Here is a 46,275-nt window from a genome sequence, read left to right as displayed (position 1 = left end):
CGACCTGAGTGGTAGAAGCAAGAGCGGATCAAAAGCACAGCAGCACAACTTCTATCTGAGGTACCGAAATCCAAATGTGGGAGCGGGCTTGCTCGCGAAGGCGGTGGGTCAGTCAGCTCATTCATAACTGCTCCACCGCATTCGCGAGCAAGCCCGCTCCCACAATTTGACCGAGTTAAGCTTCCACCAGCAGGTCAGCTGTCAGGCCGATGACCCACTTACACCGGCAACGTAATCCCAAACGTATTCCCGCCCCCATCGCTGCGCACAAACACATCCCCGCCATGCATCAGCGCAATCGCCTTGACGATCGCCAACCCCAGCCCATGATTCGCCCCGCTGTTGCTGCGCGACGCATCCACCCGATAAAACCGCTCGAACAGCCGGGGCAAATGCTCACTGGCAATCTCATCCCCCGGGTTGGTCACCCCAATCGCCACCTGATGGTCCTGCACCTCAATGTTCACCTCGATAACCTGCCCCGGTGCGGTGTGCTGCACCGCATTGCTCAGCAGGTTTATCAACGCACGGCGTAGGTGCGCTTTCTCGATTTGCACCAAGGCGTCACCGCGCACCCGCACTTGGACTTGCGCGTCTTCGAGGATGAAGTCCAGGTAATCGAGGGTCGTGGCCACTTCGTCCGCCAGCGAACTTTCGATCAGCTTGGTGGCCTTGCTGCCCTGATCAGCACTGGCCAGGAACAACATGTCATTGATGATCGAACGCAGGCGCTCCAACTCCTCAAGGTTGGATTGCAGCACCTCGAAATAATGCTCGGCCGAACGCCCGCGCGTCAGCGCTACCTGGGTTTGGCCGATCAGGTTGGTCAGCGGCGAACGCAGTTCATGCGCCACGTCGGCATTGAATGACTCCAGGCGCGAATAAGCCTGTTCCACCCGATCCAGGGTGGAGTTGAACGAGTTGACGAACTGGCTCAATTCCGGCGGCAACGGCGACAGTTGCAACCGCCCCGAGAGCTTGGGCGGTGCTAGTTTCTGCGCTTCATCCGAGAGCTTGCCCAACGGCTTGAGGCCAATGCGCGAGACCCAGAACCCCAACAGCGCCGCCAGCACCACACCGACAAACGCCAGGCCGATCAAGGCCACCAGCAGTTGGTGCTGGGTTGCGCGGAAGTTTTCGGTGTCGATGGCGATCATAAAGCGCAGCGGCGGGCGCTGTTCTTTGGCGGCGAACTGGCTCACCAACACCTTGAACGGGTATTCACGCCCTGGCAGGCGCAAGTCGCGCTTGCCGGTCGGCCCCTCGGCGAAGGCGCGGATTTGCGCGTCCGGGTTGCCGTATTCGTAGTTCGGATCGCTGCTGACCACCCAGAAGCGGATGCGTTTGTCTTCTTCACCGAGCAGTTTCAGTTTGGCGGTGATTTTCGCCCAGTGGTCCGGCGTGCCGAAGCGATTGACCGAGGATTCGAGCACGCTGTAGCGCGCGTCCAGCTCGGCGCCGGGTAACAAGCCCAGGCCGCGGTCCACTTGCTGATACAACGCGCCGCCGATCAACACGAAGATCAGCAGCGCCACCAGCGTGAACATGCCGCTCAGGCGCAGGGCGATGGAGTTAGCCGACACTGCGGTTCTCCAGCACATAACCCATGCCGCGAATGGTGTGCAGCAGCTTGGTGTCGAACGGCCCGTCGAGCTTGGCGCGCAGGCGTTTGATCGCGACTTCGACGACGTTGGCGTCGCTGTCGAAATTGATGTCCCAGACCATCTCGGCAATCGCCGTCTTGGAAAGGATTTCACCCTGGCGCCGCGCCAATACGCTGAGCAGCGAGAACTCCTTGGCGGTCAGGTCCAGGCGCAGGCCGTTGCGGCTGGCCTTGCGGCTGATCAAGTCAATCCACAGGTCGGCGACGGTGACCTGCACCGGCTCATGCCCGCCACTGCGGCGGGTCAGCGCTTGCAGGCGCGCCACCAGTTCCAGGAACGAAAACGGTTTGCCCAGGTAATCGTCGGCGCCTTCGCGCAGGCCACGAATGCGGTCCTCAACGCGCTCACGCGCCGTGAGCATGATCACCGGCGTCTGCTTGCGCGCACGCAGCGCGCGCAATACGCCGAAGCCGTCGAGGCCGGGCAGCATCACGTCGAGCACGATCACCGCGTAATCGTTCTCCAGCGCCAGGTGCAAACCTTCGACGCCTTCACGCGCCACATCGACGGTGTAGCCCTGTTCCGTCAGGCCGCGGTGCAAGTAGTCCGCGGTTTTTTCTTCGTCTTCAATAATCAGGACGCGCATGACCCCGCCTTTAGTGTGTGGTCGCCAGCGCCAGCGCTGGTTTGGGCCTGTGGAAAAACTTCTCAAGGTACAAGTATATGACCGGTGTGGTGAACAGCGTCAGCGCCTGGCTCACCAGCAAGCCGCCCACCACTGCGATACCCAGCGGCTGGCGCAGTTCCGCACCGGGGCCGGAGCCCAGCATCAGCGGCACCGCGCCGAGCAAGGCGGCAAGGGTGGTCATGATGATCGGCCGGAACCGCGTGACACAGGCTTCATAAATCGCCTCCTCGGGCGGCAGCCCACGCACGCGCTGGGCATCCAGGGCAAAGTCGATCATCAGGATGCCGTTTTTCTTGACGATACCAATCAGCAGCACCAGCCCGATCAAGGCCATGATCGAAAAGTCCTGGCCCAGCAGCCACAGCATGATCAGCGCGCCCAGGCCTGCCGAGGGCAAGGTCGAGATGATCGTCAGCGGGTGCACAAAGCTCTCATACAGCACACCCAGGATAATGTAGACCGCTACCAGCGCCGCGAGGATCAGCCATGGCTGGCTGGCCAGCGAACTCTGGAACGCCTGGGCCGCGCCCTGGAACGTGCCGATCATGGTCGCCGGCATGCCGATTTCGTTCTTGGCCTGGTTGAGCATGATCACTGCATCGCCCAACGCCACGCCGGGCGCCAGGTTGAAGGACAGGTTGGCGGCCGGGAACATGCCGTCATGGCTGATCGACAACGGCCCTACGGTCGGCGGGTCGACCTTGGCCAGCGCCGACAGCGGCACCATTTCGTTGGTCAGCGGCGAGCGCAGGTAGAAATAGTTGAGGCTCTCGGCCTTGCCGCGTTGCTGGCTGTCGAGTTCCAGCACCACTTGGTACTGGTTGATCTCGGTCTGGAACTCGTTGATCTGGCGCTGGCCGAAGGCGTCGTACAGCGCCTGGTCGACATCGGTGGCGGTCAGGCCGAAGCGCGCGGCGGCCTGGCGGTCGATGCTGATGTGGGTGATGCTGCCGCCCAGTTGCAGGTCGTTGGACAGGTCACGAAACGCCGGGTTGGCGCGCAGTTTTTCGGTGAGGCGTTGGGTCCAGGTATTCAGCGTCGGGCCGTCGTTGCTCTTGAGCACATATTGATACTGGGCGCGGCTCGGGCCGGAGCTGAGGTTGATGTCCTGGCCGGCGCGCAGGTACAGCACGATGCCCGGCACCTTGGCCAGTTTGGGGCGGATGCGATCAATGAACTGGCTGGCGGACACGTCGCGGTCACCGCGGTCTTTCAAGGCGATCCAGAAGCGCCCGTTGGCGATGGTCTGGTTGCTGCCGGTCACGCCAACGGAGTGGGAGAACGACTCCACCGCCGGGTCGGCCTTGACGATTTCAGCCAGGGCTTTGTGCTTGGCGACCATGTCCGGGTACGACACGTCGGCAGCCGCTTCGCTGGTGCCGAGCACGAAGCCGGTGTCTTGCACCGGGAAGAAACCCTTGGGGATAAATATGTAGCCGACCACGGCCAGGGCCAGGGTCACCATGAAGATCGCCGCCATCGTACGTTGATGCGCCAGCGCGCGGCGCAGGTTGCGCGCGTAGCCGGCAAGCAGGCGTTCGCTGAAACCGGGTTTGTCGTGGGCGTGGTGGGTCGGCGCGCGCATGAACAGCGCGGCGAGGGTCGGTGCGAGTGTCAGCGAAACCACCACCGAAATCAAAATGGTCGAGGTCGCCGTCAGCGCGAACTCCTTGAACAGCCGCCCGACCACGCCGCCCATGAACAGCAGCGGAATAAACGCCGCCACCAGCGAGAAGCTGATGGACACCACGGTGAAGCCGATCTCGCCAGAGCCCTTGATTGCCGCGTCACGTTTGCTCAGGCCTGCTTCCAGGTGGCGGTGGATGTTCTCCACCACCACAATCGCATCGTCCACCACAAAGCCCACGGCAATCACAATCGCCACCAGCGTCAGGTTGTTCAGGCTGAAGCCCATCAGGTACATCAAGGCAAAGCTTGCCACCAGCGACACGCCGAGCACGCTGGACACGATCATCGTCGCCGACAGTTGGCGCAGGAACAGTGCCATCACCGCCACCACCAGCAGGATCGCGATCAGCAGCGTGACTTCCACTTCATGCAAGGACGCGCGAATCGTCTTGGTGCGGTCGGTCAATACGCTGACCTGCACCGAGGCTGGCAGCATGCCTTCCAGGCGTGGCAGTTCGGCTTGAATGCGGTCCACGGTTTCGACGATGTTGGCGCCGGGCTGGCGCGAGATCACCAGGTTCACCCCAGGCGTATCGCCGGACCAGGCTTGCACGTAGGCGTTTTCCGAACCGTTGATGACTTTGGCGATGTCGCGCAGCTGAACCGGCGCGCCGTTCTTGTAGGAAACGATCAATTGGCCGTATTCATCCGGGTGAAACAGCTGGTCATTGGTCGACAGGGTCGACACGCTGTTCTCGCCGTAAATCGCGCCCTTGGCCAGGTTCAAGCTGGACTGCTGGATGGCCACGCGCACGTCGGCGAGGGTGAGGCCAATGGCCGCGAGCTTGTCAGGTGAGGCTTGCACGCGAATCGCCGGGCGCTGTTGGCCGGTGATGTTGATCTGGCCGACGCCGTCGATCTGGCTGATCTGGCGGGCCAGCAGGGTTTCCACGTAGTCGCTCAGCTCGGTGCTGGGCATGCTGTCGGAGCTGACGCTGAGGATCAGCACCGGGCTGTCCGCCGGGTTGACCTTCTTCCAGGTCGGCAGGCTGGGCATATCGCTGGGCAGCTTGCCGGACGCGGTGTTGATCGCCGCCTGCACTTCCTGCGCGGCGGTGTCGATGCTTTTGTTCAGGGTGAATTGCAAGGTCAGCAGGCTTGAGCCCAAGGCGCTGCTGGACGTCATCTGGGTCATGCCGGGGATGGCGCTGAATTGCACCTCCAGCGGCGTTGCCACCGACGACGCCATGGTGTCCGGGCTGGCGCCGGGCAATTGCGCGGTGACCTGGATCGTCGGAAATTCCGCTTCCGGCAGTGGCGCAATGGCCAGGCGCGGGAAGGCAATAACCCCCAGCAGCACCAAGGCGAACGTCAGCAGCAGGGTGGCGACCGGGTGGTCCACGCACCAGGCGGACGGCGAGCGGCTGCCGCTCATGGTTGCACCTTGGCGTCGACGGTCTGGATGACTTGTGGCGGTTCCTTGAGCACGTCTACCTGGGCACCGGCCTTGAGCCGCGACTGGCCATCGCTGACCAGCACATCACCGGCTTGCACGCCCTTGATGATGTTCACGTCGCTGTCCTGATAGGCGACTTGCACCGGCACGATCTCGACCTTGTCACCTTTGACCCGGTACACAAAATGCGAGTCGAGGCCGCGTTGCACCACGGTCGGTGGCACCACCAGGGCGTTTTTGTCGAGGGCGGTCTGGATCTTGATGGTCACCAGTTGCCCCGGCCACAGGCGCTGCGAGGCATTCTTGAACTCGGCCTTGGCGCGCAAGGTGCCGGTGGTGGAACTGATCTGGTTGTCGATCAGGCTCAGGTGGCCTTCACCGAGCAAATCGCCGGTCTGGCCGTCGGTGTCGGCGCCCATATAGGCATCGACGCTGGCCTGGGTCGGCGCGGCGATCAGGCCTTGCAGGGTCGGCAGCATCTGTTGCGGCAAGGAGAACTCGACGGCAATCGGATCGATCTGAGTGACCGAGAACAAGCCTTGGGTATCACTCATACGCAGGAAGTTGCCTTCATCCACCGTGCGAATGCCGACGCGGCCTGTGACTGGAGAGCGAATCTGGGTGTAGGAAAGCTGAACCTGGGCCGAGTCGATCGCCGCCTGATTGCCCTGCGCCGTGGCTTTGAGTTGGTTGACCAAGGCTTGTTGCTGATCGTAAGTCTGCTTCGACACGCCGTCGTCGATGCTCAGTTCCTTGTAGCGCTTGAGGTTCACCAGTGCCACTTGCAGTTGCGCCTGGCTTTCGCCCAGTTGTGCCCTGGCCTGGTCGAGGCTGGCGCGGATCGAGCGGTCATCGATGGTGGCCAGCAGGTCGCCGGTCTTGACCAGTTGGCCTTCCTTGACCAGCAATTTGGTGAGAATGCCGTCGATTTGCGGGCGGATCACCACACTGTGCAACGACAGCACCGAGCCGATCCCGCTGACATACCGGGGGATGTCCTGTTGCGCGACGCTGACGACCCGGACCGGAATCGCGGTCGGCGCCGCCAGTTTGGTCTTGGCGGGCCGGGTCAGTGCCCAGGCTGCAATCGCCACTACTACGAGGACACCCACGATCAGGGCGGTTTTTCGTTGAATGTGCATGGGGTGAGGCGCCGGGGCAAAGGGGTGGGAGGATGAAGGTCTTTATAGCCCGCCAATCCGGTCAGCACGGTGACTGCTAACTGACGGCGCTGTCAGTAAAGTCCGACCATTCGTACTGGCGGTGGTTAAAGATCCGAAGCGCGCAGGTATACTGCGCGCCAGTGGGGCCCGCAAGCCGGCCCCGCCTCATTATTTGCACGCCCCGGAGCTTCCATGACTTCCCCGACACAACCCCCTGTTGAAGTGGCCGACCTCGTCGATCCGGCCGGCGCTGACAGCGTTGAAAAAGCCGAGATCCCAGCGTTCAAGTTTCCGTTCAAGCCGGGTGAGTTGGCCGGGGCCAAGAATGCCGCCCAGCCTTGGTACAAAAACGGTGCCAAAAACGGCCACACCAAGTCGCCAGGCATGGCGCCACCGGGCACTCGCCGCTCCATGGGTAAACGCTGAGAATAATGATGCGCAGACTGTGGCGGTGTTTGCCTACAGGGTCTGCTGAACTTTCTGATTGAAGGCCCGTGACCGTTTCTTGAAAGCTTGTGCAGCCTCTGCTCAGCCCCGATTGTTCTCACCGGGGCAGGGTGTAATGAGGCTGGTCTTTCCAGAAAAGGACGTCCCCTGTGGATTTCATCCGGGTTTTTGTTGTGCCTGCCTTATTGTTCCTGGCCGCCGCTGTCTGCCTCCCTGCGACAGCTGATGAGCCACGGCGCGACATTCGTTTCGCCGTCGTCGCCCAATTCCCACCCTTTGAAAGTCGCGACCAGCACGGTCAGTTGGTGGGGTTGAACATTGAACTGGGCAATGCCATTTGCCAGCAGCTCAATACGCGTTGTACCTGGGTCGATCAGGTCCTGGTCGAAAGTTTTCAAGCCCTTGAGGCCCGTCGATTCGATGCGATCATGGGCATAGCCCCCACCTCAAGACGGCGCCAATGGGTGAGTTTTACCGACAATCTGTATCCGTTTATCACGCGGCTCGTGGCGCGCAAGGGCTCCGGCCTGGTGCCGACCGTAGCGTCGCTGCGGGGCAAGCGTGTCGGTGTGCTGCTGGGCAGTAACCGGGAAGCCTTTGCGCGATCAAAGTGGGCGCCTGCAGGCGTGGTCATCAAGAGCTTCTGGCTCAATGACGATCTGGTTCGCAGCCTGGTGGCCGGGCATATCGATGCGACGCTGCAAGGCACGGTGGAAATCCGCAAGGCACTGCTCGACACCCCTGCCGGCCAGGATTTCGACTTCCTGGGCCCCGCCGTTTCGGCCGAGCTGCTGGGCGACGGTGTGGCCATTGCGGTGCGTAAGCCCGATATCGCTTTGCGCAATGATCTCAACCACGCGTTGGAACGACTGAAACAGAGCGGTGAATACTTGCGCATCGTGCAGCCTTACAACCTCGATGAACCGCTCGTCAGTCCATGATGGCCAATTAATTGCTCGGAACATGAGCTGGATCAGTATTTGCCCCATGGGTGCGCTTAGAGTCGACGCCCTGCCGACTCCTCCAATAATTACGAGCGCGCTTCTCCATGAAGATCAATCTGCCGGTCACCGGTCGAAATGTGGACTTTGCTCCCGATGCCAACATCCTCTCGACCACCGACCTGACCAGCGCGATTACCTATGCCAACAAGGACTTCATCGACGTGTGCGGCTATAGCCGCGATGAACTGCTTGGCTCACCGCACAACCTGCTGCGCCACCCCGATATGCCGCCCGCAGCGTTTGCACAGATGTGGCAAACCCTGAAAAGCGGCCGCTCGTGGATGGGCATGGTAAAAAATCGCTGCAAGAACGGTGACCACTATTGGGTCAGCGCCTACGCCACGCCGGTCACGCGGGACGGGGCGGCGGTGGAGTATCAGTCGGTGCGCACCAAACCCGATGCGCGCAAGGTGCAGGCGGCGGAACGTGCTTACGCGCAGTTGCGCGCGGGTAAACGTCAAAGGCCGCCGATGCCCGGCATGTGCATGAAATTGTCACTGTGGGCCACCGCCACCTGTGGGTTGGCGTGGGCCTTGGGGCTGGGTCTGGCGGCTCATTCGCCGATCTGGCAACTGTTGGCGTTAACGCTCGGGTGTGCACTGGCGGCGCTCGGGGTCAAAGCGATCATGCGACCGCTGGGGCAACTCAACCAGCGCGCGCGCCTGATTGCCGACAACCCTTTGAGCCAGGTGATCTACACCGGTCGCAGCGATGAGTGCGGGCAGATCGAGTTCGCCCTGCAAATGCTCGAAGCCCAAGTGGGCGCCGTGGTGGGGCGCATCGGCGATGCGTCCCAACGTTTGGCGGGGCATGCCGCGCAGCTGGTCGAGCACTTGGACAACAGCCACGCCAGCAGCCTCGGCCAGCAGACCCAGACTGATCAGGTGGCGACGGCGATCCACCAGATGGCCGCCAGCGTGGCGCAAGTGGCCAGCCATGCACTGGAGGCGTCCACGGCGGCGGACCAGGCCGGCAGCGAAACCCGTGAAGGCCATCAGCGCGTCGATGAAAGCCGCGATGCGGTGTTGCGCCTGGCCCAGGAGTTGGCGCGCGCCACCGCAGTCATTCAGCAGTTGGAAAGCCACAGCGGCGCAATCAGTGGCGTGCTGGAAGTGATCCGCACGATTGCCGAGCAAACCAACCTGCTGGCCCTCAATGCCGCCATCGAGGCCGCTCGTGCCGGCGAGCAGGGCCGTGGCTTTGCGGTGGTTGCCGATGAGGTGCGCGGCCTGGCCCAGCGCACGCAGCAATCGACCAATGAGATCCAGCGCATGATCAGCACCCTGCAAGGCGGCGCCCGCGATGCGGTGCAAGCCATGGCGCACAGCAGCGAGCATGTCGATGCGAGCGTCGCACAGGCACAGCAGGCCGCGCTCGCGCTGGATGGCATCAGCCGGCGCGTCAGCCAGATTACATCGATGAGTCAGCAGATTGCCGCGGCGGTGGAGGAACAAAGCGCGGTGAGCGAGGACATTAATCGCAATGTCGTCGGCATTCGCAATGCCGGCGAAGCCACCGTCAGCGCGGGGCAGCAAAGCCAGCTCAGCTCGGCCAATGTGGCCGCGCTGGCGGAGGATTTGCGCCTGTTGGCGCAAGAATTCTGGGGCCACCGGCGCTAAGTCGAAAAACGGTCTACTATCACTTTTGGGAGTTTTCCTACTCAATAAACAGGCGTGTCGCAGTTATAGACCAGTCAGTGCTTGTTAGAACGCTGGGGGTGTTTGGGCCATAAGTGATTGAGCCCGAATGCTTCACATCACTTTTGCACAGGACAGGTTTATGACTACGGCAATAAGAATGCTGGCACTCGCTTTGATGGTGTTCGCCGGGAGCGGGTGTGCTGTTTCCCCCCCTCCCGCCAATCCCTGGAGCGAAATACGGTTTGGGGTCGAGGCGGATGTTCCGCCCTTTGAGTACCGCAATGCACAAGGCGAGCTCGCGGGGTTGGACATTGAGTTGGGTAACGCGCTGTGTGCTGAACTCAACGCGCGCTGCGTTTGGGTTGATCAGCCTTATGCAACCAATATTGCGGCGCTCCAGGCCAAGCGTTTCGACGCGATCATGCCGATGACCGCGACGCCGCCACGGCGTGAAATCGTAGACTTCACCGACCCACTGTACGCCCTTGAAAGCCGCCTGGTCGCCCCCGTGGGTTCCAACCTGCTGCCAGAACCCAACGCGCTAAAAGGCAAACGCGTGGGCGTTTTGACCGGCACCAGCCGCGCCGCCTATGCAATGGCGCGATGGGCGCCGCAAGGGGTGCAGGTACGCAGCTTCAACCTCAATGCCGAATTGATCACAAGTTTGCTCGCCGGTGAGTTGGACGCGACCTTGCAAGACACCATTGAAATCCGCGAGGCATTGCTCAACACGCCTCAGGGCAGGGCGTATGCGTTTGCCGGGCCGGCTATCAAGGATGAATTGTTGGGCAGCGGCCCCGCCATTGCTACACGCAAGACCGACCCTGAACTGACTGCCGCGCTGAACAAAGCGTTGCAGCGGCTGAAGGACAATGGCAAGTACGCGGCCATTACCCAGCCTTATCTGGCACCGGTTTCCGGCAAGCCTGAGCCGGCAGCGATGATATTCACCCCGGCAGACGGTGGTTTGCCCTTCTCGGAAACCGTGCAAGTCGGGCAAACCCTCTATGTGTCGGGGCTGCTCGGGCTGGATGAAAACGGCAAGGTGGTGCGCGGCGGCATTCGCAAAGAGACCGCACAGGCACTTGAGACCCTGCGCGACACGCTGCGCAAACACGGTGTGGGCATGGACCGGGTGGCCAAATGCTTGGTGATTCTTGCCGACATCAATGAGTTTTCCGCGATGAACCAAGTTTATGCCAGCTACTTCCCATCGGACCGCCTTCCGACGCGCACGACCTTCGCCGCCGGCAAGCTGTTAGCCGATGCTCGGATCGAAATCGAGTGCCTGGCCATCTTGTAAGCCTGCGGGCCTAAGAGGCCCGCAACGAAATAAACGCGTAGTTGGCCGGCACCTGGGTTGCGATCTGGGCGCCGGCATCCAACAGCTGTTCGGCGATGTCCATGCCAGACACGTGAAACACCCACTCATTGGCTGCGGCTGGCTGATCAGTCGCCCATTCGATTGCCTGGGCAAAGGCGTTCATGTCCGGCAAGTACGCGGTAAACCCATCGCCCTTGAGCGCGGTGGTGCGAATGCCCAGCAAGGCGCACACCGCCTCCTTGGTCTGCACGTCATCGCGGTCGGCCTGGCGCGAGCGGCGGATCAACTCTGCCAGTTCCCGGTCCATCAACTCGCCACCGACGATCAACGCCGGGCCTTGTTCCCAGGATTCCGGCGGGCAGTCTTTGGCCGCTGGGTTCAGCGGGATATGCGGGTTGATTTCCATCGGATAGATACGACACACCAGCGGGCGACGCTCATAAATGCCGCAACGGTTGTCGTCGTCAAGATTCCGGCAGCGCCCGGCGTTGTAAGCGGCAAAGGTGATTGCCACAAACGCCTCGGTACTGCCGCTCGGCACCACCACTGAACGGCGTTCGGCGTGTTCGCGTTGTTGCACGGGCAAGCCCAGGCCATTGCCGAGAAACCCTTCCACCAGAACGATGACGTTACCGCCGTCAGCCGCCCAACTGCGGGCCTCTTCGAGGGTCAGGGGCACATGATGGTCGGTGCAGCATTTGCCGCAACCCACGCAGGAAAAGTGAGTGTTCATGGAGGATCTGTCACCAGGCAAGGTCAGAGGGCACTCTTGAACAGTGACGGGTTTTTGCCTCTCTGCACTGTTCAAGTCCTTGCAAAGCAAGTTATGCGCCAGTGCCTGTCAGTCCTCGGGCACCACGTCGCGCAGCACAAACACCATGCCCGCGCTTTCATACAGTTGCCGGGCGCGCAGGTTGCTTTCGCGCACCTTGAGGTCGACGTAGGGTTCACCGCGCTGCTTGAACACCTCAAAGGTGTGCAGCAACAGGGCGCGGCCCAGCCCCTGGCCTTGGGCGCCAGGGTGCACGCTGAGGTTCTTGATGAATGCACTGGTCCAGCATTGGGCCACTCCGAGTATGCCGTCGCTGTTGCTGGCGACCAGGCACAGCGTGGGGTCGAACTCGGCATCCGTGATGAACCGGTGTTGCCATTGCGCCAGGCTGGCGACGCGGCCGCCGCCTTGGTCCTGGGTCATGCGCAACACCGCATGAATCGCCGGAGCCAGTTCGTCGCGGTAATGATCCAATCGAATATCGGCCGGCCACTGCGGCGCGGGCAGGTTGGCGGTGAGGTCGCGGCGCAGCAGCTGGAAATACTCCGCCACCGGCTACAGACCCTTTTGCGCCACAGATTTCGCAGCCACCACCAGGCACTTGGTCAGTTCGGGCGAGGAGAACTTGGTGAGCACCGCGTCGGCACCGGCCAGGCGCGCCTTTTCGCTGTTCATCGCGCTGTCCAGGGAGGTGTGCAGCAGCACATAAAGCTCCTGGAAGTCCGGGGTTTCGCGCAGGGTGCGGGTGAGTGCGTAACCGTCCATTTCGGACATTTCGATGTCGGAGACCACCACGTTGATCTGCTCGACCGTGCCTTGCAGCTCCAGCAGCACGTCGATGGCTTCCTTGGCGCTGCGTGCGGTGTGGCACGTCAGGCCCAGATTGCGCAGCGTATGCACCGATTGCTGCAGGGCCACCTGGCTGTCATCCACCACCAGAATCCGCGCATTGCCGAGGACTTCGGCCTCTTCCATGGTCAGGTCGGTGGGCGCCGCTTCAATCGGTGCCGGGGCGATACCGTGGATAACCTTCTCGATGTCCAACACCTGCACCAGCCCGCCTTCCACCTGGGTAACCCCGGTGATAAACGAGCGATTGCCGCCGGAGCCATAGGGCGGCGGGCGGATATCGGTGGTCAGGCAGTGCACGATCTTGCTCACCGCCTGCACATGCAGGCCCTGCTTGGAGCGGCTGACGTCGGTGACGATCAGGCAGCCGCCGTTCGGGTCTTGCAGGGGCATTTCGCCCAGCGCACGGCTCAGGTCGATCACCGACAGCGACGTACCGCGCAGCGTGGCGATGCCTTTGACGTGTGGGTGCGACTCCGGCAGCTTGGTCAGCGGCGGGCAGGGGATGATTTCACTGACTTTCAACAGGTTGATGGCCATCAGCTTGCCGCTGCGCAGGGTAAAGAGCAGAAGCGAGAGTGAGTCTGCGCGGGCTTTGGTGGTGGACATAAAAACCTTCTGTGGATCAGGGATGACGATCTATAGAGGGTTATCGACCTCGGCGGCCGAGGCTTTAACCCGATGATCGTTCCCACGCTCTGCGTGGGAACGCCGCCCCGGACGCTCCGCGTCTCGTGGTGCAAGAGTCAGGTCCTGCGCAGTGGTGACGCGGAGCGTCACAGGATGCATTCCCACGCGGAGCGTGGGAACGATCAGTATCAGGCCTTCCAGACTTGCGGGTTCACCAAGTCTTGTGGACGCTGGCCCAGCAAGGCGCTGCGCAGGTTTTCCAGGGCGCGATTGGCCATGGCTTCACGGGTTTCACCGGTAGCCGAGCCGATGTGCGGCAAAGTCACCGCATTGCTCAGCTGGAACAGCGGCGATTCGGCCAGCGGCTCCTGCTCATACACATCCAGCCCGGCGCCACGAATCTTCTGGGTTTGCAGGGCTTCGATCAGCGCCGGCTCGTCCACCACCGGGCCACGGGAGATGTTGATCAGGATCGCACTGGGCTTCATCAACCCCAGCTCGCGGGTGCTGATCAGGTGGCGAGTCTTGTCGCTCAACGGCACCACCAGGCAGACGAAATCCGACTCGGCCAGCAACTGCTCCAGGCTGCGGAACTGCGCGCCCAGCTCTTGCTCAAGTTGCGTCTTGCAGCTGTTGCCGCTGTACAGGATCGGCATATTGAAACCCAGGCGCCCGCGACGGGCGATGGCCGCGCCGATGTTGCCCATGCCGACGATACCGAGGGTTTTGCCGTGCACATCGCAACCGAACAACGGCGCACCAACGCTGGCCTTCCATTGCCCGGCCTTGGTCCACGCGTCCAACTCGGCCACGCGGCGGGCGCTGCTCATCAGCAAGGCAAAGGCCAGGTCGGCGGTGCTTTCGGTGAGCACGTCGGGGGTGTTGGTGAGCATGATCCCGCGCTCGTTGAAGTACGCCACGTCGTAGTTGTCGTAGCCCACCGACACGCTGGAGACCACTTCCAGCTTGCTCGCGCCTTCAAGCTGCGCACGGCCGAGCTTGCGGCCCACGCCGATCAAGCCGTGGGCGTGGGGCAGGGCCTCATTGAATTGCGCGTTGATGTCACCCAGCTTGGGGTTGGGCGCAATCACCTCGAAGTCCTGTTGCAGGCGTTCGATCATTTCCGGGGTGACGCGGCTGAAGGCGAGGACGGTCTTTTTCATTGCAGGCGGGCTCATCGACTACGGGAGAATGCCAAGCAAGCTAACATTCCTGACGGTGGTTGTCAGGGCATAGCAATATCAATGTGGGAGCTGGCTTGCCTGCGATGGCGGTGGAACAGTAAGCACAGTATTGGCTGACACACCGCTATCGCAGGCAAGCCAGCTCCCACCTTTGATCCCTGTAGCCTGATAGCAATCAGTTCGCCAACCGCGCGCCGCTCAGGCTGCCGCTCAATTCATAGGCCACCAGTTCCGCCTGGTGCGCTGCCAGTATTTCCGGCAGCGACCCGCGCAGGTATTCCACCCACGTCTTGATCTTCGCATCCAGGTATTGGCGCGACGGGTAGATGGCATACAGGTTCAGCTCTTGCGAGCGATAGGTCGGCATCACCCGTACCAGCGTGCCGTTGCGCAGGCCTTCGATAGCCGCATACACCGGCAACAGGCCGACGCCCATGCCACTGGTGATCGCGGTTTTCATCGCATCCGCCGAGTTGACCAGGAACGGCGACGTATTGATCGCTACGCTTTCCTGGCCTTCGGGGCCGTTGAAGGTCCATTTATCCAGCTGGATCACCGGGCTCACCAGGCGCAGGCAGGCGTGGTTGAGCAAGTCCTGGGGCCGTTGCGCGCAGCCTTTGGCCTTGACGTAATCCGGCGAGGCGCAGGCGATGCTGTAAGTAATGCCCAGGCGCTGGGACACGAAGCCTGAGTCCGGCAGTTCGCTGGCCAGCACGATGGACACGTCGTAGCCCTCGTCGAGCAGGTCCGGCACGCGGTTGGCCAGGGTCAGGTCGAAGGTCACGTCGGGGTGGGTGCGGCGGTAACGGGCAATCGCATCGATGACGAAATGCTGGCCGATGCCGGTCATGGTGTGCACTTTCAACTGCCCGGCGGGGCGCGCATGCGCGTCGCTGGCTTCGGCCTCGGCTTCTTCGACGTAGGCGAGAATTTGTTCGCAGCGCAGCAAATAGCGTTTACCGGCCTCGGTCAGTGCAATGCGGCGGGTGGTGCGGTTGAGCAAGCGGGTTTGCAGATGGGCTTCCAGGTTGGAGACCGCGCGCGAGACGTTGGCCGTGGTGGTGTCCAGTTGCACGGCGGCGGCGGTGAAGCTGCCAGCTTCGGCCACGCAACTGAAAGCGCGCATGTTTTGCAAAGTGTCCATGGAGTGTTCTCAGGGGAGATAACAAATTGTGACAGAAAGTTACGCCGTCCAGTGATCCCTACCAACGGATTATCGCTTGAACGGTAACAAAGATTCACAGGAATGCCAGCTTATCGTTCCCCAAGCCGCCCCCTAGAATTGCGCCACCTTCCCGCCACACCACCTCAGGAATACGCTTGCCGTGCCGCGTCGCATCAGCAGAGAGCTGAAGGCTCTCAGTGTTTTGGCCTTATCGTTAGCAATCAGCGGCTGCATCGGAACCGGAGGAATCGCCCCCCAAGGCCAGGCCCTCAACGCCAATACCCTGGCCACCGACGAAGCGATTCAACACGCCACCCAGGACGCCCACTGGCCCACTGCGCAATGGTGGCAAGCCTACGGCGACCCGCAACTGAACCGCTGGGTCGCACTGGCCACGCAAAACAGCCCGAGCCTGGCCATGGCCGCCGCGCGGGTGCGTGAAGCGCGGGCCATGGCCGGGGTTGCCGAGTCGGCCGAGGCGTTGCAGATCAACAGTGACACCACGCTCAAGCGCCACAACTGGCCGAAGGATCAGTTCTACGGGCCGGGCGAGCTGAGCGGCGCCAACACCTGGGACAACAATTCGTCCCTGGGCTTGAGTTACGCCCTCGACCTGTGGGGCCGCGAAAGCAACACCACCGAGCGTGCCGTCGACCTGGCGCACATGAGCGCCGCCGAAGCGCGCCAGGCCCAGCTCGAATTGCAAAACAACGTGGTGCGCGCCTATATCCAGCTGTCGTTGCATTACGCCAACCGCGATATCGTCGCCGCCACGCTGGCCCAGCAACAGCAGATTCTCGACCTGGCCAATAAACGCCTGAATGCCGGGATCGGCACGCATTTCGACGTCAGCCAGGCCGAAACGCCGTTGCCGGAGACCCATCGTCAACTGGACGCCTTGGACGAAGAAATCGCCTTGAGCCGTAACCAACTGGCGGCATTGGCCGGCAAAGGCCCAGGTGAGGGCGCGCAACTGCAACGCCCGAGCCTGAGCCTCGCCGCGCCGCTGAAATTACCTTCCAGCCTGCCGGCGCAGTTGCTTGGCCAACGCCCGGACGTGGTCGCCAGCCGCTGGCAAGTCGCCGCGCAAGCGCGTGGCATTGATGTGGCCCACGCCGGTTTCTACCCCAACGTCGACCTGGTCGGCAGCCTCGGCTACATGGCCACCGGCGGCGCCATGCTGGGCTTTTTGAGTGGTGAGAAACTCAACTACAACGTCGGCCCGGCGATCACCTTGCCGATCTTCGACGGCGGCCGTTTGCGCGGGCAGTTGGGCGAAGCCAGCGCCGGTTATGACATCGCCGTGGCCAAATACAACCAAACCCTGGTCAATGCGCTCAAGGGCATCAGCGACCAGTTGATCCGTCGCGAGTCCATGGACAAGCAGTCGGCGTTCGCCGCGCAGTCGGTGGCCTCGGCGCAAAAAACCTACGACATTGCGATGATCGCCTACCAGCGCGGCCTCACCGATTACCTCAACGTGCTGAACGCCCAAACCCTGCTGTTCCGCCAGCAGCAAATCGAGCAACAGGTGCAGGCCGCGCGCCTGAGCGCGCATGCCGAACTGGTCACCGCCCTGGGCGGTGGGCTCGGTGCCGGCAACGATGTGCCGCAGCCTGCCAAAACCCTTCCGAGCAAAACCCCGGCGGCGCTGGCCGTGTTTGATCACTGAGTAGGATTTGATGACGCCCTTGCCTGCACCGCTGCGCTGGTTGCACTCCCTGGAGTGGCGCCGTGGTTTTTTCGACTGGGCACGCAGCGATGGCGTGACCTGGGTGTATATCTTCAAAGTGTTGATCGCCGCGTTCCTCACGCTGTGGCTGGCGATGCGCCTGGAATTGCCGCAACCGCGAACGGCGATGATCACCGTATTTATCGTGATGCAACCGCAGAGCGGCCAGGTGTTCGCCAAGAGTTTTTACCGCTTCCTGGGCACCTTGGCGGGGTCGGCGGTGATGGTCTTTCTGATCGCCTTGTTTGCGCAGAACACCGAATTGTTCCTTGGCGCGCTGGCGATCTGGGTGGGCATTTGCACAGCCGGTGCGACGCGTAATCGCAACTTTCGCGCCTATGGGTTCGTGTTGGCCGGCTACACCGCGGCGATGGTCGGTTTGCCCGCCCTGGCGCACCCGGACGGCGCCTTTATGGCGGCGGTGTGGCGGGTGCTGGAAATCTCCCTGGGGATTCTCTGCTCCACGTTGGTCAGCGCCGCGATCCTGCCGCAAACCAGCAGCGCCGCGATGCGCAACGCCTTGTATCAGCGCTTCGGCGTGTTCGCGCTGTTTGTCACCGACGGTCTGCGTGGGCGCAGCCAGCGTGAAGGGTTCGAGGCCAGCAACGTGCGCTTTATCGCCGAAGCGGTGGGGCTGGAAGGGCTGCGTAGCATCACCGTGTTTGAAGACCCGCATATGCGGCGGCGCAATGGCCGGCTCAGTCGCCTCAACAGCGAATTCATGAGCATCACCACGCGCTTTAACGCCTTGCACCAGTTGCTTGAGCGGCTGCGCACGGATGCGGCCGATCACGTGGTCGCGGCCATCAAGCCGGGCCTGCAAGACCTCGCTGAAGTACTTGATGGTTTTTCCGCTCGCGCCCTCACCAGCCCCGACGCGGCGCGGTTGGTCAACCAACTCAGCGTCTATAAAGACGGCTTGCCCGCCAAAGTGCGCAGCCTGCGTGCGCGCTTCCAGGAGGGCGACCCGAGCGAAGCCGAGCAACTGGATTTCCATACCGCCTACGAGCTGCTTTACCGCTTTGTCGACGACCTGCACAACTACGCGTTGACCCACGCGTCCCTCGCCGACCACAGCCATGCGCGCGAGCAGTGGGACGAAACCTTTATCCCCAAAACCAACTGGCTGGCCTGCGCCGCGTCCGGTATTCGCGCGTCATTTATTTTGGTCGTGCTCGGCAGTTACTGGGTGGCCACCGCCTGGCCGAGCGGCGCGACCATGACCCTGATCGCCGCCGCCACCGTGGGCTTGTCGGCCGCCACGCCCAACCCCAAACGCATGGCGTTTCAGATGGCCTGCGGCACCTTGATCGGTGCGCTGGTGGGCTTCGTTGAAATGTTCTTCGTGTTCCCGTGGATCGACGGCTTCCCGTTGCTGTGCGTGATGCTGGCGCCGGTGATCATCTTCGGCTCTTTCCTCGCTTCACGCCCGCAATACGCCGGCGTCGGCGTCGGCCTGCTGATCTTTTTCAGCACCGGCTCGGTGCCGGATAACCTGACCGTTTACAACCCTTACACCTTTATTAACGACTACATCGCCATGGTCATCGGCATGTTGGTGTGTGCGGCGGCGGGCGCGATTATCCTGCCGCCCAACAGCCGCTGGCTGTGGCGCCGGTTGGAGCAGGACCTGCGTGAGCAGGTGGTGTACGCCATCAGCGGCAAACTCAAGGGCCTGGCCTCGAGTTTTGAAAGCCGCACCCGCGACCTGTTGCACCAGGCCTACGGCCTCGCCGTCGGCCAGCCGCAGGTGCAGCGCGACCTGCTGCGCTGGATGTTCGTGGTGCTGGAAGTCGGCCACGCGATCATCGAGTTGCGCAAGGAGCAGGCGATTTTGCCGGTGCACCCGGCGTATGCCGAATCCCAGCCGTGGCGACAGGCGATCCGCGTGATGGGCCGGTCGCTGGTGCGGCTGTTTCTGCAGCCCAGCGCGAGCAACCTGGAGCGCGGCCTGATTGCCGTCGACCACGCGATCAGCCGCGTACAGGCCACCGACGAACCCTTCGCCCCGCACTTCGACACCTCGGCCCTGCGCCGGGTGAAAAGCTACCTGCACTTTATCCGCACCTCGCTACTCGACCCGCAATCGCCACTCGCGGCCCTCAAAGGAGCCCCGCATGCCTCGTGAAATCGCCTTCCACGGCGTGTACATGCCGACCATGACCTTGATGTTCTTGATCGCGGCAGGGCTGGCCTGGGCCCTGGACCGCTTTCTGGCCGGGTTCGACCTGTACCGTTTTTTCTGGCACCCGGCGTTGTTGCGCCTGAGCCTGTTCGTTTGCTTGTTCGGCGCCCTGGCGCTGACCGTCTACCGTTGAGAATGCCCCGATGAAAAAGTTTTTCAGCCTGCTCGCAACCTTGCTGGTACTGGCTTTGGCAATCTGGATTGGCCGCACAGTGTGGGTGCACTACATGGAGACGCCGTGGACCCGCGATGGCCGTGTGCGTGCCGACATCATCAACGTGGCAGCCGACGTCACCGGCGAGGTGGTGGATGTGCCGGTGCGTGACAACCAGTTGGTGAAGAAGGGCGACTTGCTGATGCAGATCGACCCCGAACACTACCGCATCGCGGTCAAGCAGGCGCAATCGCTGGTGGCCTCACGCAAGGCCACGTGGGAAATGCGCAAGGTCAACGCCCACCGCCGCGCCGACCTCGACGCCCTGGTGATCTCCAAGGAAAACCGCGACGACGCCAGCAACATCGCCGACTCGGCGCTGGCCGATTACCAACATGCGCTGGCGCAGCTTGAAGCGGCTGAGTTGAATTTGAAACGCACCCAAGTCGTGGCGGCCGTGGACGGCTATGTCACCAACCTCAATGTGCACCGTGGCGACTACGCGCGCATCGGCGAGGCGAAGATGGCCGTAGTGGATATGAATTCGTTCTGGGTCTACGGCTTCTTCGAAGAAACCAAGCTGCCCCACGTCAAAGTCGGCGACAAGGCTGACATGCAACTGATGAGCGGCGAGACGCTCAAGGGCCATGTGGAAAGCATCTCGCGCGGTATCTACGACCGTGACAACCCGGAGAGTCGCGAGCTGATTGCGGATGTGAACCCGACCTTCAACTGGGTGCGTTTGGCCCAGCGCGTGCCGGTACGCATTCATATTGATGAAGTGCCGGAAGGCGTGCTGTTGGCGGCGGGGATCACCTGCACCGTTATCGTCAACCCAACACAAAATTAAACTGTGTGAGCTGGCTCATGTGGGAGCGGGCTTGCTCGCGAATGCGGTGGATCAGTCAATACTTCTGTTAACTGACACACCGCATTCGCGAGCAAGCCCGCTCCCACATTTGACCGTGTTAAGCCTTGATGAAGGTTTCGTGCAAATGGCGCCACAGCAACGCGCCGCTGGCCTGTTTTTCAAACACCACCGTGGCGCGGCGATCGGTCTGCGTGCCGCTGTCGTCAACCTGATGCTCGCGATACGTCACCGTGGCGCCGCGTGCATGGCGGTCGATCCCGGTCATCTCACTCAAGGTGATTTTCAAGCCTGGACGCATACCGCCAAGGCGCGTGAACAGTGCCTTCACCCCGGCCGTATTCACCCGCGTGCCGGTGGCGGGCGCGACCATGCTGAACTCGGGTGAGAAGCGTGCAAGCAAGGTTTCCAGGGTGCCTTCAGGCGCAACGCCGGCAAACCACTGTTCAATCTCGACGTGGGTCTGGATCACTTCTTCAAAAAAATCGCTGTAATCAATCATGGCTGGGGCTCGCGGGCAGGGTGAAGCAGTGTGCGGACTCTGGACGCATCCAGGCGCAGCACGGCAAAAAGGGGCAGCAGTGTCAGGGCTGCCGCTATCGTGAAGGTTATGGCGAATGAATCCAAGGCCGACAACAGTGCACTGAGTGCCGCCGCGCCGAGGCAAAAACTCACTTGTCGATTGATATTCCACAACGCGCTGGCGTCGCCCATGCGCTCGGCGGGAATGTCCAGAAACGCCAGGGTCTGTGCGGTGCTGCTGCACAGGCTGCCGCCCAGGCCCATCAAGGCGTAGGCAAGAATCACCAAGGCTGGCTGGTTCAACAGCAGGATGCCGATGCATTGCAGGGCCATGCCCGCCAGCAGCAAGGGTTTTGGCCCGCAGCGGTTAAACAGCTTTTTGCTGAGGTAAATCGCCAGCGCCGACGCCAGTGCCCACGGCAGCATCAGTGCGCCCGTCTTTGTAGCGTCATAGCCGAGGCTGCGCAGGTAGAGAATGGCGATCAGGCTGGTGCCGATAAATACGCCGGGGATGAACAGGTAGACCAGCATCGCCACGCGCAGCATCGGGCTGCGGACCTGTTTGAAAATACTGCCCAGATCCAACGCCGGGCGCGCCGTTGCAGACGTATCAGGTTTTATCCACAGCAGCGCCAGCAGCAGCGTTAATAACGCCAGCGGCAGGTTGGCGTAGAAGATCCAGCGCCACGACACGCTGTCCACAATCACCCCGCCCAATGCCGGCGACAGCGCTGGCACCAGCAGCGCCACCGACATCACACGAGCGGTGAGTTGGCTGCGTTCTGCCGGTGGAAAGTGCCGGTACGCCATCGCTTGCCCCACGGGAATCAGCAAACCACCGCCCAGCCCTTGCAGCGCGCGCCAGCCAATCAGGGTTTCGATAGAGCCCGCCCGGCCCACCATCAGCGAAGCCCCCGCAAATAACAGCAGGCTTGCTGCGATCAGTGTTCGCTCGCCCATGATCGCCGCCAGCCACACGCTCAGGGGAATGATCACGGTGAGCCCGAGCATGTAGGCATTGCTGATCCAGGCCAATTGCGTGACCGAAGCGTGCAGCTCGCGGGCGATATCCGGGTAGGCGACCGTAGCGACAAACATGTTCACCAAGTCCAGGGCGAAGCCGAGTAGGAAGATCCAGGCAACTTTCGAGCGGTAGGTCATGAACGCGATCCTGCGAGAGAGGCGGGCAGGGTAGGCCGCACGCAACGTTTGGGATACGCCGATTTGCCTGTTAGTTTGTCAAAAATATTTTGACAAAGGAGGGCGCGGCCGATGGTCAGCCTGGACCGATTCGACACCTTCAAGGCCGTGGTCGAGGCCGGCTCGCTCACCGCTGCAGCCGACCTGCTGGGCCAGACTCGCGCAGTGGTCAGCTTCAACCTCAAGCGCCTTGAGGCGGAACTCGGCGTGACCCTGCTGACCCGCAACACCCGTCAACTGGCACTGACCGACGCCGGCGAGCGCTTCTACCTGCGCTGCACACGCATGCTCGAAGAAGCCCGGCTGGCGGTGGAAGAGGCGCGGTCCGAACATGCCCAGCTCAAAGGCACGTTGCGCATCACCACCACGGTGGAATACGCGCTGGCGGTGGTTGCCCCCGCAGTTGAGGCGTTTCGGCGCTTGCACCCGGACCTCAACATTCACTTATCCACATCCTCGACCCACGCCGATTTGATCTCGGAACGCTTTGACGTGGCGATTCGATTGGGCCGCCTATTGGATTCCAACCACCGCGCCGTGCAGTTGTCGACGTTCGAGGTGTTTGCCGTAGCAGCACCTGAATTCGCCGGGGTTCAAACGCTGGATGAGTTAGAACAGGTGCCCAAGCTGGGCCACGGTCGTTTGACGGAATTGAGCCTGACCGACCCGGCAGGTGGCGAGCATCAATACCGCCCCGGCCCGACTGCGCTGGTGGCCGACAGTGCGGCGGTGCTTCAGGTATTTGCCCTGCGCGGTCACGGCGTGGCGGTGTTGCCGCAATGGCTGGTGCAGGATGATCTGGACGCGGGGCGGTTGGTGCGTTTGTTGCCGGACCATCGTTTCGCCCCGCAGGGGATTTATGCGATGTACCCGGACACGCGACATTTGCCGCTGAAGGTGCGGGCGTTTATTGACTTCATGAAAGGCTAGAGCGAGCCCGCCAGCCCAAAGCGCTTCTTCAACACCTTCTCCAGCAATGCCTTGGGCAACAACGCCGCCATCAACGGCAGCGCCCGGCAACCGTTGCCCGCACGCAACAGCCGTGGCGGTTTTGACTGTTGCACGGCCTTGAGCACTTGAGCCGCAAATTGCTCGGCCGAGGTCGGGTTGGTTTGTGAGGCCTGGGAGCGTGCACGAATGCCTTCGCGCAACGGCCACCACGGCGACTTCTCGTTGATCAACAGCTCAGCCTGGGCTCCGGCATTTTCCGCAAAACGCGTGTCGATAGCGCCCGGCTGCACTTCCATCACTCGCACACCGAACGGCGCCAACTCCATGCGTAACGCATCGCTCAAGGCATGCACTGCGGCTTTTGAGGCGCAGTAAGCGCCGGCAAACGGCGTTACCAGCACACCCGACACACTGCCGATATTCACCACTAGGCCGTTAGCGCGACGCAATGCGGGGAACAGCGCCTGGGTGACGCCGACGATGGAAAACACATTGGTTTCGAACTGGCGCTGCATCGCCTCGGTGCCGCCGTCGAGCAGCGGGCCCATGGCGCCGTAGCCGGCGTTGTTGATCAGCACATCCAGCTCGCCCCACTGCTCGGCCAAGTGCTGCAAGGTGGCGCTGTGGTTGACGTCCAGTTGCACTGCATTGAAACCGGCGGCGGCGAGGGCGGCGACGTCTTCTTCGCGGCGGGCGCTGGCCCACACCTCGAAGCCGGCGGATTTGAACGCGTCAGCCAGCGCGCGGCCGATGCCGCTGGAGCAGCCGGTGATGAGTACGTTGGGCATGGATCAATCCTTTGTCAGTCCGAGAAACTGCCTTGCAGGTGCTCGGCGCGAAATTCCAGGGTTTGCGGGCGGTAGCCAGGGCGCAAAGGCGGTGTGGGCAGGCAATCATCCCAGGTGGCGCCGGCCTGCAACTCGCCGGGGCCACGATAGCGTGGGGCAGCATAGACGTTGTCGGCCAGGTTCACCGTGTCGCCCGGCGCATAGGCGGCGACGCGCCAGCGCAATTCGGTGAGAGGCACGTCGTTACCGTTGTTCAGGATCAGTTTAAGCGGGCGATCAGCCGGGCATTCTTGCGGCGCGTAGCTGATGCGCAGTTCCAGGCGCGACAGTTGCGAGGCTTCGCGGTTGTCCAGCCATACCACCCAAATCGCCACAAAGCCCAGGCCGACGGCGGCGGCAAGGGACACCGGCAAGGCCTTGGCAGGGTAGCGCAGCAGCAGGATCAGCCAGGTGATGATCAGTAGAACGCCGATGAACATGGAGACCACCTCGAATAGAGAACGAGCATCCTAACTTAAGCGTAGGCGGGTTTGACTATCTGCGGGCCCCGACAGGGTATGGGTAGTGTAGGGAACACATCATCAAACAAAGTTCCCTGAGCTTTTTTTATACAAATCGACACTCAGGAAGTACTGGAGCACGTCGAAAACGAGCACTCGACAGGTCCTTATTTCTTGCCCACTTTTATGAGACAGAGTCGATGATTACCCGCCCCCTCAATTCAGGCACTCTGCAACCGCTTTTGGCTGTAAAGCCGCTGGCTTCATTGCTGCTCGAACCACCTCCTGCGGCGGTGGGAAATGGTACGTCGCAAACGCTTTCGGCTCCCCCAACGCCCACGTTGCCTCGGCTGCGTAGCGCCTCATTGGAAAACCCTCCGGCCCGCGATACATCTGCGCCTTCGGCGCTGACGCTCAGTCAGCGCCAAGAATTGGCAGGGAACACTCATAACAACTATGCCCTGACTGTGGCGTTGGAAGAGGTCCAAGCGGCCATTATTAAAGATTCGAGTCTGGATATCGCCGAGTTGCTCGAAGCGAAGAAGTTTTCCGCTCATAGCGCTTCCACCTTCGGGCGCGCCTATAAAATCGCGCCTGGCGAGGATGTACCCCTGGCGTGGTTCCTGCGGGAAAATCAGTTGCTGGTGCCCCAGGATCTCGGGCAACTGGCCAACCTTATTGCCGTGTGCAAGGAGCCACTGCCTGAGCCTGTTGAGCACGGCAATTACTGGGGGCTGTTATCCCAGCCCGCAACATTGGACAGTGAGCAGCGCACCAGGCTAAGCGAGATGGCGGCAGCCGAAATGGCCACGCTGTCACCTGGCAAAGGCATCTTCGCTGCTTTTTATGAGAGGTATGGGGCTTCGCTTCAAGGGATGAGCGCCCAGCAGATGCTTGAAAGCCTGCTGGGCAGTGCTGAGATCAGAAACCTGGGTCAAGTGCTCGAGGCGGCCTTCAACAGTGATGCGTCATTGTCCAGCAAAGATGCAAATTGGGCGTTGGCGGCAATGGTGCTGGAGCTGGATCCGCAGGCCGGCAGCAAGCGTGGGGTCGTGGCCGGGTATGACCTTTATCAAGCGGCCAATCGGGATGTCCATCCTTCGGTGGTGGTCTCTCGCCTGGAGAAGCATCTGGTGGACCAGGGCAAGGTGCCTGCCGAGCTGGCGTCGGCCGCCGCGCGCTTATTGCTTGCAGGGGCTGACCCTGCCTTCATTGTTGAAGATATGCCCAGCAACCTGGTGGTTAAATCGGCGGCTTTTGCCCGGCTGTCGGCGGTTGTACAGGCGCAGGAATTTTGGGCGCCGGGCATCGCCACGCATACCGACTTTAAAACGTTCATGCGCCTGGCCGAGCACAGCCCTACCACGCAAGCCGAGGCTGTTATCGAGGCTAAGGCCCAGGCCAATGCGTTGATTCAGTGGGGTGTTGCCCAGGAGAAAATTGTTCCAAAGGCCGATGGCGCCTATACGCCGGAGGACGTGGCCGGGGTTAAAGATGTGTTCAATGCGCAACTCAACGCATTGAAAAAAGCCCACGAACAGCTGAGTGCCACCCTGCCGAAGCGGATGGACATGGCGCGTGAGGAACTGGCACAAGCCTATGGTTCCACGGATCCATTTGATCAGCGCAATACCCGCATTACCAATATCGACGCCAGCGAGAGCGAACCGCATTCCATCGAGGACATCTACGCGGCCGGCAAAATGGACCGTATTCCCAGAAAGGATCGCTACCATTTTCAGTTGGGCAACCGTCTTGTCGGGCTCAGGCCGCTTCCTGATATCAACCAGGCGTTCAATAGCCAGTTTGACAGCTACTTCAACAACTTGAAGGAGGGTGTGACCACCCTATCCAGGCACCAGCTGTCGCAGCTTTCTTCGCAAGACAAACAAATCATTGCGTCGGGCAAGGTCGATTTTTTTTCGCTGCGCAAAGCCGGTGTCGCAGAGGCCGAGGGCACGGAGTCTCCAGCTGAGGCGCAAGCGGCCAAAGCACGTTATGGACTCTTGATGCGGGTGCTGACCAAAATCGACAAGAACGGCGATGATCGGGACGATAAGAATCTGCGTCATGTCTGGTTTGAGTGGCACCCCTTGCAAGGATTCCTGAAGCGCCGCGACGACTTGCCCAGGTATCTGCCGAATCCTCCTGACCGAGTCGCCAACGCCGAAACCTACGCAACGACACGAGCGCAAGGCAAGGCACTCTGGGTGGATTTCGATGCGTTTGAGAACGGCACTGCGCCGCAGCCGGAGAAGTATTCGGATGGCCTTCTGAATGAGCCGATTGGCGCACCTTACTTGCCCGAACCCCGGCAGGGGCAGCACGCCGACCCCACGCAAGCCTTGAATGCCCGGTTCGACAAAATCGCCGGCGTGGCAGCGGGCCACGTGTTGCATGACTACGATGCCATGAAGGCTGGCGCCAGGGGGGTGACAAAGGTGGAAGAGGAAGAAGCCGGCATCCAGGCTTCGCTGGATTTTATAAGGCGACTGATTCCGTTCCAGAGTGCCATCGAGCATGTACTTCAGGGCAATACCGGCGCCGCGCTGAAGGACGTTGCGCTGGATATTTTCGGTTTCATCCTTCCCTTCGCCAAAGGGGTACGGACGGCAGGTAAAGCCTTGGGCAAGTTGGGCGAAAAGCTCGGAACACGAGCGTTCAAGGCATCCGATACGGTGTTGCGCTCAGTTGCCAGCGGCCTGAACCCCGGCGATGGTCTGGGAGACCTGGCAGTGGGGTTGGCAAGGGGAGGAAAGTCAGTGTTGAAAAGCAGTTACAGGGAGTTGCTGGAACAGTTTCAGAAGCAGTCTTCCAGCGTTGGCGCCCCTGTCAAAGTTACGAGCACAGCATCCGACATCGCCGGTGCCCGCCGCGAGTTCCGTGACTACAGCGAACACGCACTGCCTGACAGCCTGCTTGAAGGCGTTACGAAAAGGGGCGACGGCACGTTTCAAGTGGGGAGTAAGTCGTACGTCCGTTACACCGATGGCACCGACGTCAACCGAGTATTTGAAATCAGCGACGTCTACAAAGTCGCGGGGGGGCATGTTCGGGTCGTTGATCCGGTCACCCGCAAAACGGTGATGTTCCTGGAGCCAACCGGCACCGGCGAATGGCGACGAAACTTCCTGCTCGGAGGCGTCAAGCCCGACGTAGCGCAGGGCATGAGCGTGATCAGGCCTCACGCGCCCAAACGTGCTGCTGGCCAAGAGAGCTCCAGTTCGTCCGCAGCGCTGGGGACATCCGGTAGCCAGCCAGCCTTTAAACGACCCAAGGTGCCTGAAGTGTTCCCAGGTGAAAAGGCGCTTATGGATCCGCCCGTCAGAGGCGAGAACCGTTTCTACCATTACACCGGGGCGAAGTCGCATGCCGCAATCAACAGCGATTGGCATCTGCAGTCCTCGACGCTTAACGTGGATGGCAAGCCATTACCGGGTGGGCAAGCCAGGCATTACTTTACGGATCTGGCACCTGATGATGCGGCAACCAAAGCGATCTCCACGACCATTTTTGGGCGCCGTCGACATGGCAACCAATTGGACAAAATGACCCATTACTACGAGGTAAATACCTCGGGCCTGACGGTGATGAGAACCGATAACCCACATATTTTTTATGTGGAGACGAAATTCGCCTTGCCCTTGAAGTACCGAGTCGCCGGGGATCCGGTGAGTCGAGTCATTTCCCATGGTGAAACGCCATTCACCGCGTAGCATCTGAGGGGGGCGCTCCCACCTGTAACCGTGTACACCCTTGGAATACGGTTACAGGTGGGAGCGGGCTTGCTCGCGAAGACTGAGTTACTGAGCAGAAGAATCTGCCTGCAAGCCTTCGATAGAAGCCTCAACCAGGGCCAAACCGGTTTCGGCCAATTGCAGGCTGGCCCAGTTCAGGTAGCTCTGGTGTTCAGTGCACAGGTCTTGAGCCGCCAGGGTGAGCACGCGCGCGGTGCCCAGAACATAGCTGGCATGTTCCAGTGCATGTTCGATGGGAATGCCGGGTTGTACGCAGAATAGAGGTTCTTCACTGCGGTCGCTGGGGCCGAAAGTGGTGGGGCGGGTGGTTTGTTTGGACATTGTCTTGCTCCTTGAGAGAAAAGAAGCTGCCTTGAATCGCCGTCAAACGATTGGGTGGCAACTGTGCGCAGGTTGACGGACCGGTCTCAAGAACCCGGCGCACCCGAAGGTGCCCCACGCACAGTCGCCATAACGCTGTGCTGCGGGCACACGGGTGCACGAGCAAAGAGAAGGGACTATGCGTCTTGAGAACAGCGAGGCCGTCAAACCTCATCACGAATGAGTCGTGACAGGCGCGAGGATAGGCAGGAAGAGAAGATGGGTCAATGCTGGCGGTTGGACCCTGATCGTTCCCACGCTCTGCGTGGGCATGCATCCCGTGACGCTCTGCGTCACCGTTGCGCGGAGGGCGGGACGCGGAGCGTCCCAGGCGGCATTCCCACGCGGAGCGTGGGAACGATCAGCCCCCACCCAACCCACTGCGGATAGGGGACGCAGTGGGCTGGGTGAGGGCTTCTTTTTACGACTGTTTTATTGCGCGATAGTTTTCACCGACACGCCACGTTCAACCGGCGTGGAGCGTCCGTAGATATCTTCAAACCGCTCGATATCGTCTTCGCCCAGGTAGCTGCCCGATTGCACTTCGATGATTTCCAACGGGATCTTGCCCGGGTTGCGCAGGCGGTGCACCGAGGCGATAGGGATGTAAGTGGACTGGTTCTCGCAGAGCAGGAACACGTTGTCGTCACAGGTGACTTCCGCCGTGCCGCTGACCACGATCCAGTGTTCGGCGCGGTGGTGGTGCATTTGCAGCGACAGGCACGCGCCCGGCTTGACCGAGATGTGCTTGACCTGGAAACGCCCGCCCATGTCCACCGAGTCGTAGGAACCCCACGGGCGATAGACTTCACAGTGGTTCTGGGTTTCGCTGCGGCCCTGGTCGTTGAGGGTGTTGACCATCTGCTTGACGCCCTGAACCTTGTCTTTGTGGGCAATCATCATCGCGTCTTTGGTTTCCACCACCACGATGTTGTCCAGGCCGATCACCGACACCAGTTTGCCGTTGCCGTGGATCATGCAGTTGCGGCTGTCCTGGATCACCACGTCGCCTTTGCTGACGTTACCGTTGGCGTCTTTGTCGTTGACCGCCCACAGCGAGGCCCAGCAACCCACGTCGCTCCAACCGGCACTCAACGGCACCACGCAGGCGCGCTGGGTTTTTTCCATCACGGCGTAGTCGATGGAATTGTCCGGGCAGCAGGCGAACGTGGCTTCGTCGAAGGTCACGGTGTCGGCGGTCTGCTCGCTGCGCTCCAGGGTCAGCACGCAGGTGTCGTAGATGTCCGGGTCGTGCTTTTTCAGCTCTTCGAGGAAACGGCTGGCGCGGAACAGGAACATGCCGCTGTTCCAGAAATAACCGCCGCTTTTGACAAACTCGACGGCGCGTTTTTCATCCGGTTTTTCCACGAACTGCTGCACACGGCTCACGCCTTCGGGCAGCAGCGAATCGTTGGTGGACTTGATGTAGCCATAACCGGTTTCCGGGCGGGTGGCCGGTACGCCGAACAGCACCATCTCGCCACGCTCGGCGGCCACGGTGGCCAGTGCCAGGGCACGTTGCAGGGCTTTCTGGTCGTCGAGCACGTGGTCGGCCGGCAGCACCAGCATCAGCTCGTCGCGGCCTTCGTTGACCAGCATCATCGCGGTCATGGCCACGGCCGGTGCGGTGTTGCGCCCGAACGGCTCCATCAGGATGCGCTGGCACTCGAGGTTACGCGCACTCAGTTGCTCGTTGACGATAAAGCGGTGGTCTTTGTTGCAGACCACAATCGGTGAGTCCATGCCTTCGAACACCAGGCGCTCCAGGGTTTGCTGGAACAGCGTGTGCTCGCCGGTCAGGGCCAGGAATTGTTTCGGGAACTGTTTACGGGAAAGCGGCCAAAGACGTGAGCCGCTACCACCGGAAAGGATAACTGGAATCATGGGGGTTTCTCCTTGAATCGATTTGGGTCAGAGCCTGTGGGAGGGGGCTTGCTCCCGAAAGCGGTGTTTCAGTCAGCACATCTGTTGCTGAACCACCGCATTCGCGAGCAAGCCCGCTCCCACAGGGGGAGCGTCAAATTGAAAAGCTAATCAGCGGGTCGACACTGGGCGTTTCACCCAGACTGGCGAAATGCTCGAACCGGAACCGGTCACATACAGCACCGCCGCCTCACCACGTTCCAACGCCACCGGCTTCACATCGCCGACTTTCTTGTCACCGTCATACAACGCCAGGCTCACTTTCACTGGGTTGATTTCGCGCTCGCCGCGGCCTTTGGCGGCCACCGACTTGACCACGTCGGTCTTGCCGTCGGCAGTCTTCAAGGTCAGGGCCTTGTCGCTGAGGTTCTGCACGCGTACCAGGGATTTCTGCTTGTTCTTGAACGGCGGTTCTTCGATCAGCTGTGGCTGGCCGCTGCCGCTGTTGACCAGGGTGTAGTAGTGATCGGCGGCGAGTTTGACCGGCACGGTCTGGCTGCCGACCTTGGCGCTGTAGTCACCGCCCGGCATAAAGCTGAAGTCGCTGCTGGCCAGTGGCGCAACGTCGCTGAGGTTGGTGGCGCCGACGGTGGCGCTGACTTCCTGGTTGGAAGCGTTGTACACACGTACGAAGCTCGAACCTTTTGGCGCGGTTGGGCCGTAAAGCGCGGCGTCACCACCGGCGAAGGCGGACATCGACACGATGCTCATACCGGCAGCCAGGGCCAGAGTCTTGGCGAGACGACGAGGAGTTGTAGTGAAAGTCATGTGAGTTACCTCTCTTTCAGTTTTGCGCCCGGTCGGGCGTCTCGGATTTTTGATTTTTAACTGGGGTGTTGATTGCCATGTTTTGTTGGCGCGAACCGGCTTGTTTAAGCTGCGCAACCCACTGCGGGTCGGCGTCACCGATTTCGTTGTTGACGGGCAGATAACGTTCCGGGAACTCCCAGATCAGCACCTGTGGCGGGCTGTTCTTGAAGTCGTCGCTTTTCAGGTAGCTGAGCATCGGCAGAATCGGGCCGTGGCCGTCTTCGGAGTAGTTGATGACGTCGCTGTGCAAGGCTTGCTTGAGCGCGCCGACGAAGTTCCAGTTGGGGTTAGCGCTGTAGCTGGTACCGACCAGTGCCACCGGGGTTTCACTGTCCGCAAACAGGGCGTCGTCGCCTTTGTTTTCAGCCAGGTGCGTGACGCGTTTTTGCAGCGGCTCTTTAGGCGGCATCAGGTTTTCAAACAACGGGTCCAGCGGCAGGAACAGACGCAGGTCGCCTTTGTGCGGTTCGGTCTTTTCCGCTTCGGTGACAAAGCGCTGCGGCTCGCCGCTCAAAGGCGTTTTTTCAGCAATGGTCTTGGCCAATTGCTTGGCGGCGATTTCGGCGCCGTCCGGCGTCCAGTGCGTGTCGGTGCGCAGGAACACTTGCGTGCCGCCCAGCTTGGCCTGTTGCAACGGGCCGAGCAGGTCCGGGGCGATGATCTTGTCCGCCGCGACACGGGCGTGGAAGTCTTCGTACAGGTTGGCGTGGATGCTCGCCGGTTTCACGTCACCCAGGTGTTCCGGGTACAGGCGCACCTTGGCCGGCACGATGGCCATCACCAATTGAATGCCTTGGGCCTTGAGCTTCTGGCGCACGCCTTCGACCAGCGCGTAGTTGCCCTCAAGGTTCTGGTCTTCGTTGACGATGGGGTTGAACTCCTCGTCGCTGTACAACCAGTGATCGCGACCCAGCACCACGCCAGGGCGACCTTCGTTGAACAGCTTGTAGTCCAGCGCTGCCCACAGGTTGGTGCCGATGCGCTTGATCGGGAACTGGTCGTCGTAGTGCGTCTCGACGGCTTTGGTCCAGCGGCCGTTGAGCACGGTGGCGTCGGCATTGGTGCTGAAGCCGAAGAAACTGCGCAGCGACCAGGCGCCCAGGGCCAGCAGCACCAGCAGGAACAGCGCGATATAGAGGACGCGGAATGAACGGGTCATGGTCGGCTCCCTCAGAATTGGAAGTAAAGGAACGGCGAGAAACTCTGCGCCGACAGTTTGAGAATCGACGCCACGAACAGCAGCAGCACCGCAGCGCGCATGGCGTAGCGTGGCCAGTCAGCGGTCCAGTAGGCCGGTTGTACGGCGGCGTCCTGGCCGACGGTGAAGCCTGGCTGGTGGATGCTGTCCGGGTTGTCGCCAGGCACCGCTTTGATCAGGCTCGGGTCGGCCGGCTTGGCTTTCTCGGCAGGGCGATTGGTGTAGAAGTCGCGCAGGCCGAAGAACGCCAGCGTTGCGTATGCCACCACCAGGGTTGCCACTTGCAGGCCGGTGAGGCTGGCGCGGTTGAGTTCCGACAGTGACCACTCGCCAAAGCTGAACATCGCGCCGTACATACGACCGGCCACGTGCAGGTTTTCCGAGCGGAAGATCACCCAGCCCATCACCACCAGCAGGAAGGTGAAGGCCCAGCGCACCACGTTGAAGCTGCGCGGCGCGGTGTTGAGGCCGATGGCTTTTTCAATCGCCAGCCACATGCCGTGCCAGGCGCCCCACACGATGTAGGTGATGTTCGCGCCATGCCACAGGCCACCGAGCAGCATGGTCAGGAACAGGTTGCGGTAGGTGGTCAGCGTGCCTTTACGGTTGCCGCCCAGGGTGATGTACAGGTAGTCACGCAGCCAGGTCGACAGGCTGATGTGCCAGCGGCGCCAGAACTCGGTGATCGACTGGCTGATGTACGGCTGTTTGAAGTTTTCCATGAAGCGAAAACCCATCATCAAGCCTAAACCGATGGCCATGTCGCTGTAGCCGGAGAAGTCGAAGTACAGCTGCGCTGTGTAGGCCAGCGCGCCGAGCCAGGCATCACCGGTAGTGGGGTTTTGCAGGGCGAAGCAATGGTCGGCCACCACCGCCAGGGTATCGGCGATAAAGACTTTCTTGATGAAACCCTGCATGAACCGCGTGCAGCCCTCGGAGAACTTGTCGAGGGTGTGCGTGCGGTTGTTGAACTGGTCGGCCAGGTCGCGAAAGCGCAATACAGGGCCGGCAATCAAATGCGGGAAGATCGCCACGAACGCCGCAAAGTCGATGAGGTTGCGCGTGGCCGGGGTGTCGCCGCGGTACACGTCGATGATGTAGCTGATGGACTCGAAGATGTAGAACGAGATCCCGATCGGCAACAGCACGTGGGTCAGAATGAACGGCTCCAGGCCCGCCGACTTCATCATCACGTTGATGCTGTCGACGCCGAAGTTGGCGTACTTGAAGTAGCCGAGGATGCACAGGTCGATTGCCACGCCGAGCAACAGCCAGCGCTGGGCCGGCTTGGTGCGCACGCCGGCGGCACCGACCTTGAGGCCGATCCAGTAATTCCACAGCGTCACGGCGGCGAACAGCGCCAGGAAGTCCACTCGCCACCAGGCGTAGAACACATAGCTGGCAATCAGCAGCAGCAGGTTGCGATAGCGTTGCCCGCTCAAGTAGTACAAGCCGAGAAAGATCGGCAAGAACAGAAACAGGAACACATTGGACGAGAAAACCATCCCGATCTCTCCATGTTTAACAGACAGTCAAGGGCCAGAGCCCCCCCAAACCCCCCCACGATTTCGGGGGAGGCTGTGATCGTTCCCCCGCTCTGCGTGGGAATGCCTCACTGGACGCTCTGCGTCCGCTTTTGGGACGCAGAGCGTCCCTGGCTGCATTCCCACGCGGAGCGTGGGAACGATCATCAGCCGCTAGTTGCCTTTGTTGCCTTTCTCATGCGTCGGGTCGTAGACCTTGGTCAGGTCACCGCCCAGTCGGAAGGTCTTGAACGGCTGCATGCCATGCTTGCGTTCGAGCACATCCGGGGCGCAGGTGTAGAGGGTGCAGAAGGGTTCAAGCCAGGCGAACTTCATGTCCTCCTTGAGATCCTTCATGTCCTGTTCCTTGCCGTTCTTCTTCTCGAAGATTTCCGGGTCTTTGACCCCGGCCAGCACTTTGTCGCCCAGGCGTTTCAACGCGCCGTTGTTTTCCTGGCGCAAGTCCACCCCGTTGACCAAGGCAAAACTGGCGATCATCGACAGCGGTGGCAGCGCGTAGTTGTGGTACGACAAGGCCCGTTGCTGACGCTTCAATTCGTTGGGCAAAAAGCCCTGGTCATCGACCTGGTTGGCGCCGACTTTGTATTCCTTCACGGCCCAGTCAAACAGGTCGCGACGGTTGACGGCGACGGACGTCGCCATCACCGACCAGGCAGCCCAGTAGGAGTGGTTGTTGGTTTTTTCCAGCGGCAGGTTGTCCCAATCGCTCACCACCTGATCGGCCAGCTTGTTGAACCAGGCTTCGATCAACTGCGATTCCTGCTGGTGGTTGGCCAGCGGGTGCGAGTCGGAAAACTTCAGGCGTACATAGGCCGAGGCCATGCTGCCCAACGCCCATTTGCGCATGGACTTGCCGGTGTGGTTGAAGTCCTTGGACATCAACGCATTCGCCTTGGCCCAGCTTGTAAGCCAGTTCAGGGTGCATTCCAGTTGCTGCGGACGACCGTCGCGCATGAACTGCATCACGCGCTTGCTGGTGTCTTTTTCCAGCTTGGTGATGTCGGCGGTGCTGTCGCGAAAGGCTTTTTCGGATTGCACATTCAGGGTGGAACGGGCTTTGTCCGAACCTTCGTACTTGCTGCGAAATTGCAGCGAGCCGGTGTACGGCGCCGGCATGGCGTCGCAGTCATTCTTGAAGTCGCCGGTCTTGAACGCTTCCACCGGGGCAAAATAACCCTGGGGCGGGCGCAGTGGCGCGGCGGCGTTGGCTGCGCCGGCGAATATCGCCAGGCCCAGTAACGATGGGATCAATAACTTCTGCATAGGTAACCTCATTGCATACTTAATTCACGGCACTGAAGCAGTCTGTTGACCGCCGGCAGGGAATACGTTGCGTGTGCAAATTTTCGCTTCGACTTTCTGCGCGGCAGCGCCCGCTTCGGGGCCCTGCACTTCCACGGCCAGCAAATTCTGCGAGGCCCAGTCTTCATCGGTGCGCAGTTCAAAGGCGAAACGCCCGTCTGTATCGGATGTTTCGGGTTTCTCGATCTTGATGTCCTCGTGGCGCCCGTTCATGTACCAGAGGGTGGCTTGCAGGGTTTTCACCGACGGGTCGGCGAAGCGGATGTCGACCTGGTGACTGCTGTTACGCAGGTCTTTGTTCGAACTGTTGACCAGCAATTCGTTCTTGCCGGGTTTTAACGTCGTGCTGGCGCTCATCTGCGCGGTCTTGCCTTCGCAGCCGTTGTCGAGCAGCGACATCATCTGGCGGTAGATGGTCTCCTGGTCGAGGCGGTACAGCGGCGAAAATTCCCAGATCAGAATTTTCGGCGGGGTTTTCTGGAATTCGTCGCTGCCCAGGTACTGGATCATCGAGCCTTCGAGACCACCGCCAGGGAAGGCGACGTTGAGGATGTCGGCACCGATTTCCTGTTCCAGGAAACCGGCAAAGTTGTAGTTCTTGCCGCTGTGGCTGGTGCCGACCAGGGTAATCTGCGGGTTGCCCGAATCGCCGAACAGGTCGCCGTCACCGGCTTCGCCCTTGGGTTCGGTGGTGAACTGGTCCATGTACTGGATCGCGTAGCTGGTGCCGCACAGTTGCCCGGCCATGTTGTGCAAGGTGCCGGTCTTGCCCATGCGCCCGGAGCGCTTGGTTTCGAACTCACGCTTGGGAATATCCGCGAACTCAGGCATCGCACGGACTTTGGCACCGACGATTTTTGCCGTGCGCTGGGCGCCGTAAGGTGTCCAGTGTTGGTCGCCACGGAAGTAGAAATCGTGGGCCGGCAGTTCATCCGGCAGTTGCTCGTCTGTCAGCGGCGAGAGGTCCGGCACCACGTAACCCATCTTGGCGAAACGGCCGAGCATGGTCTTGTAGTTGCCCAGTGCCTTGTCGAAATCGAACTTGGCTTTTTCTTCCGGGTTGAGCTTGTTGCGGTTCACCAGGCCACGGGTCGGCTGGTAGACCACCACCAGTTCCACGCCCTTGGCCTTGAACGCATCGTGCAGCTGTTGCATGCGTTTGTAGCCGGCGGGGCTGGTGTCGAATTCGGTGCGCAAATCTTCCTGGGTTCGGAACAGCCAGTCGCCCTGCGCCTGCACCAGGGTGGTGAAGTTCTGCTGGTAACGCGTGGTGTAGTTCTTCGCGTCATGGGCGGCGGGGCACAGGCTGCAGCACGGTTCGGCGGTAAAGGTCGGCGCCTTGATTTCATCGGCGCGTACGCCTTGGCTGGCCGCCAGCAGGCCGAGGGTCAGACCCGAGAGGCTCAGCAGTTTGATCATGTGTGGGTGCATAAGGGTCATCCTCAGTCCTGCATTTCGGTCTGGCGTTCGACAGGGTCGATCAGCACGGCTTTCTGTTGGCGCACCAACAGGTCGAGAATTTCTTCCTGCCGATCACCCAGCACGCCGTTGAAGCTGATACCGCTGGATTTGGTCGGCGCGAGCATCGACACGCGGTACAGCTCGACACTCAGTGGCGAGTCGATCGACAGCGGCCCGCTGCCGTTACCCGCCAATTCACCGCCAACCACGATCAGCGAGACCTTGGCGTCGAACGGGTCGAGGGCGATGTCGCGGTCGGTGTCGGTCAAATCCTTGATGTGGCCGTACACGCCGGTCAGGCCGTTGGCCATTGAGGTGTTCTCGTACAGGCGGATGTTCACGCTGTTACGGATACGAATGCCGTGGCGACGGTTGGCGATCACCTTGTTGCCCCACAGCAGGTTGTCGGCGCTTTCATACAGCGTGATGCCGTCGGTGTGGTTGCGGTAGATCTCGTTGTCGGCGATCAGGTTGTTGACGCTGTTACGGTCGATCACCAGGCCCGACAGCTTGTTGTCGTAGCTGCGGTTGTTGAAGATGAAGCTGTCGTTCACCTCACGGGAAATGATGATGCCGTGCTTCTTCTTGGTGCCGTAGACGGTGTTGTCGGCGATGATCAGGCCGTGGGAACGGTCGTGCGGGTCAATGCCGTAGACGATGTTGTCTTTGTAGGTGTTGCCCTTGAGCACAAAGCCCGTGGTCTCGTAGCAGTAGAAGCCGTACCACATGTCCGAGAACTCGGAATCGACGATCCAGCCGGTCGGCTCAGGGCGCTTGAGCACCTTGGCCATGTTCGGCGTGTACTGGGAAATACTCACCCCGTACGACTTACTGTTGGCGTAGCCGAAGCTGGCCATCTTGCTGTTGGCGACGTAGGTCTCGGTGCCGCCCCAGGCCAGCAGGAACGGGCGGAATTCCTTGGGCGACTGGAACAGTGCCGGGCCATTGGTCTTTTCATTCCAGCCGGTGATCCGGGTGTCACGCACAAACAGCTGGCCGTCGTTGATCAGGAACGAACCGGCTTGTTGCGACAGGCGCAGCTCCTGGGTTTTCTTGTCGATTTCGAGGATGCCTTTGCGCCCGACCACAATCGGCAGCTTGGCCAAAAACACGCCCGGCGAGGTTTCGCTGAAGTACTGCTTGGGCACTTTGCCGAGCAGGTCCTTGAGGTTCATGTAGCCGTCGTCGACAAAGATCGCCTGGGGAATGCCGTGCTGGCGCACCACCCATTCGGCCATCTTGTTATCGCCGCCGATAAAGTCCTTGAGCGCGTCTTCCTGCATCATGCGGCGGATGCTGATTTTGCCCGGCTTGGTTCTGACGATCTTTTTTTCCATCGCCGCGCCGGTGTAGCCCGACAGGTCCGGCAGGGCGGGCTTGGCCATTTCCAGCGGCGCGGTCGGCGGGCTGGAAATGGTGTAGGTCTTGGCCTGTTGCAGTTCTTTGGCGATGGTCGGCGCCTTGCCCTGCTGCGGGGTGTCGGCAAACGCTGTGGCACTGGCCATCAGCATCGCGGCAACCAGCAATTTTTGAGGAATCATTGCGCAGGCTCCCATCAGAACTTCCAGATCACGTCGACAAAGGCGCGATGCATGTACGAGTCGACCTGGCTGCCATACGCATCACCCGGCTTGAACACGCCGGCACGAAAGCGCACCAGCGCCGAGGGTTCGTCGATCGACTGGCTGAGCGCGGCCGGCAGCAGGCCTTTCTTGAAGTACTTGGTGACCACCAGGTCCATCTCCTGGCCCAGGTCTTTCTTGCCGTCTTCGAGCGGCAGGGAAGTGCTGGACAGGATCGCGCCGGTCACGTCGTCGGTGTTGTTCTGCACGGCATCGATGCCGTTGCTGCCCACCGGCTTGTTGCCGTCGACGCGCCAGAACTTGTGGTAGACCAGGCTGGCGTCGTAGTCCTCGCGCAGCTGCCAGGAACCGAACAGGCTCATCGACTGCATGTTGTTCATTTCGCCGCGAAACGCCTCGCCGAAGCGGTGCACGCGGGACTGGGTGCCGGTCCAGTTCGAACGGTTGCTTTGCAGGCCGTTCTGCTCGTAGTTGGCGCTCGCGCGGGAGTAAGCCGCGCCGACTTGCCACTGCGGGTCCAGACGCAGGCGAATGCCGAGGTCGGTGGCCCAGCCACTCACGTCGTCGCTGCGCTTGGCTTCGGTTGGGCGGCTGCCGTCTTTGTTCAGGGCGTTGACCGTGTCGCGGTCGCCTTTCATGCCGGTGACGCTGGCCCAGTAGTTGACCGTGTTGGTGTTGCGCCAGTTGTAGGCGTCGCTGTTGGCTTCGATGCCGAGCCAGGTCAGGTCGCCATTCTCGCGTTTGTCCAACGGGTCGGTGGCCACGCCCGGTTCGGCGTAGTCGAGCTTGCCGTCGTCGTGGGTGTGGTGACCGCGCAGGCCGATCCACTGGCCCGGCGTCCACTGGTAGGCGGCGTCGGCGTAGAAGTGCTGGCGGTCCTTGTCCTTGGGCGACAGTTCCTTGAGGTCGGTGCGGTATTCGCTGAAGCGTTCGGCGGCGCCGACATTGGCCTTGAGCAAGGTGGTGTCGAAGGTCCAGTTCAGCGCTTCGATGTTGGTGTCGCGCCATTGGCCGTCGTCATTGCGCAGGCGCTGGCGACCGAACTTGAGGATCTCGCCAGGGTAGGGCGTAAAGCCGCTGTAGCCGACCCAGAACTCGCGCAGGGCCAGGTAGTTTTTCTTGGCTTTGCGGTCGTCGTTGCTCGATTGTTCGGTGGTGTCATCGGCCGACTGTTGCAGGGTGTCGGTCTCGATGATGTCGCTGGAGGTCACCGCTTGACCCATGGCGTAGGCGCTCCACGCGCCGCTTTCGCCGTAGACCCACGGGCGCAGGTCGAGGCCGATGCCGTTGACGTCGCCGCCTTTCTGCGTGCCGAGGTCGCGGTCGTCTTCGGACTGTGCGGTGGCTTTGACTTCCAGGCCGAAGTTCTTGGCTTCGGTCAGCGCGGCCAGGGTCGGGCACGACCACAGCAGGGCGAAGGTCAGGCCGATGCCGGCCTTGACGAATGGGTTGAGCTTCATAGGGATTCCTCGCCGTCTTCTTCTTGCAGGGCGTGCAGTTGCAGCGTGCTCTGGGCCAGGGTGCCGCGCGCGGCCAGTTCCTGTTGCACCAGGCGTTGGCCTTCGGCGCGTTGCTCCGGCGTGAGCGGGGCTTCGAGCTGCGTGGCCAAGTCATTGGCCTCTGGCGTGTCCTGGGCTTTAGCCAACTGACTGAAGACATAGGCGTTCAATGGGTCGGGCTTGGTGCCCTTGCCTTGGGAAAACAATTGCGCGATGGCGAAGTCGGCGCTGTTCTGGCCGTTGCGCGCAGCGGTCAGCAGGTGGTCGAGGGCTTTTTGCGAATAGACCTTGCCCAGGTAGCCCCGGCGGTAGATCTGGCCGAGGTAGTAATCGGCGGCCACTTCCTTGCCCACGGCTTTTTCGAAATGCGCTTCGGCGGCCTTGGCGTCGGCCGGCACCCACTTGCCTTCGTAATAGAGCTTGCCCAGCAACAGCTCGGCGCGCGGCTGGTCGGCGGCGCGGCCGTTGTCCAGGTACTTCATCATCTGGTCGACGTCGCCCAGTTCGGGGAAGTCGTAGAGCAGTTGCGCCAGGCTGACCCAGGAAGCGGGGTAGCCAGGGGCGATTTTTTCCAGCAGCGCTTGCGCGGTTTTCTCGTCGGTTTTGCCTAGGGTCGCATCACCCAAGACACGTGCGACGCTGTCGACGCGTTGTGCGGTGACGGTGCCACGGCTGTAACCGGCTTCCATCTGCTTGAGCAGTTCGGCCTGTTTTTCCGGCTCGGCTTTTTTCTGGTAGACCGTGGCCAGCTCGACGTAGCAGATGTCGGTGGTGTTCAGCGCGGCCTTGCAGATGCGCTCTACGTCATCCAGATGCTGGTCGTAGGTGTCCTGGGTGCGGTACAGCAGCACTTGGGCCAGACCGGCTTCCGGGTAACCCGCCGCTTGCCATTTGCTGATCTGCTGCTGGGCATTCACGTTGGGGAAGCTGTGCGGGTATTGCAGGTACAGCATCGCCAGCGGAATCAGGGTGTTGCCTTCGCCATTGGCAAAGGCTTTTTTCAACAGGCCTTCGGCTTCATGCTGCTCAGCCTCGGTGGCGCCGGGTTTGGCCACCAACAGGCGACCCAGGCGCGCCTGAGCGCGGGGCGAGGTATCGGCCGCGGCGCGGTAGGTGGCCTCGGCCTGGCGGATTTGCTCGGGGTCGCGGGTGGTCACCTGGATATCGGCTAGGCCGACTTGGGCCTCGCTGTAACCCAGGTCTGCCAGTTGCTGGTAATTCTGCTGGGCGGTGACGGTGTCGCCGCGCTTCAAGGCTTCGTTGGCCAGGCGCTGGTCGGGTAGACCGGCGCAACCGGCGAGACTGACCGCAACAGCCAGCAAAGCCGCAGTACCCATGTGGGAGCGGGCTTGTTGTGGCGAGCAAGCTTGCTTGCGCTGGGGTGCGAAGCAGCCCCAAAAAGCCGGCTCCAGCTGCGCTGTCGAACGGGAGCAAGCTCCCTCGCCACAGCAAGCCCGCTCCCACAGTGTTTGCAGTGTATTTGAGAGAGTCATCACAGGCATGTCCTCGCTTACAGACCGTGAGCCGTGGCTTTGTCGATCAGCCAGTTCAGCGATGGGCCACGGTCGCTGGTCACTTCAACCGGGCGGCCGGCGTAGGTGCTGTCCAGCGGTGCGTCCGGCTTGATCTGCACGCGGATGTCGGAGGACAGGTCGGCGCTGTTCAAGCTGGTGCTGCTGACGATGGTGCCGGTGCGGATCTGTTCTTCGTCGGCGACCTGGAAGCTCACCGGCGTGCCTGGGCGAACGTCGGCGAACTGGCGATAGGTGAAGCGCGCTTCCACGTTGGCCAGGCTGCCGCGTGGCACCAGTTGGAAGATCACATCGCCCTTGTTGGCGTACTGGCCGTCGGCGACCATTTGCTGGGCAACCACGCAATCGCACGGCGAGGTCAGGGTACCGGTCATTTGCTTGCCGAACAGCTCTTCAACCTTGGCCGGTTGCAGTTGGTCTTCGTCCAGATGGCCCTTGAGCACATCGAGCATGCTGGTGCTGAAGGTCGCCAGTGGCGCGCCTTTGGCCGCGACCGCGTCACCTTTGAGCAGGCTTTGCACCGTGCCGTCGCGCGGCATCGTCACGTTCATGCCCGGCACGCTGACCAGGCCGGCCTGGGCGTGGCTGACGAAGTACATGCCATACACCGACTTGAAGACAAAGCCGAATGCGGCGAGGCCGACGATGAAAATACCTGCGCTGAACACCACGGCGCGCAGGCGACCGAACGCGGTCATGCCGCTGCCGCCGTCCTTGACCTTGCGCGCCTTGGTGAAGTTGTCGCGTTGCAGGGTGGCGAGTACGTCGCCCATGGTCACGATGTCGCCGGACAAGTGCGAGGTGATCAAGTGGCGCAGGGTCGAGATGTCTTGTTGTTCCAGGTTCTGGAACTGGCAACCGGTGCGGCCGGTCTGGCGGTCGTAGGAGCGAATCTGCAGCTCTACGTCCATGGCCAGGCCGAGGTTATCGATGACGAATTGCAGGCGGCCTTTGTGCACTTCACCGACGGTCAACGGCTGGGTGGCGGTGAACGCCAGGCCACCGGCGGACAGGTCGATCACCCGCGCTTCGGTCTGGGTACGGTCGGTGTTGAAGAAGCGCAGCTTGGCCGGGATTTTCACCCGGGCATGTTGGCGCTGGGCTTCGGACTCGTGGACAACGTTGGCGTTTACTTGGCTATTCATGGTGTGTAGTTCCTAGTTAATTCAGGCTTGGCAGGGTCAGACCATCATCAGCAACACGGCGACGAAAATGCTGCCGGCGGAGAAGGTCATGGTCCGAGACGACCAGGTGTTGAACCAACGTTGAAAGCTGGCCAAATCGCGGGTCAGTTTGGTGTCCTGGCGGGTCCAGGACTGTTGATCAAGGCGGAAGAACACGTAGATCTTCACCAGCGCGCCCATGATCTGGTTGTAATAGAGAATCACCGGGTACGCCGGGCCGATCTTGTGGCCGGAGCACGACAGCAGCAGGGTCAGGATCAGGCGGGTGATGCCGATCCACAGCAGGTACGCGAGGATGAACGCGCCGCCGTACTTGAAGGTGGCGATGATTGCCACAGTCAGGCCGAGCAGGGAGGTCCACATCGACACGCGCTGGTCGAACAACACCACGCTGGTGAACAGGCCGAGCCGACGCACGCCCAGGCCCAGGGCGCGGGAGTTCTGGCGCAGGTTGTTGCCGTACCAGCGGAACATCAGCTTGCGGCTGGCCTTGATAAAGCTCTTTTCCGGCGGGTGTTCCACGGTGTTGATCGCGGCGTCCGGCACGTAGAAGGTGTCGTAGCCAAGGCGCATCAGGCTGAACCAGCTGGACTTGTCATCGCCGGTCAGGAACTTGAAGCGGCCCAGGCGCCAGTGTTGCAGCGAGTCGCTTTCCACGTCGGCGATAAAGCCCGGGTCGGTGACCACGCTGGCACGGAACACCGACATGCGCCCGGTCATGGTCAGCACGCGCTTGGACAGGGCCATGGAGCACATGTTGATGTGGCGTTGGGCGAAGCGCAGCTTGTGCCATTCGCTCATGATGTAGCCGCCGCGCACTTCGCAGAACTCGTTGGTGGTCAGGCCGCCGACATTGCCGAACAGCTGGAACCACGGCACGGTTTTGCGCACTACGCCTTCGGCGAGCACGGTGTCGCCATCGATCACTGCCACCACGGCACGGTCGTCCGGCAGGTGGCGGGAGATGGCGCGGAAGCCAAAGGCCAGGCCGTCGCGCTTGCCAGTACCGGCGATGCGTACGAAATCGAGCTTCACGTGTTCCGGTGGGTTCATGCGTTCCCACAGGCTTTTCACCAGCAGCTCATCGGACATTTCCACCAGCGAGCAGACCACGGTGGTCGGGAAGCCGCATTCGATGGCCTCGCGAATGACCGAGCTGTAAACCTGTGCGGTGGTCAGTGCATCGATACGAAAACTGGTGACCATCAGGAACACATGGGACGGGTCCGCCGACTTGCCCAACTTGCGCACTTTACGGCGCAGGTGCGGGTAGACCACGTACAGGAACAGCATGCCGCGAAAGAAATGCGTAGCACCCATCGAGTAGCGCCAGATACCGACGGCGCCAATCAGGAAAATAAAATTCTTCGACTCGGAGTCGAACGTACTCGCCGGTAAGAGCAGGGCGAGTCCCATCAGCAGGCTCAAGAAGAACAGCCAGCCGGCAGATTGGAGCAGTACGTGTTTTAACTTGGACATAAGCGTCATCCGAAGGTGAAGAAGGCTCCAGGCTGCAAGCGCTGGGGATTGGTGCGCTTGCAGCCTGAAACTTGCCGTTGCTGTTACCAGCAAATGCCTTCGGTGCGGCCGGTCACGCTGGTGGCCTTGGACATGAAGCCCACCAGGTCGACCACTTGCTTGCCGTGCGGGGCGTTATGCGCCAGGGCACGGAATTTCTCGTCGCGGTTGCCGAGGATGATCACGTCGGAGTTGTTGATCACATCGTCGAAGTCCGAGTTGAGCAGGGACGACACGTGCGGGATCTTGCCCTCGATGTAGTCCTTGTTGGCGCCGTGAACACGGGCGTACTCGACGTTGCTGTCGTAGATGCTCAGGTCGTAGCCCTTGCCGATCAGCATTTCCGCGAGTTCCACCAATGGGCTTTCGCGCAGGTCATCGGTGCCGGCCTTGAAGCTCAGGCCCAGCAGGGCGACTTTGCGTTTGTCGTGGCTTTCGACGATGTCGAAGGCGTTCTGCACCTGGGACTCGTTGCTGCGCATCAGCGAGTTGAGCAGCGGCGCTTCCACGTCCAGGGAGCTGGCGCGGTAGGTCAGGGCACGCACGTCTTTTGGCAGGCACGAGCCGCCGAACGCGAAGCCTGGGCGCATGTAGTACTGGGACAGGTTGAGGGTCTTGTCCTGGCAGACCACTTCCATCACTTCGCGGCCATCGACGCCGACAGCCTTGGCGATGTTGCCGATTTCGTTGGCGAAGGTCACCTTGGTGGCGTGCCACACGTTGCAGGTGTACTTGATCATTTCGGCAACGGCGATGTCCTTGCGGATGATCGGTGCGTCGAGTTCTTCGTACAGCGCCTGCAGGACATCGCCGGAGGCTTTGTCGAACTCGCCGATGACGGTCATCGGTGGCAGGTCGTAGTCGGCGATGGCGGTGGATTCACGCAGGAATTCCGGGTTGACCGCAACACCGAAGTCGACGCCGGCTTTCTTGCCGGAGCAGTCTTCGAGGATCGGGATGACCACATTGGCCACAGTGCCCGGCAAGACGGTGCTGCGCACCACGATGGTGTGGCGGGTGGTCTTGTCACGCAGGACAAAACCGATCTCGCGGCATACCGATTCGATGTAGTTGAGTTCCAGGTCGCCGTTTTTCTTGCTTGGCGTGCCGACGCAAATCATCGACAAGTCGGTATCGCGGATGGCTTCGGCGAAGTTGGTAGTACCGCGCAGTCGACCGGTCTCGATCCCTTGGCTCAACAGTTCACCCAGACCCGGTTCAACGATTGGCGATTTGCCCGCATTGATCAGGTCAATCTTTTCCTGGGAGATGTCCACGCCGACCACTTCGTGGCCACGGGCAGACAGGCAACCGGCACAGACTGCGCCAACGTAACCCAAACCAAATATGCTGATGCGCATCGCATTTACCTCTTTGTCATTGAAGACGATATTAATCATGCCAATTAGATGGCCGGAGTTCATGTTTGCAAGCGTCACTGTTGCCACGAAAGTTAGGCGAATAGACGCCGACTTACCGTGTGCAGGCATGTTAAATAACGAGTGACTAACGATTGCACTCAAGTTGTGCGAAACATGGTCTTGTTATTGGGGCTTGCCCTGAAATGCAGCCGGCCTTCCTGGGAGAAGGGCCTGGCGCCAGTGCCGCAGAGCGTTGATAGAGGCGGCAAGCCTTTAAATATCAATGCCTTGGGTTGTCTCACTGACCCATTAGGGGAAGCTGAGCCTTGGCCTTATAGTGGGTGGCAATTCATCCTTGTCGCCGCTCTTAACTAATCGGTTGGTAATATGACCACGCAGTCAAAGTGTATGTGACAACTTTGCTACTTCCATTGGTCGGTCATGTAAGTCATCTCTTACAGCAACAGAGAATTTCGTTACCGGTGGTATGAGCGGTGCTTTGGAGTGAAGTTCCTGGCCACTCATCCTGTTTCCGGAAATTTCTTGAAATATTAGAAAAGATGGCACTGGTACTATACTGATAGCACTTGCTATTTGGGCCAGTAGTTATAGGGAGTTGGCGCGCAGGGATAGTTTTGTGCCACTACCTTTTAAAAAAAGTGGTGCCACTACGAAAAAATTTCTGAAATGTCGAGTGAAAGATTCGTTAGGAATGCGTCAGGATGTTTTTTGACGCCAAATAAATGACGATTCTGTCATTGGAATGCAGACAAAAATGTGGGAGCGG

Annotated in this window: 36 protein-coding genes and 1 pseudogene; 11 read left to right on the top strand and 26 right to left on the bottom strand. The window is 61.0% G+C overall.

The features are described from left to right. Positions 1 to 218: 218 nt before the first annotated feature. Genes HX783_RS07380 through HX783_RS07365 form a run of 4 tightly spaced genes read right to left on the bottom strand, consistent with a single transcriptional unit; the run spans position 219 to position 6,519 of the window. On the bottom strand, positions 219 to 1,583 hold the full coding sequence (locus tag HX783_RS07380) for a heavy metal sensor histidine kinase (protein WP_177016467.1): 1,365 nt from the start codon (positions 1,581 to 1,583) through the stop codon (positions 219 to 221). Next, positions 1,573 to 2,250 (bottom strand): heavy metal response regulator transcription factor, encoded by a 678-nt coding sequence (locus HX783_RS07375; RefSeq protein WP_065900845.1) that lies wholly within the window; start codon positions 2,248 to 2,250, stop codon positions 1,573 to 1,575. Before HX783_RS07375 ends, HX783_RS07380 begins: the two co-directional genes overlap by 11 nt. A 10-nt stretch (positions 2,251 to 2,260) precedes the next feature. Further along, positions 2,261 to 5,356: a multidrug efflux RND transporter permease subunit gene (locus tag HX783_RS07370; RefSeq protein WP_177016466.1), complete on the bottom strand. Its 3,096-nt coding sequence runs from the start codon at positions 5,354 to 5,356 to the stop codon at positions 2,261 to 2,263. Next, entirely contained in the window at positions 5,353 to 6,519 is a 1,167-nt protein-coding gene (locus HX783_RS07365; RefSeq protein ID WP_159954316.1) for an efflux RND transporter periplasmic adaptor subunit, read from the bottom strand. Before HX783_RS07365 ends, HX783_RS07370 begins: the two co-directional genes overlap by 4 nt. 213 nt (positions 6,520 to 6,732) lie before the next feature. Here HX783_RS07365 and HX783_RS07360 point away from each other — a divergent pair, with 213 nt between their 5' ends. The 5 genes and pseudogenes from HX783_RS07360 (at position 6,733) to HX783_RS07345 (ending at position 10,934) form a co-directional block, all read left to right on the top strand. Beyond that, positions 6,733 to 6,966: a hypothetical protein gene (locus HX783_RS07360; RefSeq protein ID WP_159954317.1), complete on the top strand. Its 234-nt coding sequence runs from the start codon at positions 6,733 to 6,735 to the stop codon at positions 6,964 to 6,966. A gap of 194 nt (positions 6,967 to 7,160) precedes the next feature. Then, entirely contained in the window at positions 7,161 to 7,928 is a 768-nt protein-coding gene (locus HX783_RS07355; protein WP_371317663.1) for a transporter substrate-binding domain-containing protein, read from the top strand. A 107-nt stretch (positions 7,929 to 8,035) separates the two neighbouring features. Next, positions 8,036 to 8,317 (top strand): annotated as a pseudogene (locus tag HX783_RS30200) (PAS domain-containing protein); the annotation flags it as partial. Between the two features lie 213 nt (positions 8,318 to 8,530). Next, complete coding sequence (locus HX783_RS07350; protein WP_371317662.1) at positions 8,531 to 9,610, top strand: methyl-accepting chemotaxis protein; 1,080 nt, start codon at positions 8,531 to 8,533, stop codon at positions 9,608 to 9,610. Between the two features lie 160 nt (positions 9,611 to 9,770). Next, positions 9,771 to 10,934, top strand: coding sequence for a transporter substrate-binding domain-containing protein (locus tag HX783_RS07345; protein WP_177016464.1), 1,164 nt, complete (start codon positions 9,771 to 9,773; stop codon positions 10,932 to 10,934). 10 nt (positions 10,935 to 10,944) lie between these two features. Here HX783_RS07345 and HX783_RS07340 read toward each other — a convergent pair whose 3' ends face one another. The 5 genes from HX783_RS07340 to HX783_RS07320 form a co-directional block, all read right to left on the bottom strand. Continuing rightward, positions 10,945 to 11,688 (bottom strand): YkgJ family cysteine cluster protein, encoded by a 744-nt coding sequence (locus HX783_RS07340; RefSeq protein WP_177016463.1) that lies wholly within the window; start codon positions 11,686 to 11,688, stop codon positions 10,945 to 10,947. 108 nt (positions 11,689 to 11,796) lie between these two features. Continuing rightward, the gene (locus HX783_RS07335) at positions 11,797 to 12,279 is read right to left on the bottom strand and encodes a GNAT family N-acetyltransferase (protein WP_177016462.1); all 483 of its coding nucleotides are present in this window, start codon (positions 12,277 to 12,279) and stop codon (positions 11,797 to 11,799) included. Between the two features lie 3 nt (positions 12,280 to 12,282). After that, entirely contained in the window at positions 12,283 to 13,185 is a 903-nt protein-coding gene (locus tag HX783_RS07330) for a chemotaxis protein CheV (RefSeq protein WP_159954321.1), read from the bottom strand. Between the two features lie 209 nt (positions 13,186 to 13,394). Then, positions 13,395 to 14,369: a D-glycerate dehydrogenase gene (locus tag HX783_RS07325; protein ID WP_177016461.1), complete on the bottom strand. Its 975-nt coding sequence runs from the start codon at positions 14,367 to 14,369 to the stop codon at positions 13,395 to 13,397. A gap of 196 nt (positions 14,370 to 14,565) precedes the next feature. Next, the gene (locus tag HX783_RS07320) at positions 14,566 to 15,534 is read right to left on the bottom strand and encodes a LysR family transcriptional regulator (RefSeq protein WP_053254489.1); all 969 of its coding nucleotides are present in this window, start codon (positions 15,532 to 15,534) and stop codon (positions 14,566 to 14,568) included. A 181-nt stretch (positions 15,535 to 15,715) separates the two neighbouring features. On the opposite strand from HX783_RS07320, the gene HX783_RS07315 reads away from it, so the two are divergent. Genes HX783_RS07315 through HX783_RS07300 form a run of 4 tightly spaced genes read left to right on the top strand, consistent with a single transcriptional unit; the run spans position 15,716 to position 20,476 of the window. After that, positions 15,716 to 17,227 carry an efflux transporter outer membrane subunit gene (locus HX783_RS07315; RefSeq protein ID WP_177016460.1) on the top strand — a complete coding sequence of 504 codons (1,512 nt, stop codon included), beginning with the start codon at positions 15,716 to 15,718 and terminating at the stop codon, positions 17,225 to 17,227. Positions 17,228 to 17,237: 10 nt separating this feature from the next. Continuing rightward, positions 17,238 to 19,415 (top strand): FUSC family protein, encoded by a 2,178-nt coding sequence (locus HX783_RS07310; RefSeq protein WP_177016459.1) that lies wholly within the window; start codon positions 17,238 to 17,240, stop codon positions 19,413 to 19,415. Further along, positions 19,405 to 19,605 carry a DUF1656 domain-containing protein gene (locus HX783_RS07305; RefSeq protein ID WP_010565658.1) on the top strand — a complete coding sequence of 67 codons (201 nt, stop codon included), beginning with the start codon at positions 19,405 to 19,407 and terminating at the stop codon, positions 19,603 to 19,605. Before HX783_RS07310 ends, HX783_RS07305 begins: the two co-directional genes overlap by 11 nt. A 10-nt stretch (positions 19,606 to 19,615) precedes the next feature. Further along, the gene (locus HX783_RS07300; RefSeq protein WP_177016458.1) at positions 19,616 to 20,476 is read left to right on the top strand and encodes an HlyD family secretion protein; all 861 of its coding nucleotides are present in this window, start codon (positions 19,616 to 19,618) and stop codon (positions 20,474 to 20,476) included. A gap of 118 nt (positions 20,477 to 20,594) precedes the next feature. Here the strand turns inward: HX783_RS07300 and HX783_RS07295 are convergent, their stop codons facing one another. Together HX783_RS07295 and HX783_RS07290 are read right to left on the bottom strand one after the other, a co-directional pair. Then, a complete protein-coding gene (locus tag HX783_RS07295) occupies positions 20,595 to 20,996 on the bottom strand; it encodes a DUF4440 domain-containing protein (protein ID WP_110623088.1) in 402 nt (133 codons plus the stop codon). Continuing rightward, complete coding sequence (locus HX783_RS07290; protein WP_177016457.1) at positions 20,993 to 22,177, bottom strand: MFS transporter; 1,185 nt, start codon at positions 22,175 to 22,177, stop codon at positions 20,993 to 20,995. Before HX783_RS07290 ends, HX783_RS07295 begins: the two co-directional genes overlap by 4 nt. A 111-nt stretch (positions 22,178 to 22,288) precedes the next feature. On the opposite strand from HX783_RS07290, the gene HX783_RS07285 reads away from it, so the two are divergent. Further along, a complete protein-coding gene (locus HX783_RS07285) occupies positions 22,289 to 23,146 on the top strand; it encodes a LysR family transcriptional regulator (RefSeq protein WP_177016456.1) in 858 nt (285 codons plus the stop codon). Here HX783_RS07285 and HX783_RS07280 read toward each other — a convergent pair. Further along, complete coding sequence (locus tag HX783_RS07280; RefSeq protein ID WP_177016455.1) at positions 23,143 to 23,955, bottom strand: SDR family oxidoreductase; 813 nt, start codon at positions 23,953 to 23,955, stop codon at positions 23,143 to 23,145. The genes HX783_RS07285 and HX783_RS07280 overlap by 4 nt on opposite strands. A gap of 14 nt (positions 23,956 to 23,969) precedes the next feature. Beyond that, the gene (locus HX783_RS07275; RefSeq protein ID WP_159954330.1) at positions 23,970 to 24,434 is read right to left on the bottom strand and encodes a multidrug transporter; all 465 of its coding nucleotides are present in this window, start codon (positions 24,432 to 24,434) and stop codon (positions 23,970 to 23,972) included. A 221-nt stretch (positions 24,435 to 24,655) separates the two neighbouring features. Here HX783_RS07275 and HX783_RS07270 point away from each other — a divergent pair, with 221 nt between their 5' ends. Next, positions 24,656 to 28,171 carry a hypothetical protein gene (locus tag HX783_RS07270; protein ID WP_256347115.1) on the top strand — a complete coding sequence of 1,172 codons (3,516 nt, stop codon included), beginning with the start codon at positions 24,656 to 24,658 and terminating at the stop codon, positions 28,169 to 28,171. A gap of 87 nt (positions 28,172 to 28,258) precedes the next feature. Here the strand turns inward: HX783_RS07270 and HX783_RS07265 are convergent, their stop codons facing one another. From HX783_RS07265 to HX783_RS07205, 13 genes are all read right to left on the bottom strand, one after another. Beyond that, positions 28,259 to 28,534, bottom strand: a complete 276-nt coding sequence (locus HX783_RS07265) for a DUF3077 domain-containing protein (protein ID WP_177016454.1) — start codon at positions 28,532 to 28,534, stop codon at positions 28,259 to 28,261. Positions 28,535 to 29,005: 471 nt separating this feature from the next. Continuing rightward, a complete protein-coding gene (locus HX783_RS07260) occupies positions 29,006 to 30,457 on the bottom strand; it encodes a mannose-1-phosphate guanylyltransferase/mannose-6-phosphate isomerase (protein WP_177016453.1) in 1,452 nt (483 codons plus the stop codon). Positions 30,458 to 30,607: 150 nt separating this feature from the next. Continuing rightward, on the bottom strand, positions 30,608 to 31,264 hold the full coding sequence (locus tag HX783_RS07255) for an alginate O-acetyltransferase AlgF (protein ID WP_083360051.1): 657 nt from the start codon (positions 31,262 to 31,264) through the stop codon (positions 30,608 to 30,610). Positions 31,265 to 31,280: 16 nt separating this feature from the next. Beyond that, a complete protein-coding gene (locus tag HX783_RS07250; RefSeq protein ID WP_177016452.1) occupies positions 31,281 to 32,465 on the bottom strand; it encodes an alginate O-acetyltransferase in 1,185 nt (394 codons plus the stop codon). An 11-nt stretch (positions 32,466 to 32,476) separates the two neighbouring features. Beyond that, positions 32,477 to 34,009: an MBOAT family protein gene (locus HX783_RS07245; RefSeq protein ID WP_177016451.1), complete on the bottom strand. Its 1,533-nt coding sequence runs from the start codon at positions 34,007 to 34,009 to the stop codon at positions 32,477 to 32,479. A gap of 192 nt (positions 34,010 to 34,201) precedes the next feature. Then, positions 34,202 to 35,311, bottom strand: coding sequence for a mannuronate-specific alginate lyase (locus HX783_RS07240; RefSeq protein WP_159954334.1), 1,110 nt, complete (start codon positions 35,309 to 35,311; stop codon positions 34,202 to 34,204). A gap of 24 nt (positions 35,312 to 35,335) precedes the next feature. Beyond that, the gene (locus HX783_RS07235; RefSeq protein WP_177016450.1) at positions 35,336 to 36,781 is read right to left on the bottom strand and encodes an alginate O-acetyltransferase; all 1,446 of its coding nucleotides are present in this window, start codon (positions 36,779 to 36,781) and stop codon (positions 35,336 to 35,338) included. A gap of 11 nt (positions 36,782 to 36,792) precedes the next feature. Beyond that, positions 36,793 to 38,367 carry a mannuronan 5-epimerase AlgG gene (gene algG, locus HX783_RS07230; protein WP_177016449.1) on the bottom strand — a complete coding sequence of 525 codons (1,575 nt, stop codon included), beginning with the start codon at positions 38,365 to 38,367 and terminating at the stop codon, positions 36,793 to 36,795. Continuing rightward, positions 38,367 to 39,854: an alginate export family protein gene (locus tag HX783_RS07225; RefSeq protein WP_177016448.1), complete on the bottom strand. Its 1,488-nt coding sequence runs from the start codon at positions 39,852 to 39,854 to the stop codon at positions 38,367 to 38,369. The genes algG and HX783_RS07225 overlap by 1 nt, the downstream gene beginning before the upstream one ends. Further along, a complete protein-coding gene (gene algK, locus HX783_RS07220) occupies positions 39,851 to 41,230 on the bottom strand; it encodes an alginate biosynthesis TPR repeat lipoprotein AlgK (protein ID WP_159961336.1) in 1,380 nt (459 codons plus the stop codon). Before algK ends, HX783_RS07225 begins: the two co-directional genes overlap by 4 nt. Before the next feature lie 173 nt (positions 41,231 to 41,403). Continuing rightward, complete coding sequence (locus HX783_RS07215; RefSeq protein WP_177016446.1) at positions 41,404 to 42,570, bottom strand: alginate biosynthesis protein Alg44; 1,167 nt, start codon at positions 42,568 to 42,570, stop codon at positions 41,404 to 41,406. A 36-nt stretch (positions 42,571 to 42,606) separates the two neighbouring features. Continuing rightward, positions 42,607 to 44,088: a mannuronan synthase gene (gene alg8 / locus HX783_RS07210; RefSeq protein ID WP_177016445.1), complete on the bottom strand. Its 1,482-nt coding sequence runs from the start codon at positions 44,086 to 44,088 to the stop codon at positions 42,607 to 42,609. A gap of 83 nt (positions 44,089 to 44,171) precedes the next feature. After that, on the bottom strand, positions 44,172 to 45,488 hold the full coding sequence (locus tag HX783_RS07205; protein ID WP_159954340.1) for a nucleotide sugar dehydrogenase: 1,317 nt from the start codon (positions 45,486 to 45,488) through the stop codon (positions 44,172 to 44,174). Positions 45,489 to 46,275 lie beyond the last annotated feature (787 nt).

It is taken from the genome of Pseudomonas sp. D2002 (assembly GCF_013385735.1).
Lineage (GTDB): Bacteria > Pseudomonadota > Gammaproteobacteria > Pseudomonadales > Pseudomonadaceae > Aquipseudomonas.
Note: the sequence above shows the minus strand (reverse complement) of the source record. Positions and strands in the feature narration are given on the sequence as shown.

Excerpts from the sequence above, each read along its gene's own strand:
- HX783_RS07375 (WP_065900845.1), bottom strand. The coding sequence starts at position 2,250 with ATGCGCGTCCTGATTATTGAAGACGAAGAAAAAACCGCGGACTACTTG.
- HX783_RS07370 (WP_177016466.1), bottom strand. The coding sequence starts at position 5,356 with ATGAGCGGCAGCCGCTCGCCGTCCGCCTGGTGCGTGGACCACCCGGTC.
- HX783_RS07365 (WP_159954316.1), bottom strand. The coding sequence starts at position 6,519 with ATGCACATTCAACGAAAAACCGCCCTGATCGTGGGTGTCCTCGTAGTA.
- HX783_RS07360 (WP_159954317.1), top strand. The coding sequence starts at position 6,733 with ATGACTTCCCCGACACAACCCCCTGTTGAAGTGGCCGACCTCGTCGAT.
- HX783_RS07345 (WP_177016464.1), top strand. The coding sequence starts at position 9,771 with ATGACTACGGCAATAAGAATGCTGGCACTCGCTTTGATGGTGTTCGCC.
- HX783_RS07340 (WP_177016463.1), bottom strand. The coding sequence starts at position 11,688 with ATGAACACTCACTTTTCCTGCGTGGGTTGCGGCAAATGCTGCACCGAC.
- HX783_RS07330 (WP_159954321.1), bottom strand. The coding sequence starts at position 13,185 with ATGTCCACCACCAAAGCCCGCGCAGACTCACTCTCGCTTCTGCTCTTT.
- HX783_RS07325 (WP_177016461.1), bottom strand. The coding sequence starts at position 14,369 with ATGAAAAAGACCGTCCTCGCCTTCAGCCGCGTCACCCCGGAAATGATC.
- HX783_RS07320 (WP_053254489.1), bottom strand. The coding sequence starts at position 15,534 with ATGGACACTTTGCAAAACATGCGCGCTTTCAGTTGCGTGGCCGAAGCT.
- HX783_RS07310 (WP_177016459.1), top strand. The coding sequence starts at position 17,238 with ATGACGCCCTTGCCTGCACCGCTGCGCTGGTTGCACTCCCTGGAGTGG.
- HX783_RS07305 (WP_010565658.1), top strand. The coding sequence starts at position 19,405 with ATGCCTCGTGAAATCGCCTTCCACGGCGTGTACATGCCGACCATGACC.
- HX783_RS07300 (WP_177016458.1), top strand. The coding sequence starts at position 19,616 with ATGAAAAAGTTTTTCAGCCTGCTCGCAACCTTGCTGGTACTGGCTTTG.
- HX783_RS07295 (WP_110623088.1), bottom strand. The coding sequence starts at position 20,996 with ATGATTGATTACAGCGATTTTTTTGAAGAAGTGATCCAGACCCACGTC.
- HX783_RS07290 (WP_177016457.1), bottom strand. The coding sequence starts at position 22,177 with ATGACCTACCGCTCGAAAGTTGCCTGGATCTTCCTACTCGGCTTCGCC.
- HX783_RS07285 (WP_177016456.1), top strand. The coding sequence starts at position 22,289 with ATGGTCAGCCTGGACCGATTCGACACCTTCAAGGCCGTGGTCGAGGCC.
- HX783_RS07280 (WP_177016455.1), bottom strand. The coding sequence starts at position 23,955 with ATGCCCAACGTACTCATCACCGGCTGCTCCAGCGGCATCGGCCGCGCG.
- HX783_RS07275 (WP_159954330.1), bottom strand. The coding sequence starts at position 24,434 with ATGTTCATCGGCGTTCTACTGATCATCACCTGGCTGATCCTGCTGCTG.
- HX783_RS07270 (WP_256347115.1), top strand. The coding sequence starts at position 24,656 with ATGATTACCCGCCCCCTCAATTCAGGCACTCTGCAACCGCTTTTGGCT.
- HX783_RS07265 (WP_177016454.1), bottom strand. The coding sequence starts at position 28,534 with ATGTCCAAACAAACCACCCGCCCCACCACTTTCGGCCCCAGCGACCGC.
- HX783_RS07260 (WP_177016453.1), bottom strand. The coding sequence starts at position 30,457 with ATGATTCCAGTTATCCTTTCCGGTGGTAGCGGCTCACGTCTTTGGCCG.
- HX783_RS07255 (WP_083360051.1), bottom strand. The coding sequence starts at position 31,264 with ATGACTTTCACTACAACTCCTCGTCGTCTCGCCAAGACTCTGGCCCTG.
- HX783_RS07250 (WP_177016452.1), bottom strand. The coding sequence starts at position 32,465 with ATGACCCGTTCATTCCGCGTCCTCTATATCGCGCTGTTCCTGCTGGTG.
- HX783_RS07245 (WP_177016451.1), bottom strand. The coding sequence starts at position 34,009 with ATGGTTTTCTCGTCCAATGTGTTCCTGTTTCTGTTCTTGCCGATCTTT.
- HX783_RS07240 (WP_159954334.1), bottom strand. The coding sequence starts at position 35,311 with ATGCAGAAGTTATTGATCCCATCGTTACTGGGCCTGGCGATATTCGCC.
- HX783_RS07235 (WP_177016450.1), bottom strand. The coding sequence starts at position 36,781 with ATGCACCCACACATGATCAAACTGCTGAGCCTCTCGGGTCTGACCCTC.
- algG (WP_177016449.1), bottom strand. The coding sequence starts at position 38,367 with ATGGGAGCCTGCGCAATGATTCCTCAAAAATTGCTGGTTGCCGCGATG.
- HX783_RS07225 (WP_177016448.1), bottom strand. The coding sequence starts at position 39,854 with ATGAAGCTCAACCCATTCGTCAAGGCCGGCATCGGCCTGACCTTCGCC.
- algK (WP_159961336.1), bottom strand. The coding sequence starts at position 41,230 with ATGGGTACTGCGGCTTTGCTGGCTGTTGCGGTCAGTCTCGCCGGTTGC.
- HX783_RS07215 (WP_177016446.1), bottom strand. The coding sequence starts at position 42,570 with ATGAATAGCCAAGTAAACGCCAACGTTGTCCACGAGTCCGAAGCCCAG.
- alg8 (WP_177016445.1), bottom strand. The coding sequence starts at position 44,088 with ATGTCCAAGTTAAAACACGTACTGCTCCAATCTGCCGGCTGGCTGTTC.
- HX783_RS07205 (WP_159954340.1), bottom strand. The coding sequence starts at position 45,488 with ATGCGCATCAGCATATTTGGTTTGGGTTACGTTGGCGCAGTCTGTGCC.